Consider the following 41,874-nt stretch of genomic DNA (forward strand, 5'->3'; position numbering starts at 1 on the left):
AACTGGGAAGAGCTCACGGTGTTCTATGAGTTCCCTCTGGAGATCAGGAAGATTATCTATACCACAAACCTTATCGAGAACCTGAACGGGAAAATAAGAAAGTACACCAAGAACAAACTTTCTTTCCCAACAGACGATGCCGTAATGAAATCCGTATATTTGTCTGTACGCGAAGCAACCAAAAAATGGACAATGCCTATCAGGAACTGGGGCATCATTTTAAATCAGTTCCTAACGATCTATGAAAAAAGGGTCAGACTTTAAAAAGTCTAACCCCTGTTATTTTAAACTTACACACTTAGCGGGATAGTGTCGATTATAAATTTCTAGATTCTTATTTTTCCTGTCGAACTTCTTTAATTTTTGACAGTTTTGCTTTCCAAACTTCCAATTGTTCTTTGTGGCGAGCTATGTTGTTATGAACTTCTTTTACCATAGGATTATTTTCATCAACGTGATGGAAAAAGCCCAAATTGTTTTCTAATTGACGGATTTCATCTTTTGTTTCGTCTATTTTCTTAGAAATAAAGAAATGTTCGTTCTGAAGCTTGCGTTCGTCATCACGATTTACAAGTGTATTCAGCTTATTGTCAAATTTTATTAATTCGGTTTCCTTTTTTCCTAAATCCAATTTCGTGAAAAGACCATCTAACGTTTTATTGAATTTTTGCTCTATAAAACGCTTATTGTACGGCACGCGACCAACTTCTTTCCAAGCAGCTATATATTTCTTAATAGATTTGAGGTCTTCTTTGTGATCTCCGCTTAATTCAAAGCTGGATATTTTATCTAGCATTGCTTGTTTAGATTCATAATTACCGACTTCTTCTTTATTCGCTTCGTTTTTTTGTGCGTGAACACGGTCAAAATAATGATTACATGCTTTTTTAAATTGCTTCCATATTTTGTCACTGTCTTTACGAGGTACGTGACCGATTTTTTTCCAATCGTCTTGAATTTTCTTCATAAGGGCAGTAACGGTTTCAAAATCGTCACTGTCTTTGTTTTCCTCTGCAATTTTAATAAGCTCTCGCTTCTTCTCTAGATTGGTAAATTGCTCCTTCTTTTGATTTTTATAGAAGCTGTTTTTTTGACGATTAAAGTTGCCGGTAGCATCTTTAAATGCTTTCCATATTTCCTTATTGTTACTGCGCGGAACTCTTCCTGTATTAAAAAATCCATCTCTAAGCTCTTGCACCTTTTTAATAGCTTGTTGCCATCCTTGATGACTAGGTTTCGCTGTTTCAGTTGTTTCTTTTATGCCTTCAATAAATTGCTTTTTCTTTTCGTAATTGGCTTGGAATTCTTTTTCCATTTCAGCCATTTGCTCTTGTCGTTTGTCGTGGATAACCTTAGTTGCTTCGCTAAATTTATCCCAAACTTCGTCTCGATATTCTTTTGCAACCGGGCCAATTTCCTCTTTCCACATTTTATGAAGCATTTGCAATTCGCGGAAAGCTTTATTTATGTCTGCTTCTTGGGCTAGTTCTTCTGCACGGGTAATTAGTTTTAATTTAGCATCCAAATTGTGTTTGAAATCTAGATCACGGAATTCGCGATTTAAATGAAGAAAATCGTAGAAGTTTTCAACGTGGTGGTGATAGGTGTTCCAAACAGTATTGTACTTGTCCCTAGGAATTGCACCCGCCAAATGCCATTTTTCTTGAATATCTTTAAAGTGTTTGTAGGTGGTATTAATGTTTTCTTCGGCACTCAAAAGGCTTTTTAATTCTTCAATTAACTCCCATCGTTTGTTAAGGTTTCCTTGAAGATCTTTTTTGAGGTTTTTGTAATGATTATTTCGCTTCTCCTTATAATCAAAATACAGCGAGTTGAATTCTTTTTTTAATGGTGTAGTATAATGGAAATCGATAATGTTTCCACCTTCGGCAAGAAATTCCTCTTTTTTCTGCTCGAGTTCTTCGTTAAATTTATTGTTGAATTCAGACCGAATTTCCTCTGCATCATGTTTGATGTCCTGAATTTTCTGGGTTTTAAGCAGATTTTCAAACTCCGCGATCAATTCTTTTTTAGAGAGTGTTGAGTAGTCCTTTTGAGCCTTTTCTTCTTTATCGTCGTCAGATTCGTCATCCTCAGACGAGATTACTTCTTCTTCGTCTTCATCTTCGTTGTCGTCATCATTTTCAGAAGATACAGCTGCACTGTTCGCTTCATCCTTGATACCCTTTTTTTCTTCTAACTCTAAGGCCGTAGGGGTTTTAGATGAAGGGTTTGTTTCGGAGCTGCCAGACTCGATCGATTCCTGTGTCTTTTCAGTGGTTACAGTATTTTCTGGAGTAACTTGAGATTCTTGATTGACTTCGGTGGAAGGAATTACTTTTTCATTTTCTTCCGGAGACGCTTGTTCGTTGGACATTTGTTTCAATGTTGAGGTTCGTGTTCTGTTTTATAAGTTGGTCAATATACTAACAACCGCTGAATTGACAAAGCATCAAGCTACTTTTTGTTGGTTGTTACAAATTCCATATTTTCCATGCTTTTTCCGCCTGCGACTCTAGCATTGCTAGTCCATTAGATGTTCTTGCACCCCAAATTTTTCCTCGCTTTAAAAACTGTGTTTCTGAAGGATTATAAATTAGATCGAACAACAAATGGTTTTTGGTGATGAACTGATAGGGAATAGGGGGAGCGGCATTAATATCTGGAGAGGTGCCAAGAGGGGTACAGTTGATGATTAAAAGGTGTTTTTCAATTAATGTTTGATTTAAATCGGAATAATTTAATGAATTTGAACCATTAGAGCGACTCACAAATTTATATTCAAAACCTAACTTATCTAATGCAAAAGCAATGGCTTTTGAAGCGCCACCCGTTCCTAAAATAAGTGCTGTTTTTTGTTGAAGCGGTAAAAACTTATTGAGGGAATCTTGAAATCCAAAATAATCACTGTTGTAGCCAATGAGTTTATTGTTTTTTAAAACCTTAATGACGTTGACAGCTCCTATTGCTTTCGCCGTTTCATCGAGTTCATCTAAATACGGAATTACTTTTTCTTTATACGGGATTGTAACATTTAAACCGCCTAGCTTGGTGTTTTCTGAAATTATATCTGAAAAACTTTCTATAGTTGAAATATCAAAGTTCTCGTATGTATGCGGCAACCCTTGTTTTTCAAATTTTTCGGTGAAATACGATTTTGAAAACGAGTAAATAATATCTTTTCCTATTAATCCAAATTTAGCCATTTACTTTTCGTTTATAATTGTCGTACCAATCGAGGCTCAGCACAATTAAAATTCCTACTACTATAAAAACCAACGCTAAAAAAGTTTCTGTATCGAATTCGGTAGGAAATTGGCGATTATAACTTTTTATTATAGATCTTCCTTTAGAGTCTGAAATGATTTGTCCAGCAACATCAGTTTTGTAAATTACTTCTTTCCAAGGCCAAACCACGCCCAAAGAACCTGAAATAAAACCTATAATTACTGCATACGTAGCTTTTTTGAATCGTTTTAAAACATAGGCTAGGAGGTGAGAGAGCGAAACCAATCCAACTAAAGAGCCCAACGAGAAAACGGCTAATATTTTTAAGAGTTCAATGCGTTCTGTATTGTGAATCCAACTAAAATCCCATTGTACAATATTTGCAAAAGTATCAAAAAGCGCGTTTACGGAATCGACTAGCAATAAAACATAGTTGCCTATAAGAATTAAAATAAATGAACCTGAAAGTCCGGGCAGGGTCATTCCCGACACACTGATAATACCACAAAAGAAAACGAAAAGGAGATTACTGTTTTCCTTTGCAGGTTCTAAAAAACTTATGGCTACACCAACAATAATTCCCATTAATAGGTATGCAATGTATTTTCTGTTCCATTCCCCGAAGTCTTTGGCTATAAAGTATATAGATCCTATAATCATTCCGAAAAACGTGCTCCATACATAGAGTTGATAGTGGACAATTAGGTAATCCAAAACTTTAGAAACACTGAAATAGCTAATTACCATTCCTAAAATTAGAAGTGCGAGAAACTGCCCATTTGTGTAACGATAAAAGCTTTTAAACCGACCATTGAAAAGGAGTTTAAAAGCTTTTTTATTGATTTTTTGTAGGGAGTAGATAAATTCTTCGTAAAAGCCTGCCACAAAAGCAACCACACCTCCTGAAATTCCAGGCACTTTATTGGCCGCACCCATCCCGAGTCCTTTTAGGACTAACCAAACTTTATCGGAAAGTGAACGATTTTCGTACATTTCAAGACTCGAGCATTGATGTTACCTTATATTGGTTTGCGATTATGATTTATCTAAATTAACTCCAGTTTCTTTTTTATTTGCGAACAATTCTAAAAGAAAGATGGTTAGAAATCCAACGAGAGCAAAAGCAATTGCTAAAATTATTTGAGGTTCACCGTCAAAATTCTGTGGTAAAATACTTCTTTCAATAAATGGAATATTCTCTCCATCGTGATTTATCCGATATTGAAGCACTTCTTTCCAGGGCCAAATTTTGTTTAAGGCGCCAATCATAAACCCAGTTAAAACCGCCAATGTTGTGTCTTTATGATGCTTAAACATCCAATTTAATGCGTTCGAGAATATTTTAAGTCCGAATATAGCACCAACCCCAAAGATTAAAAGTTTTCCAAGCGCTTCAGACAACAATGAACCGTCCATAGTTGTAATGCCGTCGCCAAATTGGGTAATAATGCCAATTACCCCTGTATACGCACCTAGAAGTAATAGAATAAAAGCACCAGAAATACCTGGGAGAATCATCGCAATAATAGCTATAAACCCTGCAAGGAATAAAAACCATAAACTGTCTGGAGACCCTACGGGGTCGGCAATAGTAATCATATATGATGCAACTGAAGCAATGATAAGCGCTAAGACAATAGAAAGTCGCCAGCGAGATATTTGCTTGCCTACATAAAGAATACTTGCTATTACAAGGCCAAAGAAAAATGACCATACCATTACGGGATATTCAGCTAATAGCCAAGTAATTAATTTAGCGAGTGAGATGATACTAATAAAAACTCCAGAAAATAAGGCTAGAAGAAAAGATAAATTGTAGGCATTCCAAGCTTTTAAAAAACCTTCTTTTTTCCAAATTTTAAAAATTCCGAAATCAAGTTTATGAATAGTTTCAATTAGCTCTTCGTAAATACCTGAAATAAAGGCTATAGTTCCTCCCGAGACACCAGGAACCACATCGGCAGCACCCATTGCAAGACCTTTTGCGGTAATTACTAAATATTGAAGAAAATTTCTTTGAGGCATAATTTTTTATGATAAACCCCAAAAGTAAACAATTTAAAGAGATGGGTTTTTGTGCTGTGCTATTATTTGTTTCACCTTTTTCATTCGGAACACAAGTGGGAAGATTTCCTCGATAATCATTAAATATTCGGGTTCAGAATTTAGCGCATTTTTTAAATAAAATTCACCTTTAGATCCTTCACGAAGCGAAAAGTAAAGCCCTGATAATCGGTATTCAATTTCTGCATTTCTAGGGTAGAATTCTAATGCTTGATTAAAGTTGTTAACCGCGGCTTCGTATTCACCTAAATTGGTAAGAATATCTCCTCTGGTTAACCAAGATTCTAATTCGTAGTTGCCTAACTCTAATGCTTTTCTATATCCTACTTCGGCCTCTTCAAAATGCTTTAGGCGGTTATTTATTTTTGCGTATCGTTTCCAATAAGCTACATTTTCGGCATCTATACTTATTGCTTTTTCGATGTAATAAAGCGCTTTTTGGTACTGTTGGCTTTTAAAATAAAAATCGGTAATTGCAATCCAACCTTTGTCTAAAAGCCCATCTTCTTCAACACATTTGGTGTAAAATTGAAGCGCCAGTTCTGTGTTTCCTAATTTTTCATAACTTTTACCAATGCGAAGAAATGCATAAGAGGTTGGGTCGTCAAGACCTAAAGTGATCGAGTAGCTTTCGATGGCTTCTTCATATCGTTTCAATTTTTCTAAAACCCTTCCTTTTTCAAGGTACGCCCCAATAAAACTATCGTCACTGATAATTGCAAAATCATAAGCTGCGAGTGCCTTTTTATACTCTTTTAATTTGTAGTACTGTTTTCCTAACTGAAGCCAAGCAATACCACAATAAGGATTGTTGTCTAAATATTCGGTTAGGTATTCAATCGCCTCTTCGTACTGTTCTAAATATTCAAAGCAATAAATTACGTTGAATAAAGCGGAATAATCTTCCAGATCTTCTTCTAAACAGCGTATAAAAAATAGTTTTGCGTGCTCAAAATCATCCATAAACAAATATTCCATTCCCATTAAAGAAAGGACATCTGCTGGATCATTGGTTATTTTTAATGCTTCTTCAAGTAGTCTAACCGCTTCTTCATGATTATCCCTTCTTGAAAAAATATTGGCTTTTTGAATATAAATTTCTTCGTTACTTTGTTCCAGTTGAGCTAATACATCTAAAAGCTCTTCGGCTAATTCTAGCTTGTTTTCGAAAATGTACATTTCGATGAGATACAGCTTCAAATTAATAGAAGTAGGATGTTGCTCTAAGCCAAGTTTCGTAGCTTTTTTAGCGAGTGCAATTTTACCATTTTCAAGGTAATGATGCACTATTTCTTCAAATTCTTCTGAATCGAAAAAGAGGACGCTATTCGTCTTCAACATCGACTCAAATCTAGCTAGGGAGAAGTTGGAATGCTCGTCTGGACTTAATTGCATAGTGCACGGTTTAACGGTTTCTTCTGTATTTAAAGATAATAATGAAAAGGGGAAATCAATAGTTATGCCGTGTTTATTGTTAACGGACTTATCAACATTCTTAAAAAGGGGAGTGTGCTTAAAAACAGCAAGTTAATACTGTTTTATTGATTCTCCAAACCATTCAAAACTTTTAACAGTATCTCACATCCTGCTTCAATTTCGGAAGTTGTTATTGTTAGTGGTGGAGTAATTCGCAAGGCACGACCTTCAAAAAGCAACCAAAATAGGATTAATCCGTGTTCCTTACAACTCAGAATTACTTGCGTTGCCACTTCTGGCGAATCTAATATAGCAGCTAGCATTAAGCCTTTTCCGCGTACTTCTTTGATTTTGGGGTGTTTGAGTAATTTTCTAAAAAGCTGTTCTTTCTCTAGTGTTTGTTCTATTATATCAGTTTCGGTTAACTCCTGAAGGGTAGCTAAAGCAGCCGAAGCGATTACCGGATTGCCTCCAAAAGTGGTAATATGACCTAATTTTGGATTGTCTTGAAGCAGTGTCATAACTTCACGTGAAGCTGTAAAAGCTCCAATTGGCATTCCGCTAGCCATCCCTTTTCCCATAACCAAAATATCGGGAACAATACCGAAATGTTCAAAGGCGAATAGTTTTCCAGTCCGTCCAAATCCGGGTTGTATTTCATCAAGAATTAATAGTGTTCCCGTTTCATCACAACGTTTGCGGACTTTTAATAAATAATCATTTTCAGATTGAATAAAACCTGCGCCACCTTGAATGGTTTCCAGAATAACGGCAGCTGTATTGGTTGTTATTTGCGATAAATCACTTTCGTTATTAAAAGTAATAGGAAAACAATCTGGCACCAATGGTTTAAAAGCGTTTTTTCTTTCCTCAAAACCCATCACGCTCATAGAACCCATAGTGTTTCCATGATAGGCATTAACCGCATAAAGTATTTCACTTCGTCCCGTGGCGCGACGTGAAAGTTTTAAAGAGCCTTCGATAGCTTCGGTACCGCTATTTACCAAATATGTGGTGTTTAATTGCTCCGGAAGGTTTTCAGAAAGTAATTTTGTTAAAGCAACAGCTGGTTGTTGGATGTATTCTCCATAAACCATAACGTGCAGGTATTTATCGACTTGATTTTTTATAGCCGAAATAACTCGTGGATGGCAATGCCCTAAGGTGCAAGCTGAAACTCCTGCCACAAAATCTAAATGCTTTCCGCCGGAAGTATCGTAAATATAACTGCCGTTAGCATGCGAAATTTCCACAGCCAATGGATGTGGGGTTGTTTGTGCTTGGTATTTAAAAAAATCGTCTTTCATTCTATTCCGAAGATATGGTATAGCAAAGCTAAAGTGTACTATTAAATCTTTCTTGTGTAACTGACAAAAACATTGAATATTGTTGTTCGAAACTATGGAATCATCACTTTTTTATTCCGTTGCTTTTTGTTCCGTCTCACTTTCTTGAGTTTCGGGTTTTGGGTCGCTAGGTCGAGCTTGAAGGTCTTTTGGAGAAAGTTTTGATTCCTTCGGTAAATTGATCTCGTCGTCTGGGACTTCTTCAAAAAACTCGCCTTCGTCTTTTGGCAATGGAATTCCGGTTATTTTTGGAAGTTTAGGTTTCGGCTTTCCCTTAAATAGGTCTTCAACTGAAAATAAACGTTCATCACCGCGCCAGTTAAATCCTGGTAAAAGTCGTGCATTCTCAGGAAGCATAGAAGGTGGATAAACCTTGCCAGTTGCTTTTTTAATAAATCGAACGCCCGTAATTTGCTGGTCCTCGAGATACATCTGGATTGAGCTGGAAACCGTATTGTCTATACCTATTAATTCCTCTTTATCGTTTCTAGAGTAGTAAATAACTTGAGTGTTTTTATTGATGTTTACAGTATCTAATTCATTATTGGTGAAAAGGCCAATGAGTCGTTCTCCTTTAACTTGATTGAAGCCCATGCTGTCTTTTTGAATTAAGAACGCATTGTTAAACACCTTTAAAGTATCTAGTTTGTCTGTAAGCGTATCTGAAATAAGATGGATCGTGTCTCCAGTCATTTGATTTTCTCCACTCCATAAAACAGGATTTCGAAGGAGCTTTGTAATCCCTCTTTTTTCATCTACATAAATAGAGTCGCATTTACCGCTCATTGGTTCAGCCTTTAATTTGCCAGGCTTGAACATCCGAGCTTTGTAAAACCCTTTGAGAATTCGGTTATCGGGTTTTCCTGTTATTTGAAGCGTGTCTGCGTGAACATAAATGGAGTCGTTATCTTGAACAGTAATAGCAACCGCTCGTTTTGTGATAAAAACGGAGTCTTTTGCGCGGAAGACTTCGGCATAATGCCCCCGAACCACACTTTTATTCATAGTGTCCAACACTTTAATATTATTGGTTGCGGATGCAAAACTTTTGTTTCGATCAAAGAAGATGCTGTCACCGTATAGGGTGCGGTTTTCGTAATCTATTTTAGAGTTTTTAACAAAGTAACCTGTGTCGCCACGTGTATCGTAGTAACCTCTTTCGCAATACACCGTGCTTGATTCACTAACGATAGTAGAAGGACCATAAAGATATGCAGCTCCTGATTCTGAAAAAAAATCTAATTGATTGCTATTAACAGTATATTTTGGATTTACAATCTTTACGTCTGAAAGAAATTGATACTTTTTGCTTTCGGCAAAATATCTTCCAGATTTACTCGTCAAAACACTTGCTGTGTCGCGAACTGTTCCGCCAGAGCGATAATAAGCTTGCTGTTTTACTCGGTCAAAATAAATGGTGTCTGATTCAAGTGTGGTTTTAGGTTCGGTTAAAACCACGTCTCCACTGGCGAAGGCAAATTGAGTGTTACCGTTGTATTCAGCGTATTTGCTGCGTAACGAAATAGTATCGCCTTGCGTTAAACGAACATCTCCGTACGCTTTTACAAAATTGTTTTTTATGTAGACAAAAGCTTGATCGCACCACATTTCAATGCCTTCGTGAACGATATAAACCTGTCCGGTTTCATCTTTTGTGTAAATGGCAGCATCGGGAAAATCAGGACGACGCTCTAAATAACCTGATTGAATGTCGACCTTTTCTTTTTCTTGAGCATAAATACCTGATCCAAAAATGAATAGGATGAGAAAAAAAAGATTGTGTAATGAAATTGCTTTCAAATAGGTCGCTTTTTAAATTCGCTATATACCTACAAGGTTTTGGAAACCTTGCAGGATGTTTTTGAAACCTTGCAGGGTGTTTTTGAAACCTTGTAGAATACTTTTAAAACTTTACAGAAAAACGAAATCTTAGTTCCTGTGTATGGTTTGTTTTCGGTCTGGGCCTACAGAAACAATTTTGATTGGAACTTCCAATTCTTTTTCAAGAAATTCGATATAGTCGTTTAACGCTTTTGGAAGCTGTGAGGCTTGGTCCATTCCCGTTAAATCTTCTTTCCAGCCCTTCATTTCAGTATAAACAGGGGTGACGTTTTCTGGTTCGATATTAAAAGGTAAGTGATGAATGGTTTCACCTTTATAATTGTAACCAGTACAGATTTTTAGGGTATCGAAACCACTTAAAACATCTGCTTTCATCATAATTAACTGAGTAACCCCATTTACCTGAACGGCATATCGTAAAGCTACTAAATCTAACCAACCACAGCGTCTTGGCCTGCCTGTAACTGCTCCAAATTCTCTTCCAACTTTGGCCATTCTTTCACCAACTTCGTCAAAAAGTTCAGTAGGGAAGGGGCCACTACCAACCCTGGTAGTATATGCTTTAAAAATTCCGAAGGCTTCTTTTACCTTGTTTGGAGGTACGCCTAAGCCTGTACATGCACCAGCGGCAGTAGTATTTGATGAGGTTACAAACGGATAGGTTCCAAAATCGATATCCAATAAAGAACCTTGAGCTCCTTCGGCTAGGATTGTTTTTCCTTCCTTTTGGGCTTGGTGTATATACTCTTCACTGTCGATAAAGCGAAGTTTTTTTAAGGTTTCGACAGCTGCAAAAAACTCAGCCTCAAGATCGGCTAAATCGTATTGCACATCTACATCGTGAAAAGCAATCAAGGCTTCGTGTTTATCGGCCAAAGCTCGATATTTATCTTGCCAATTATCAAGTTCTAAATCGCCAACACGAATTCCATTTCTCCCCGTTTTGTCCATATATGTTGGGCCAATTCCTTTTAAGGTTGAACCAATTTTGGCCTTTCCTTTAGAGGCTTCGGAAGCAGCGTCTAATAACCTGTGTGTGGGTAAAATAAGATGTGCTTTTCTAGAAATAAATAGATTTTTGACGTAATCTATTTTGTATTTGTCTAATCCTTCCAATTCTTTCACAAAAACAACGGGATCTATTACAACACCGTTACCGATAAGATTTATGGAATCTGTATGAAATATTCCTGAAGGAATTGTTCTTAGAACGTGTTTAATGCCGTCAAATTCCAACGTATGTCCTGCATTTGGACCGCCCTGGAAACGTGCGATAATATTGTAGTTTTTTGTGAGTACGTCGACAATTTTTCCTTTGCCTTCGTCTCCCCATTGCAATCCAAGTAGTAAGTCAACTGCCATAATATTATTTATGATTGTTCCCGTCTGTGTTGGTGTCGGGAGTTTTTTTGGTTCCGTAGAAATATAGAGAATGTGCTTTTATATCAATATTAAATATCTCTTCAATAGTTTTTTGAATAGAGTAAATACGTGGGTCGCAAAATTCAATAACTTCTCCATCTGAAAGAATTATGTGGTCGTGGTTACTATCGAAATAAGATTTTTCATACAGCGCTTGATTTTGCCCAAACTGATGTTTTCGAACTAAGCCGCATTCTAAAAGCAATTCTATTGTATTGTATAGCGTGGCACGGCTAACGCGGTAATTTTTATTCTTCATATTTATGTACAGCGACTCAATATCAAAATGGTCGTCGTGGTCATAGATTTCCTGAAGGATAGCAAATCGTTCTGGCGTTTTACGGTGGCCTTTTTCTCCGAGAAAATCTGTAAAAACATTTTTTACGATTTCCTGATTCGATATTTCGGTTTTTGAACTCATATTTACGGCTGCAAAGTTACTTAAATTTTAGACTCTAGTTACTTTATCGATTCCGTTTATTTTTCGGATGTTTTCGGCTAAATTATTGAGGATGGTTTTATTCTTTACTATTACCACAATTTTTCCAGTGAATACACCGTCATTACTATCAAAGTGAACGCTTTTCATATCAATATGAAGGTTTCCAGAGATAACTTTTGTCACCTCATTTACTAAACCGATGGTGTCGATTCCGCTAATGTTTAAAATGGCTTTAAATTCTCTTTGTGTAGAATCAATCCACTTTGCAGGCATAATTCGATAGCTATAGTTACTTTGAAGCTGTATAGCGTTCGGGCAGTTGGTTTTATGAACCTTTATGCCTTCGTTTACTGTTACAAAGCCAAACACGTCGTCGCCAGGAATGGGGTTGCAACAGTTAGCCATTTTATAGTCAAGTTTATCCTCATCTTTCCCAAAGACTAACTGGTCGAGTTTTTCAGTTATTTCGTCTTTGTGGATGTCTTCAGGCTTGTCTGGCTTTCTAATTCGGTTTTTAAAGAAACTTATAAAAGCATTGCTCCTAGATGAAGCAAATTCTTTCAGCTTTTGATTATCAATAATACCAGCACCAATGCGATAGAACAAATCTAAACTTGTTTTTACCTTAAAATAAACTACCATTTGATTGATGGTATTTTCGTCTAGATTTATTTTTAATGACTTTAGTTTTCTTTTTAGAATTTCTTTTCCGTCTTCTGCTATTTGTTTTTTCTCGTCTTTAAGTGAAGTTTTTATTTTAGATCTTGCCCTACCGGTTGTAGCGTAATTTAACCAGTTGGAGGTTGGTCTAGAATTTTCGGAAGTAATAACTTCTACTTGATCACCGCTTTTAAGCTCGTGACTTAGCGGAACTAATTTACCATTTACTCTTGTTCCACGAGTGTGCATTCCTATTTCGGTGTGTATGTGAAACGCAAAATCTAATGCCGTTGCACCTTTTGGAAGGGAATATAAATCTCCTTTGGGTGAAAAGACGAATATTTCTTTGGCGTATAAGTTTAATTTGAACTCTTCCACGAAATCCACAGCACTTAAGTCTGAGTTTTCGAGTGTTTCTTGTAACTTATTTAGCCAACTTTCAAGTCCGGCTTCTTCCTTTTCTTTGTTTTTATATTTGTAATGTGCTGCGAAACCTTTTTCAGCGATTTCGTTCATTCTTTGACTTCTTATTTGAACTTCTACCCATCTACCTTTTGGTCCCATTACCGTTATGTGAAGCGCTTCGTACCCAGTAGATTTAGGTGAAGAAATCCAATCTCGGAGTCGAATAGGATTTGGACGAAAATGGTCTGTAACAATAGAATATATCTTCCAAGCAAAGAATTTTTCGTTTTCAGGAGTGCTTTCGTAAATAATCCTTACGGCAAATTTGTCGTAAACCTCATCAAAAGTCACATTTTGCGCGAGCATTTTTTTTCGAATGGAGAAAATAGACTTAGGTCGGCCTTTGATTTCGTATTTAAAATCTTCGGCATCTAAAGATTCTTTTATTACATTATTAAAAGCTTCAATATAGGCATCTTGCTCTTCTTTGCTTTCTTTGATTCTGCCCAGAATGTCGGCATATACATCGGGTTCTGTAAATTTGAGCCCCATATCCTCCAACTCAGACTTTATGTTGTAAAGGCCAATGCGGTGGGCTAGGGGAGCGTATATATAAAGTGTTTCTGAAGCAATTTTTTGTTGCTTATGCGACGGCATGGAATCCATAGTCTGCATATTGTGCAGTCGATCCGCAATTTTTATTATAATTACACGAACATCTTCGCTTAATGTAAGAAGCATTTTCCGAAAGTTTTCGGCCTGCATCGAGACATCTTCAGACATTGATATGTTAGCAATTTTTGTTAACCCGTCAACAATTCGTGCTACGGTACTTCCAAACAAGCGTTCAATATCGTTTAAAGTGTAATCGGTATCTTCAACAACATCGTGTAAAAGTGCTGCAGCGATAGAAGTAGCGTCTAAACCAATCTCGGAAGCAACAATTTTAGCAACGGCTATTGGGTGGAAAATATACGCTTCGCCACTCTTGCGACGTTGTTCCTTGTGTGCATCGACGGCGAGGTCAAAAGCACTGCGTATCAGTTTTTTATCCTCGCTGGATAAAGTACGATAACTAATCTTTAATAACTGCTTATATTGTTTAGCAATTTCTTTGTTTTCTTTTTCTATGGCGGCTTCTGTCATAACCTAAAAGTACAGATAAGAATTTTAATTAACAAGAAATTTAAAGGTGTTGGTTGAAGTTAAATTATAGGCATGAAAAATGAATTGAACTGAATTCAAATAGAATTATAAACGTTAGGTTAATAGTAAAACAACAAAAAACTGACAATAATAATTAATGCTTCAGTCTTGCGGTTTAAGTGCTTGATAGCCTAGTGTTTAATTGATTTGTTTAGAACAGGTTATATTATTATCCGCTTCACAATGTTGCCTTCCTTACTTGTGAAAACAAAATTGTAGATGCCGCTTGATAAAAAGTTTAAGTCTAATAAGGTAGATTGATTGATTAGGGAAGTAGTGTAGATTGTTTTACCTAAACTGTCGTAGATAGTTAATTGTACATCTTCAGAAGAAAAAGATTGATTAAGATGAATAGTTAAATTTCCATCTGATGGGTTTGGTGAAACGATAATTTTATCTGGTACGTTAGTTTCATTGATGTTCATTGATTCTCTCGCCACTGCAAAGTGTAAAGCAGCGCCTATAGTGCCTTTGGTAACTTCGTATAGGTAATCAGGGTCCATATTATCCAAAACGTCAAGGGGCGTATGTGGGTAGGGAGATTCGTTTTTTTCGTAAATTCCGGTTATTATTTCTCCATTGTCTTCAAAAGGAACATAATCTGAACCGTAGGCGTTTGATATTTCAGTCTGAAGGTTGGAATACAGACCATAGCAGTTAGCCATTTCTTGCGTAGCAATGGCAGATGCTGCATTGTTGTAACTAGGTCGTGAACTTTCATCGCGCTCACAAACAATTGTGTTATTATTAGTTCCAGCCAAACCGCCTACTTGATCGATGTTTAAAACTAATTTAATGTCTAAATTTTCTGGTATCACGGTATTGTTTACATAGTACTGGCTTCCAATTAAACCGGCTTCTTCGCCGCTAAAATGAATAAATTTAATAGAGTACTCGGTGTCTATATTTTTTAGTAAACGAGCCAATTCGAGTATTAAAACGGTTCCACTGCCGTTGTCATTGACACCTGGGCCGTTTGCGGTGTCGTAATGGCCGTCAATGATTAAAAACGTATCAGGATACAAACTTCCTGTTTTTGTGATGATGATATTAGAGGTAGATTGACCGTAAACATTGAATGACTGTGTTTCAATATTAGAGTAACCAAGACTTTGGTAACGGGCGATAATCCAATCTTTAGTGGCTTCAATAGCGCTAGTACCAGCCTCTTTTACACCGAAATCTTCAAAAATGTTTAGGTCATCGAGGATGTTATCAGAAGATGTGTTTTGAACAATTTGGTTGTAAAAAATAGTAAAGGTTTGTGCTTGAAAGGAATAAGTGGTTAAGAAACAGGTAATAATCGTTGTGAGATGAAAAAACTTCATTTGTTTTTTATTATTGTTAGGAATTTCGATTTAAACGGTATTGCCCTTGATTTTAGTAGAAACCGCCGCTACCAAATCGCTTTTGTTGTCACAACTAAACAAATACTTTTTGTTTGAGGTCGTGGTCAATAGTATCATTTGCTTCCGATTTTTGATTAAACTTACCGTTCCATCCATTTTAGTTTCAACAAACCCAAAAAACCCTTTGCTTCCCATGGTCATTGTAATAGCAGTAGGCTGAAGAGTGTTTATGGATTTAATTTCTGAAAATGCAATTTCAATTTTCCCCATATTGTTTTTGAGAATTAGGGATTTATCCTGAAGCATGACTTTATTTAAAGAATTAGCGAAAAAATAAAGAAAAAAGCTTAGTATACTTGCTCCGACAATTATCGCAATTAGTAAGCTATATTCTTGATTTAAGAAAACAATGCTTATTAAAACAGAAATAAGAATTAGAATTCCTCCAAAGGTTATTACTTTCACAGAGTTTGAGCTCTTGCTCGGATTAATTGGCATTCAAGAGGATTTAGAGGCGAAAGTTACGAAATATAATTCCAAATATTTCGATATTTTACCAATTGGGCGTAGGTGTTTTTTACAGGAATGTTCTCTTCAGAAGCAAGGTTAGGATCGGCTTTTAAGACTTTCATAGCATAACTTCTGGCAATTTTCAAGATATCTGAGTCTTTTACTATATCTGCAATTCGAAGGTTTAATACGCCACTTTGCTGAGTTCCCATTAAATCTCCTGGACCGCGGAGTTTTAAATCTACTTCTGCAATTTCAAAACCGTCACTGGTACGAACCATAGTTTGTAGCCGGGTTTTGGCATCGGCAGAAAGTTTATGCCCTGTCATCAAAATACAATAACTCTGCTCGGCACCACGCCCTACACGACCACGCAATTGATGTAATTGGGAAAGTCCGAAACGTTCTGCACTTTCGATAATCATCACGCTTGCGTTAGGGACATTTACACCAACTTCAATAACAGTAGTGGCGACCATGATTTGTGTTTCGCCTTTCACAAATCGATTCATTTCATATTCCTTGTCGGTAGATTTCATTTGTCCGTGAACGATTGAAATTTGATAATCTGGCATTGGAAATTCGCGAGAAATACTCTCGTATCCATCCATCAAATCTTTGTAATCCATGGTCTCGCTTTCTTGGATTAAAGGGTAGACAATATACACCTGTCTGCCCTTCGAAATTTCGTCTCTAATAAAGCGAAAAACCTTTAGTCTATTTGCGTCAAAACGATGCACGGTTTTGATGTCTTTTCTGCCTGGTGGAAGCTCGTCGATAATACTAATATCTAGGTCGCCGTAAACACTCATGGCAAGGGTGCGGGGGATAGGGGTAGCGGTCATTACAAGTACGTGTGGAGGGTACTCGTTTTTGTGCCATAATTTGCTGCGTTGTTCCACGCCAAAACGATGTTGTTCATCGACAATTGCAAGCCCCAAATTTTTAAATTTCACTTTGTCTTCAAGTAGAGCGTGGGTACCAATTAATATGTCTAATTCGCCATTTTCCAGCTTTTCATGGATTTCTCTACGCTTTGAAGTTTTGGTTGAACCTGTAAGCAATTCTATTCTGGTATTCAGTTTTTTAGACAACTCCAATAACCCGTTATAGTGTTGGACTGACAAAATTTCAGTTGGTGCCATTAAACAGGCTTGAAAACCGTTGTCAAGTGCTATTAACATTGACATGAAAGCAACTATAGTCTTCCCGCTACCCACATCTCCTTGCAAAAGTCGGTTCATTTGGGCGTTACTGCCCAAATCATTTCGAATTTCTTTAATAACCCGCTTCTGTGCATTGGTTAAATCAAAGGGTAAATGTTCGGAAAAAAAACTATTAAAATAGGTTCCAATTTTATCAAAAGTATAACCCTTTATTTTTGATTTGTGAACTAAGTTTTTTCGAATTAATTGCAGCTGAATGTAGAACAATTCTTCGAATTTTAAACGGTATTGTGCCCGAGCTAAATGAGCTTGACTTTTTGGAAAATGAACATTGAAAAGTGCCTCCTTTTTCGATACTAATTTTAGCTCTTCTAAAAGGGGTTTTGGAAGTGTTTCAGCGAAGGCATTTTTGGTCTCTAAAAACAGTTGTTGCACGAGCAAATTTAACACCCTATTTGTCATCCCGCTGTTGGCTAATTTTTCGGTCGAAGGATACATAGGTTGCATCGCAGATCGCATGCTTTTTTCATGTTTTTCGAGTAATTCCATTTCGGGATGTGGCATAGAAAAGCTCCCGTTAAAGTATTTTGTTTTTCCAAAAATCACATACGGAACATTCAATTTTAAGCTTTCTCGAATCCATTTTTGACCTCGAAACCAAACCAATTCCATTTGATGTGTTCCATCGGTAAATATTGCGACCAATCTTTTGCCTCGTTTCTGTTCAACTGTTTTTATATGTGTTATTTTGCCTACAATTTGAACCTCGGCGTTGGTTGGTTGCAATTCTGAGATTTTGTAATACTGTGTGCGATCTAGATATCGGTTAGGAAAAAGGTTTAGTAGGTCTTGATATGTATGGATTCCTAGCTCTTTTTTAAGCATTTCAGCCCGTTTTGGCCATAGTCCTTTTAAACGATCGATAGGTGTTTGTAGCAGATAAGTGTTCATAGATAATGGCATCTTTTTCGCCAAAAAAAGGAGTGGAAATACTCCAGCGGGATTGATAAATGATATATTTGTCTATCCAATGGCTAATTTAATAATTCTATACTATGAAAAAAACCTACTTTTTAATTGCTTTCTGCTTTTTACTGCATCTTTCGGCTTTTGCAGAAACACTTCCCTTGACTGCACCCGAGATAACTACAAGGTTAACCGAAGATTATCCTATAGAAATGCCACAATTAAGGGCATACCCAATTTATATAAATGCATCTGCGGTAGATCCTGATATTGTTTCGGAAGTTAAAATCTCTATTAACGGCACCGAATATAATGTTGAGGAAAATACAGGCTTTTATTACTACTTATGGACTCCAGCTAGTTACGGTAATCACGAAATAGTGATGACTGCAATTACTGCTGCTGGTGATGAAGCTTCAATTACACGAAACATAAATGTTGTCAACACTGCTTCTTCTCAGACAGTTACGAGTTTAGAAGATGTGGTAATTGAATTTACGGGCGAAAATGATAGATGGTATTATGGTACACATACTTTTCCGCAGTATGTCGGCGCCTATAACAACATCAATGCGTATTTAGATGTGGCTTGCCCTAATATTGCAGGTGGCTGTGATGATTGGGATCGTTGGGCTTTTATAGATATTAAAGCTCCAGACGGCAACTGGATTCAGTTAATTAGATACATAACCCCTTATGGAGTGGCTTGCAGTCACGAATTGGATGTAACCGATTATAGTTCATTATTGCAAGGTGAAGTGGAAATCCGTGTGTTTATCGACACGTGGGGAACAGGCGGATGGCAACTTACCCTCGACACGACATATACAGCAGGAACACCCGAATATGCTTATAGCGATGTTATAGAAATTTGGGATGACGGCTTTAGTTTTGGTGATCCAGCGAATTTGCAACCAGTACCTACTTTTAATATAGAAATTCCACAAGCCGTAGAATCGTCGCATTTACGTGTTTCTAATACAGGTCACGGTTGGGGTCAGAACAATACTTCAAATGCAGCGGAGTTCTTTAATGCTACACATTATTTAGACATAAATGGAACAGAGGCGTTTACACAGCATTTATGGAATCAATGTAACCCAAACCCAGACGGTTGTACAAACCAACGAGGAACGTGGCAATATCCAAGAGCGGGATGGTGTCCAGGTGCTATCGCGCATCCCGATACGTACGACGTGAGTTCCGAAATAGGAACTACTTTTAATTTAGATTACCGTTTCCATCCAAGTTATCAAGATTTCTGTCACCCTAACAACCCAGATTGTGTTTCGGGGCAAACTTGTACAGATTGTAACGATGGTTATAATCCAATTTATTATGTAGATACACATTTAATAAATCGAAGTAATAACCCAATGATTTATGGAAATGTGTTGAGTACAAATAACATTGATAACACGCTGGTATATGACATTTCAGTGTTTCCAATTCCTGCAAAAGGGTATTTTCACGTGAATGCACAATATCCTGATAGCAAAACAAGACTCACAATTAATACTATTGACGGAAGAATTGTAAAAACTTATTATTTTAGTTCAGCTTCCGAATTGAATAATTACTCGTTTGACGTAACAAATCTTTCTGCCGGTATTTATTTTATGAATATTGAAAACCAATACGGAACAGGTGTTAAACGAATTATATTAGAGTAGAAAACGTTACTGCATAGTTTTAAAAAAGGTTATTTTTGATTGTCAAGAATAACCTTTTTTTATGCCTGATTTTTCGAAAATAATAATGAACAAGCCTTCACGAAGTCTATCGCTTTTACTGTTTTTCTTGCTACTTCTTAAAGTTGGTTTTAATTATGAAGTATTTGCTCAACAAACTGAAACTGTCGATTTTTTGAAGATTGAGGCTTCAGTTGGTCCAGATGGTACAGAGCAAAAAATAGAAGGACGGTTGGTAGCTACATTTAAAATCTTAAGTAAAACGGATTCCATTTTTATGGATGCGGTTAACATTCAGTTAGAGGATGTAGTGACTAAAGCATTTAAGATTGATGCTGATGAAAAAAAAGTCTGGTTTATTGGTGATTTTGAAAAAGGCACAACATATACCGCAGACTTTTGGTATAGTATGAAACCAAAGCAGACTTTGTACTTCTTTAACGACGAAATATGGACACAGGGACAGGGGAAATACACTTCGCATTGGTTGCCGAGCATCGATGACGCCAACGATAAAATTGAGTTCGATTTACAGATAATTGCCCCAAAGAACAAAACTGTTATTACCAATGGAAAATTATTGAATGTTGAAAAATTAAACGAAATGAAGGTTTGGCGTTTCGATATGAAAAACCCAATGTCCAGCTATCTGGTAGCTTTCGCAATTGGAAATTTTGACAAACAAGAATTGACTTCCAATTCCGGAATTCCTTTAGAACTGTATTATAATCCTCAAGATTCCTTAAAAGTAGAGCCAACGTATCGCTATAGCAAGCAGATTTTCGACTTTTTGGAAACTGAAATAGGAGTGCCGTTTCCGTGGCAAAATTATAAGCAGGTTCCTGTGAGGGATTTTCTTTACGCTGGAATGGAAAACACAACGGCTACCTTCTTTTCTGAAGCTTTTATGGTCGATTCTATTGGGTTTAACGACAGAAACTACATTAACGTGAATGCCCACGAATTGGCGCATCAGTGGTTTGGTAATACCGTGACAGCAACGGTAGATTCGCACCATTGGCTTCAGGAAGGTTTCGCAACTTATTACGCTTTGTTGGCAGAGCGGGATATTTTTGGAGATGACTATTATTACTGGCAATTGTATCAAACAGCTGAACAATTGAAGGCTTTAAGTGAAGAAGGAAAAGGCGAGTCCCTCCTTAATCCCAAAGCAAGTTCGCTTACTTTTTACCAGAAAGGAGCGTGGGCGCTTCATATTTTAAGGGAAACCATAGGAGACGTAGACTTTAAAGCCGCAGTTGTTAATTATCTGAATAAGTACAAATATCAAAATGTATCTACTACCGACTTTTTAAATGAAGTAAAAGCAGTTTCGGTAATAGACATCTCCAAATTTGAAGATAACTGGTTGCATCAGAGCGCTTTTCAGAGTGAAGATGCCTTTCAATCCTTGATGAAATCAGATTTCATTAAAAGCTATTTTGAAATTTCCGCGTTGCGTGCCGTTCCTTTAAAAGATAAAAAAGCCCAATTGCGAAATGCACTTACTTTTCCGAATGATTTTATTGGGCAAGAGGCAGTGTATCAACTTGCAGATGAGCCTATCTCAGAAACACTTCCGCTTTACATTAAAGCGCTTGAAAGTAATAACCTGTACGTGCGTCAGGCTGTGGCGCTTTCTCTTGAAACAATTCCTACAAAATTACTTTCACATTATGAGACTTTGATGAATGACGAATCGTATGTAACCTTGGAGACTGCTTTGTATCAAATATGGGCACAATTTCCTAAAAAAAGAACGCAGGTTCTTGACCAAATAGAAGGTATTGAAGGTTTTCAGAATAAAAACATTCGACAGCTCTGGCTCGTTTTAGCCTTGGTAACTGAAAATTATCACGACTCAAAAAAGGTGGATTACCTAGAGGAATTAAAGCAATATACTTCACAAGAATTTAGTTTTGAAATTCGCGAAACTGCTTTCAAATATATAAACGACCTTGGTCTATGGGATTCAGAAACACTTAAAAACTTACTAGAGGCTTGTGTTCACCCAACGTGGCGCTTTGCAAAATCTTCAAAAGAAATTATGATGGAAATCATGAAAAATAAAGAATTGTTTGAAACCGTAAAATCGCTAAATAGCCAAGTTTCAAAAAACGCCAAAAGTTATTTAATTTCAATAACAAAGTAATGAGAGCATTGGTGATTTCGGGTGGTGGTAGTAAAGGCGCATTCGCAGGAGGTGTGGCTCAATATTTAATTGATGAAATGCACATCAATTACGATATTTTTGTCGGCACATCTACTGGTAGTTTATTGATTTCACATTTAGCGTTAGGGAAAGTCGATAAAGTTAAGGAGGTCTATACTTCTGTTAATCAGCATAGTATTTTTAATAGTTGTCCTTTTGTGATTAGAAAAGACAAATTTGGCGGTGGACAAATTGCCATTAACCATTACGAAGTGCTAAAAAACTTCATAAAAGGCAAAAAAACCTTTGGCGAAAGTCTAAACCTTCGAAAACTCATTAAAAAAACCTTTTCTGAAACTGAGTTTGAAATGCTAAAAGCTTCAGATAAAGAGGTTGTGGTAACCGTTTCCAACCTTTCATTAAACCAAGTGGAATATAAATCGGTTAACGATTTTAATTATAAAGATTTTTGTGATTGGATTTGGATTTCTTCCAATTTTACACCTTTTATGAGTCTTGTTAAAAAGAATGATTGCGAATACGCTGACGGCGGTTTCGGAAGTATGGTGCCTATTGAGGAAGCAATTAATCGAGGCGCAACAATGGTTGATGTTATAGTTCTAGAAACTGAGGTTACGTACTACAATCGGCTTCCTTCAAAAAATGTATTTTCGTTGCTCACCAACATCCATAGCTATATGGCAGATAGAATTGAAAAACAGAATATACGCATTGGAAAGTTTGCCGCTGCCAATAAAGATGTAATTATAAATTTGTATTATACACCTACAGTGCTTACTACAAATTCACTTATTTTCGAAAAGGAAAAAATGACGCAATGGTGGGATAGGGGACTTCACTATGCAAAACAAAAGAATAGTGAATTGAACGAAATAAAGGTTTAGCCGCTCTATTTTTTATTAAAAAAGCTCCAATACTTCACTTTTCACATAGGCAATTGCTTTCTGAGAAGGGCTGGTGTCCTCCATAAAACCCTGTACAATCTGCTGTCTCAATTTATCTGCATTGTCCACATCATCTTGAGTAGTTACTTGCCGAATAATATGAATGGTAGTACTTTTGGCAGCCACAACCAAATTCCAACATTCTGAAGAAACATAGATTTGTTGGGTTAGATTATGCTCGTATTCTTGTTCTATGGTTTGAATAAGCAGGGTTTCGTAATCCTCTTTTGAATCAGAAAAAGGTTTTATTCGGACTAATAATTTTGTTGGATCAATTCTTTCTAAATAAAGCGTAATGCGCTCATAAGCTTGAAGTCGAAGCGGTAACACCTGTTTCTGAGCTTCTTTTTGAACCAAGTACCTTCTTCGGCCTTCTTCGTTTGCGGTATGCCCCTTAAAAAAATAATATGCAACAATTCCTACAACAATAGCAGGTAAAAGATAGGCTACATAATTGATAATTTGAATCGCTTCTTCCATAGAATTTATATTATAAGTTTTCAAAAATAAGCCGTTTTAGACTGCTATACAAGTAATGTGACGGATAGAAGTTTTCGAAGATTTTGAAATTATTATGGTATAGCGGTAAAACTGACTTAGGGTGAATTAAAACTTAGAATGAAATATGGTTTTTTACGTATATAGAATGTAAACTCGTAAAGAGGCAATCTATTAAATATTTGGCTAAAACCAGCTTCGCATTTGGTGTTTTAACCACGAGCAAGAGCACCGAGGTTATTAAATTGTTTTTTCATTTAACCCCGTGTTTTAGCTCGGGGAAACAGACAAAATATTTGTTGGCTTTAGCTAAGTTTTTTCAGAGTATTATCAATTTGATGATAAGGTTGTGGTCTGAGACACAAATCATCAGTTTTGAATTGGTTAATTTCGGTAATACTTTAGAATATAACAGTAAACCCAATTTATCAGTAATGTTTAAAACTGGGTTTTAAGCTAATATTTCGAAAACTTTTTAAACAGAAAACTGGATTAAAGTATCAATAACGGACCAAATTTTCTTTTTTCATCGACTTCACTTCTTTTCGAGCTTCTTTTTCGTGATAATTACCACCTAAATGTGGACATTCCGAAAGTGCTTTTACGCTTTCAAAAGGTACTGGACATTTGTGGTACATAAAAGATTGTGAAAGAGTTTTAATAAGGTTTTTATCGCCAACGGCAAGATCTACATCGTCCATCGTAAACTGTGATGGATGCTCGTAGCCACAAGCGTGGGTCATTTCGATTAATTCTTTTCTAAAGTTTTTAAAATAGAAATGCGCTCGCACCGATTTATCCTCAATATCCAAACCACGCTGTAACCATTTATTTTGTGTTGCAATACCCGTAGGACAACGGTTTGTGTGGCAAAGTTGCGCTTGAATACAGCCTATAGACATCATCGCTTCACGAGCTACATTAATTAAATCTGCACCCATAGAAAAAGCCATCGCAGCCGAAGCTGGGAAGCCTAGTTTACCACTGCCTATAAAAACAATGCGGTCGCACAAATCGTGCTTTTTAAAAATTTTATAGACTTCGGCAAAACCAAATAACCAGGGTAACGAAACGTGATCTGCAAAGCTAGGGGGAGCAGCACCGGTACCTCCTTCACCGCCATCGATGGTTATAAAATCTGGACCTTTGCCGGTTTCTTTCATTATGCGTGCTAATTCTATCCATTCGTTTGTTCTACCAACAGCAGATTTAATTCCTACAGGCAACCCTGTTTCCTGCCCAATATTATCAACAAACTCAACCAAGCCTTTAATTCCGTCAAATGCGGTGTGATTAGGAGGGGAGAGTACATCTTTGCCCATAGGTACGTGCCTTATTTCAGAAATTTCTTGTGTAATCTTTGAGCCTGGGAGCACCCCACCTTTTCCTGGTTTAGCACCTTGAGAGAGTTTAATCTCTATGGCTCGAACCTGTGGATTTTCATTTACGAGTTTAACCAATTTTTCCATAGAGAAATTACCATCGTCGTCACGAATTCCAAAATATCCTGTTCCAAAATGAAACACGACATCGGCGCCATTTTTATGATATGGAGAAAGACCTCCTTCGCCTGTATTGTGATAACAATAGGCAAGTGCGCATCCTTTATTTAATGATTCTACTGCTCTAGCCGAAAGCGATCCAAAACTCATTGCTGATACATTAATAACCGATGTTGGGCGGTATGGTCTTCTTCGTTTGTTAAATTCTCCCATAACCTTTGCACAAGGTAAAAAATACGGGTTTTTATAGTTAGGATTGTCCTTTTGAATTTTAAAAGGAAGCAATGAGTTATTGATAAAAATATAATTTGGTTTAAAAATATCCCGATCTGTTCCAAAACCTTTGTAGTTGTTTTCGTTCTTGGCCGAAGCGTAAATCCAACTGCGTTCTATACGATTAAAAGGTAATTCTTCGCGATTATTGGCTACAATGTACTGCCTAAGTTCAGGTCCAATGCTTTCAAGAATATACCTAATGTGCCCGACAATAGGGAAGTTATGACTAATTGTATGATACTTGTTAAAAAACACATCCCTAATAGCAACGATGAGCAGAAAAATAAGCATCCAAGCCCACCAAGGGATTTCCCCTAAAAATGATAGCACTTCGTCCATAGATTGATTTTTTTAGTTTCTATAAAGGTATTTAAAAAATAGTGGAAATTGAAAATTTTATGAGTTATAAAACATAATGGAAACGATTGTTTTCAATAAATTTTAAATACATACTGAAAAAATGTTTTGGTTGGAAAATACATTAAAATCGCAATCTTATTTTTCAATAATTTAACAGTCTTTTAAATCTCGAAAAAACTTTTCCATAACTGATTTTAAGTATGGTGAAAGAAGATATTTGTTTATAATTTCTCGGTTATAATGGGGGTAAAAAGTTCAATAATGGCTATTTTCACAGCGTATAGAAATTGATGATTTGGAAGCGTATTTAAAACAACTTAACGAAGCTCAACTTGCTCCAGTGCTGCAAAAGGATGGAGCAATGATTGTAATAGCTGGTGCGGGATCGGGCAAAACCCGAGTGCTCACTTATAGAATTGCATACTTAATGTCTCAGGGGGTAGATCCGTTTAATATATTGGCACTTACTTTTACCAATAAGGCCGCTCGTGAAATGAAAGGGCGAATTTCAAAAATTGTAGGAGCTAGTGAAGGTAAAAATATTTGGATGGGAACTTTCCACAGTATTTTTGCGAAAATTCTTCGGTTTGAAGCCGATAAACTTGGCTATCCTTCAAACTTTACAATTTATGATACCCAGGATTCGCAAAGTGTAATTCGTGCGGTTATAAAAGAAATGCATCTAGACAAGGATGTATATAAATACAAGCAGGTTTACTCTCGAATTTCTTCCTATAAAAACAGCTTGATAACTGTAAAAGCTTACTTCAACAATCCTGAATTAATGGAAGCCGATGCAATGGCGAAAATGCCGCGTTTGGGTGATATTTATAAGTCGTATGTCGAAAAATGTTTCAAAGCAGGAGCAATGGATTTTGACGATTTATTGCTAAAAACGAACGAGCTTTTAACACGATTTCCAGAAGTGTTGGCAAAGTACCAAAATCGTTTCCGATACATTTTGGTCGATGAGTACCAAGATACAAACCACAGTCAGTATTTGATTGTAAAGGCGCTCTCAGATAGATTTCAAAATATTTGTGTGGTAGGTGATGACGCCCAGAGTATCTATGCTTTCCGAGGTGCGAACATCAATAACATTCTGAATTTTCAGAAAGATTATGACGATGTTAAAACATATCGATTGGAGCAAAATTACCGTTCTACCAAAAATATCGTAAATGCCGCTAACAGCATTATTGAAAAAAACAAAACGCGACTCGACAAAGTTGTTTGGACCGAGAATGACGATGGCAATAAAATTATTGTGAATCGTACAATGACAGATGGCGATGAAGGTAGATTTGTGGCGAGTTCTATTTTTGAGAATAAAATGAACCATCAAATGAAGGATGGCGATTTTGCAATTCTGTATAGAACCAATGCTCAAAGTCGCGCGATGGAAGATGCACTTCGGAAGCGGGATATTCCATATCGAATTTATGGCGGACTTAGTTTTTATCAGCGAAAAGAAATTAAAGATGTGCTGTCTTATTTACGGTTAATATTGAATCCAAAAGACGAAGAAGCATTAAAAAGGGTTATTAATTATCCTGCAAGAGGAATAGGCGACACTACAATGGAACGTTTAATTGTAGCTGCAAACCATTACAACCGGTCTATTTTTGAAGTGATGAAAAACATAGATCGGATAGATTTAAAAATCAATTCCGGAACAAAAAACAAGTTACGCGATTTTGTAACGATGATTGAAAGTTTTCAGGTTTTAAATAAAAGTTATGATGTTTTTCAAATAACCGAACACGTTACTAAAAAAACTGGACTGTTTCAAGAACTGAAGAAAGACGGTACTCCCGAAGGAATTGCTCGTATTGAAAATATAGAGGAATTACTAAACGGAATGCGAGATTTTGTAGAAGAACAAAAAGAAATTGTAGATGCTACTGGCTCGCTTGCAGAATTTATGGAAGATGTGGCGCTGGCTACAGATGCCGATAACGATAAAGGCGATAGCGACCGAGTTGCCTTAATGACCGTTCACTTAGCTAAGGGACTCGAATTCCCGTATGTGTATATCGTAGGGATGGAGGAAGATTTATTTCCGAGTGGTATGAGTATGAATACCCGAAGTGAATTGGAAGAGGAGCGAAGGTTGTTTTACGTGGCTATCACCCGAGCAGAAAAACAGGCATATTTAACTTACACTCAGTCTCGTTATCGATGGGGAAAATTAATTGACGCAGAACCAAGCCGATTTATTCAAGAAATCGACGATAGTTATTTAGAATATCTGACTCCAATTACAGAAAACAGATACAAGCCTTTGCTTGATGTAGACATTTTTGATGATGTAGACCACAGTAAACTTCGTCTAAAAAAACCAGTTGCCGGCAGTCCGCCAAAAGGACCAACAGAAGCGCAGTTGCGGAAATTGAGAAAACTTAGACCTGCAACTAGCAATACGGATAAAAATTTTAGTGCTTCCGATGCTAACCTTGCAATGGGTACTATGGTGGAACACGTTAGATTTGGAAAAGGTAAAATAGTTAAAATTGAAGGTGCTGGCGCAGATACCAAAGTAGAAATAGATTTTGAAAATGGTGGATTAAAAAAATTATTGCTTCGTTTTGCCAAACTTAAAGTCCTTGAATAGATTTGTTTAAAGAAATATTACAGGTGCTTAATGAAAACTATGACGTTCCTTACATAATCTAAATCAACTTAATAACTAAAAGTTCAATAATCAATTAACACCCTGTTGAAGTTTTTAATTTAATGCTTAAATAGTGGTTGTTAATTATTGCAAATAGGTTTATATTTAAGAAAAAAAATAAATTATGGCAGAGTTTATAAAAATTTATGAAGAAAACCCTAATCCGAAAGAAATAAAGCGCGTAGTTAAAATTCTTAGGGATGGCGGAGTTATTATTTTTCCGAGTGATACTGTTTATGCTTTAGGTTGCGACATAACAAATCATCGTGCAATGGAACGCGTGGCTCAGTTGCGTGGAATTAAGCTTGAAAAAGCAAACTTTTCTTTTATTTGTGAAGATTTAAGTAATTTAAGCGATTATGTAAAGCAAATTGATTCGCCTACTTTTAAACTTTTAAAACGTAATTTGCCCGGGCCATACACTTTTATATTGCCAGGAAACAATAACCTTCCAACGGTATTTAAAAAGAAAAAAGAAGTTGGTATTCGTGTACCCGATAACGCTATTGCTCGTGCTATAGTTCACGAACTTGGAAACCCTATTATATCAACTTCAATTAGAGACGAGGACGAATTGATTGAATATACCACAGATCCTGAACTTATTCTCGAAAAATGGGGGAATCTGGTCGATCTTGTAATTGATGGTGGTTATGGTGGAAACATTGCTTCTACAGTAATCGATCTTACTGGGGATGAGCCCGTTGTAATTAGAGAAGGAAAAGGGAGTTTAGACCTTTAATTTTGAGGAAATTAAAACACTTACTTTTGGAGTAGGTGTTTTAATCCTCTGTAAATGTTTTTTTCTAAAATATCCATTTCCCCATCGGTTAAAAACAGCTTTTTTATACTTTGAAAAGCTTCGTCTATTTCTTCCTTTGAATAATCAAACCGCTTAATGGTGGCGTCTATTTTCTGAATACGCTGATAGTCATTATCGGCTTCAAACTCCTTATGAATTCTTTTGTATTCTTCAGGGCTAACCTTCGATTTAATAAATTTCTTTTCTTCTGGAGATACAACAAAATCTGCGTTGGCACAGTACAAAAGCATATAAGCCTTTAATTCTTCGTGCGTCCAATTAGTGGTAAATTCATCCATATTATTTATGTTTAAATTGGCTTTAATAAGCTAAAGACTAAGATACGAAAAGCATTGTGAATATGTCGCTATTTAAAAAACAAAAACCCAGCCGTTAAAGACTGGGTTGTGCAATTTTATTTTTCTTGAAAATTATTATCCTTGCTTTTCAAGGGTTTTCATTTCCTTTTCAATCATATCGTAGAACTGATCGATTTTTGGAAGTACTAAAATTCGGGTTCTTCTGTTTGTAGCCCTGTTTTCCGCAGTCGTATTTGGTACTAATGGGTCATATTCTCCACGACCAGCAGCAACTAATCTTTCTGGGCTAACACCTAAATCTTTCAATGCTCTTACAATAGAAGTAGCCCTTTTTACACTTAAATCCCAGTTGTCTATCAGGCCATTTCTTTCTCTGTATGGTACGTTGTCGGTGTGACCTTCTACCATTGCTTCAAAATTTGGTTTTCCGTTAATTACTTTGGCAACTTTTCCTAAGATTTCGTTAGCTCTACCAGAAATTTCATAGCTTCCAGTTTTGAAAAGAACTTTATCCGAAAGTGAAATGTAAACAACTCCCTTTTCAACATTTACTTCAATGTCTGGATCGTTAATACCAACTTCCTTTTTAAGGCTAGTAACCAAAGCAAGGGTAACACTATCTTTTTTGTTCAAGGCATCCTGCAAACGGGTAATTTTTAAATCTTTTTCTTTTAGACTTTCTAATGACTTCTCAAGGTTTGTTGCTCCTTTAGAAGTTAGCATTGTCAATTCTTTAGAGCTTTGAATAAGATCTTGATTGGTCTGTCTCATATCGGCTAGACGCTCTTCAAGTTGTTTTGCTCTAACAGAAGCTGCTGTTTTTTCAGTAAGGCACTCATTTAATTTTACTGTGCAAGAATTAAGTAGGTCTTGGGTGTTTTTTTGTTTAGCCGCAAGCTCGTTGTACTTCTTACTTGATACACAAGAAGTAAATGCAAAGCTCGAGCATAATGCTAAAATCAATAGTTTCTTCATAGTTTGTTAAGAATTATGTTAGTTTGTTATTTCCGTTTTTGGAGCCCCAAATTTATCAAACTTCCCTATAGTTAAGGCACGATTAACAATACTTTAGGCAAAACAACTTAGAGTTGATTAAAATACTTGATTTTTCGGATGTAAAATTGAAAAACAATAGATGTAACTCGGAAGTAATTCTTATTTAAATCAATTTTTATTCTTTTTTTTCTAAATTTTGGCAATAATCCATAAAAGCTATAATGTGCTTTTAATACTGCTGTAAAATGTTTTGGTTTTCCTTTCAATAGAAACTGAAAAGCTGCTGCTCCATCGAGTATCATTCGCACGAAAATAATTCCAAATACTCGCGTGCCTGACACATTTTTAACGAGGTTTAAGAGCGAATTCCTAAAGTTGAAAAAGGTTTTCCGAGGATTTCCTGAGTGTAAGGTTGCTCCTCCTAAATGGAATACTTTTGACTCGCCTACAAATAATACTTTTCCTCCCGAATTTTTAAGTCGCCAACAGAGATCAATTTCTTCTTGATGGGTAAAATAATCTTCATCAAATCCATTGGCATCACGGAACGATTTCGCTCTTACAAAAAGACAAGCTCCCGAAGCCCAAAATATTTCTGTAGTGTCGTTATACTGTCCAGTGTCCTTTTCTAAAACATCAAAAATTCTTCCGCGGCAAAACGGATATCCATAACGATCAATAAAACCTCCTGCAGCACCCGCGTATTCAAAATACTCCTTCTTTTTAAGGTCTAATAATTTTGGTTGTGCCGCTACGACAGTTGCGTCTTTGATAAATTCAGAAATAATAGGGGCTAACCAGTTTTCAGTAACTTCAACATCGCTGTTTAAAAGAACAAAGATTTCTTCGGAAAGGTTTTTAAGCGAATCATTATATCCTTGCGCATAACCACCATTCTCGGAATTTTGAATAATTTTTACAGATGGAAACTCACTCGAAACAAAAGCTACTGAATCATCTGTAGAAGCATTGTCTGCTAAGTAAATATTTGCTCCTTCCGAAAAAGTTATTACCGAAGGGAGAAATCGCTCCAACAATGCTTTTCCGTTCCAATTTAAGATGACTACTGCTACTTTCACGGCACCAAATTTAGATAAAATGTCATTGCTTCGGTACAAATTTTAATATTGCTTTGCTTATTGAAATGTACTCAGCAACCTTTGTTATACGTTATTTATTTGGATTCGGCACATTTTTTAAAAACACATATCGCCTGTTTTCAAAATCCATTTGACAAAAATAGTGTTCTAGCCCGTTTGTAACCATCAAGTATTGTGCATCCAAAGCTAGATTATATCGTGCAATTTGGTCAAATGTATGCTGAGTTATCGGAACTGAAGGAGCCTTGCATTCTACTATCATAAAAACACTGCCATCTTTATTGTACACCACAACGTCGTACCGTTTGGTTGTGTTGTTAAGCTTTAGCTGCTTTTCTACATTTATAAGGCCTTTAGGGTAGGTATGCTCTTTTAATAAAAACTGCACCACGTGTAATCGAACCCATTCTTCGGGAGTAAGAACGACAAACTTTTTTCGAATTTCATCAAAAACCATCGTTCTATTTTCGCTATTTTTGAAGCGAAAGGAATATTCGGGAAAGTTTAGTTTTTGCATCTGGTAAAAGTACTAAATTCCGAAGCTTATAGAAATTGCAAAAGGTCGATTTCATAAAGAACAAAAAATATAGCGTAGAGAATGAAGCACAAAAAATTAAGACAATAGAATATATGAAAATCTAATTTCTTGTGCATTTAAACGCTTCAACTTTTAAACATAAAAACATCTTTCAGAGTCAAGCTTATAAACACTCAAATTTATAAACATTTACACTTATAAACACTTAAACGTATAAACATTTAAACTCTTTTATGCCACTCGATAAAGTAAAATCCATAATCAACGACCTTAAAAACGGTACTATAAAGCCTATTTATTTTTTAATGGGAGATGAGCCTTATTATATCGACGGGATTTCGAAATACATTGAAGAGAATGTGTTGAGCGAAGAAGAAAAAGGTTTTAACCAAATGGTTCTTTATGGGCGTGATATTACGATAGATGACGTTGTTAGTAATGCTAAGCGTTACCCGATGATGGCCGAAAAACAAGTGGTTATTGTAAAAGAGGCTCAGGATTTATCGAGGACAATCGAAAATCTAGTGAATTATGCTAAAAACCCACAGCCCACAACCATTTTGGTTATGTGCTATAAGTATAAAACCCTTGACAAACGGAAAAAGTTAGCAAAAGAAATTGCCAAGACCGGGGTGCTTTTTGAAAGCAAAAAACTCTACGAAAATCAAGTTCCTGATTGGATAAAACGCGTTTTGGCAGGTAAAGGTTATACAATTACACCAAAAGCTGCTCAAATGCTCGTGGAGTTTTTAGGTAATGATTTGAGTAAAGTAAACAACGAACTTGAAAAATTACAGCTAATTCTAAACGCAGGGGGACAAATAACGCCACAGCTAATTGAGGAAAACATTGGGATAAGTAAGGATTTCAATAATTTTGAGCTACAGAATGCCATTGGAGAAAGAGACATGAAAAAAGCTTTTGCCATAGTGCAATACTTCTCACAGAATCCAAAAAACAACCCAATAGTGGTTACCATTGGACTTTTATATGGTTTCTTCTCAAAACTTTTAAAATACCACGCACTTTCTAACAAACGGGATGCGTCTCGAATGCTTGGGATTAATCCTTATTTTATTAAAGATTACCAAACTGCTGCAGGAAATTTTCCGATGAAAAAAGTGAGTGCCGCAATTGCCGCTATTAGAGAAGTCGATATGAAAAGCAAAGGGGTTGGTGCCGCTAATCTTTCACAAGGAGACTTATTAAAAGAGCTTTTAATTAAAGTATTCAATTAAATTATCGTTCCCTCGAATAGATCTGCCATTCGAGGGAACGAAAATTATTTTCTGTCAATAGAATATTTGCCAGCGCCTAAAATAGCAATAGAAATAAAGGCCGCCAAGTACATTAAAGCCTTTTCCTGAACACCGAACGGATCGTTTGCGTGGTGCACGAAAGCGGCTATTAGCATTGTTATTACCACGGGGATAGCTGCCAAACGAGTTTTATATCCAATAATTATAAGAACAGGAAAAACAACCTCTCCCAAGACAGCTAATATTAATGAAGCGGTAGGGCCAATACCAATAGGGTCGGCGAATTCAAAATTACCAGAAATCAGTTTTAAAAGTTTAGGGATGCCGTGCGTAAGCATCAGGCCGCTAAAAGCAACACGAAGAAATAAAAGACCGAAATTTTGCGTCATAACTGAGGGTTTAAGTTTAAAGGTGTGAAAATATGAATTTTTAATATAATTGTCTCCGCTACTTTTTAAATGTATTTTTACGGCATTAAATTAATAAGTGAATGACAAAACTCGAAGCTTGGATTTCTGCTGCCCGATTGCGTACCTTACCACTTTCGATTTCTGGAATTGTAACTGCTGGAGCTGCTGCAAAAGAAGTTGGAATATTCTCAATGCCAATTTTTAGCCTTGCCCTTGCAACAACTTTGGGGCTTCAAATTCTTTCAAATTTTGCTAATGATTATGGCGATGGAGTAAAAGGAACAGATAATCACGAACGGGTAGGCCCTATGCGGGCTATGCAAAGTGGAGTGCTTTCTGCTTCAGAATTGAAAAAAGGAATTGCAATAGCTTCAATTATAACATTGGTGCTTGCCTGTTCGCTTATTTACGTTTCTTTTGAAAATCAAAATATTTTGCATTCCACCATATTTTTCATCCTCGGAATCGCCGCTATTGTTGCCGCAATAACTTATACCGTCGGGAAAACAGCTTATGGTTATCGTGCAATGGGCGATGTTTTTGTTTTTTCATTTTTTGGGCTGCTTAGTGTTTTAGGAGGCTACTTTTTATTTGCAAAAGACTTAAATGGGTTTATTCTCCTTCCGGCCATTGTTATAGGGCTTTTGAGTACGGCAGTTCTTAACCTTAATAATATGCGTGATCGTTTGTCTGATGCAAAAGTGAACAAAATTACCATTGCTGTGCTATTGGGAGAAGCAAATGCTAAAAAGTATCATTACACCTTAATTAGTATAGCCTTTATTTCGGCTTTCCTTTATTTTGCTTTGAATGGAAATCATTGGGTAGATTATCTCCCGATGCTCGCTTTCGTTCCATTATTTATTCACCTAAAAAAAGTCCACAAAAATAATGCACCGCCACTGTTAGATCCAGAACTGAAAAAGGTAGCATTAAGCACCTTTCTGTTTTCGATATTGTTTTTTGTTTCGGCTTGGTTTTAATATATTTAAATCAAAATATTTTAAATTATGAAAATTACATTCTACGGTCATAACTGCCTTGGTATTGAAGTTCGAGGCACTCACATATTAGTCGATCCCTTTATTACTGGAAACGACCTTGCAAAAGATAAAATAGACATTGAAACACTTCAGGCAGATTATATTTTATTAACTCACGCACACTCCGACCATATTTTGGATGCTGAAGCAATAGCAAAACGAACCGGTGCTATTATTGTCAGTAATTTTGAGATTACAAGTCACTACGAAGAAAAAGGAATCGAAGTGCACCCAATGAATCACGGAGGAAGTTGGAAGTTTGAATTTGGGAAGGTAAAATACGTTACTGCAATTCATACAAGCAGCTTTCCAGATGGTGGCTACGGCGGACAACCTGGTGGATTTGTAATTGAAGGTGAACATAAAAACATCTACATTGCCGGTGATACCGCTTTAACGATGGACATGAAGCTTATCCCGCTATACATTAAGCTGGATTTGGCGATACTGCCTATTGGGGATAATTTCACTATGGGAGTGGATGATGCAATTATTGCAAGCGATTTTGTACAGTGCGATAAAGTAATGGGAGTTCATTACGACACCTTCGGGTATATTGAAATAGACCACGAAGATGCGAAACGTAAATTTTATGAAGCAGGAAAAGATTTAATGCTTTTTGAAATAGGGGAGAGTATCGAGTTGTAGCATATTGCCATAAAGTAATCGTGTTGCTAAGCTTTTTACTTTGCGCCATAGCGACTTTGCTAGAAATCAAATTAGCAAGAATGTTAAACCTTTGAAAATAAACAAGATGTAAAGCTGCAAAAGTGGCCAAGCAAATTTCTTTGCGACTTCGTGCCTTTGCGAGAGAAAAACATGAAAGCCTCATATAGAAAACACATTCTAAACTTCAAACGCCCAAGCGGAACTTCGCGAGGTATATTGAAAACAAAAGAAACTTTTTTTTTAATTCTTAATGACGGAAAATCGTATGGAATAGGAGAGTGCGGCTTGTTACGAGGCTTAAGCATAGATGATAGAGCAGATTACGAAGAAAAATTGCAATGGGTTTGTGAGAATATAGTTTTAGGTGAAGCAGAATTTTACCAGGCTTTAACCCAATTTCCTTCGATACAATTTGGTGTAGAAACAGCTTTTAAATCGTTGCTGTCGGAGGATTCATTTATTTTATTTCCATCAGAATTTACGCAAGGTGAAGCTTCCATATCTATTAATGGCTTGGTGTGGATGGGCGATGAGGGTTTTATGAAAGAACAGATTTCTGAAAAACTAAAACAGGGCTTCACTTGTGTAAAAATGAAAATCGGGGCTATCGACTTTAAAACTGAATTAGCCCTTTTAAAATCTATTAGAAAACAGTTTTCTTCATCAGAAGTAGAACTCCGTGTAGATGCAAACGGTGCATTTTCTCCCAAAGAAGCTTTAGAAAAATTGAAGGTGCTTTCAGATTTAAAACTTCATTCCATAGAACAACCAATAAGGCAAGGGCAATGGCAGGAAATGGCACGACTTTGTGAAGACAGTCCTTTAGCCATCGCCTTGGATGAGGAGTTAATTGGAGTATTCCAAAAAGAAGAAAAATCGAAATTGCTGCATACTATTAAACCACAATATATTATTTTAAAACCATCGTTAATTGGAGGTTTTCAAGGAAGCGACACGTGGATAAATCTCGCCGAGCGCAATGGTGCTGGTTGGTGGATTACCTCTGCGTTGGAGAGCAATGTAGGTTTAAACGCAATTTCACAATATACGTTTACTAAAAACAGTAAATTGCCACAAGGCTTAGGGACCGGAAGTCTTTATACCAACAATATTGAAAGCCCTTTAAAAGTTTCTAACGGTACTCTAAAATATGATATTTCCGAGGTATGGAATCTCGATTTACTTCACAATAATCAATAAAATTATAGCCATTTATAATGTATCACATCTCAAATCTCATATCTAAAACCTCATAAAGAATGTACATTGAACAAGCTTTTAAATCCCTTCACGATTGGTGGCGCTACCTTGTAGGTATTATCATTATAGTTTTTGCCAGTCAAATAGGCTCCATTCCACTTGCTATTGCGGTTGTTATAAAATCATTTTCATCGGGTGCAGGCTTAGAAAGTCTGCAAGACACGAATTCAATGCTTACGGTACTCGATTCCAATCTTACTTTCTTCTTAATGTTGTTAAGTTTTGCAGTCGGGTTATTGGGAGTGTATTTTGTTGCACGATTTCTTCACAAGCAACCTTTTATTGAATTGACCACAAGTCGGAAAAAAACAGATTGGGGAAGGGTATTCTTTGGATTTGCACTTATAGCCACGCTAACAATTGTTTTAACGGCAGCGGATTATTACAGCAATCCAGAAGACTATGTTGTTCAATTCGAGTTAATTCCGTTTTTAATTCTTGCTGTAATAGCAATTGTAATGATACCCTTGCAAACCAGTTTTGAAGAATATCTTTTTAGAGGATATTTAATGCAGGGCATAGGGGTGCTTGCTAAGAACAGATGGGTTCCGTTAATCGTAACTTCAGTGGTTTTTGGCGGTCTTCATATGGCTAATCCAGAAGTTGATAAATTAGGCTCCGTTATAATGGTTTATTATATAGGTACAGGATTGCTGTTGGGAATAATGACGCTTATGGATGAAGGAATGGAACTCGCTTTAGGCTTTCACGCGGGAAATAACTTAATCGCAGCACTTTTGGTTACAGCCGATTGGACAGTTTTTTCGACCAATTCTATTTTAAAAGACATATCAGAACCGTCGGCAGGATTTGATGTAATTGCGCCCGTTCTTATAATTTACCCTATCTTTTTATTACTAATGGCACGACGCTATAACTGGACAGATTGGAAAGGTAAACTTTTTGGAAAAGTAAAAAAGCCGATAATTTTGGTTGAAGAAACAACAGATTATTCATAATCTTATTTAATTCTAATTACATTGCTACATCCCGATTTTAAATTAAACGGTACCACTTTTCCTTCTTCTGAATTATTAAGTAGCTATGCTCTACAATTGATTAAAATCGGTGCGAGTGATGAGGTTTCTGTCGGAAAATTTATCCTTGAATGGCTGAATAGCAACGAATTTATTGAAGTGAAAACTTCCGGCTCTACTGGAAAGCCTAAGCCTATCAAACTCTTAAAAAAGCACGTAAGGAACAGTGCTTTGGCTACTGCGGCATTTTTTGATTTAAATGCTCGAACTAAAGCATTGCTTTGTCTTCCCTCAGATTATATTGCAGGTAAAATGATGCTGGTACGCGCGATGATTGCTGGTTGGGACATATATATTACATCTCCTGGAAAGAATCCTTTAAAAGGTATTGAAATTGAATTCGATTTTGCGGCAATGGTACCTTATCAAGTGCATCATTCAATATCAGAAATGCACAAAGTAAAAAAAATGATTGTTGGGGGTGGTGCTGTTTCACCATTACTCGAAGAAAAACTTCAACATTTAAATACGAGCGTCTATGCTACGTATGGAATGACGGAAACAATTAGTCATATTGCTATTCGCTCTTTAAATGGCTCAAAACGGTCTTCAATTTATCAAGCGCTTCCAGATGTAAAGTTTTCTCAAAATCAAAATTCTTGTTTACTAATAGATGCCCCAAAAATTTCAGAAGAAACTGTAAATACAAATGATGTTGTAGAATTGCTTTCAGATAAATCATTTAGGCTTTTAGGAAGAATAGATAATGTAATTAATACGGGTGGTGTAAAAGTGCATCCCGAGCAAGTTGAGGAAAAGCTCGCAACTCAGATAAAGCAACCATTTTTTATTGCATCAGAAAAAGATGAAATGCTGGGAGAAAAGGTTGTCTTGATTTTAGAAAGTGCTGAAGATGTTGATGTGTCTATGTTCACTCAAATTTTTGAAACACTTTTTAAATACGAGAAACCAAAGAAAGTTCTTACAACTCCAACCTTTATATATACCGAAACAGGAAAAATAAAACGAAAGGCAGTGTTGAATAGGATTTATACGGTATAGAATCAAAAGAAAAACCGCCTTTTAGCTATCTTCCAATTCTCAATTGTTGAAACCTTTTGTGCATTCATATAATTTAGGACAAAATCTTAATTTTCTTCAATCTTAAAATTTGAATTATCGATTTTTACGAATATTCCATGCTGGCTTGGGTACCACTGTTATAAATTATTCAAAATACTTGACGGGTCAATGGTTTTAAGTGGATGATAAACATATTACGCTTCATTTAAAGTATCGGTTACCTCTGCATATATAAGTCTCCTTTAGTCAATCTTAATAGACTTGGATTTTATAGAGAAGTATATTGTTCAGCTCAATTATTAATTATCCGCTCGCAATCTGTTTTTACTCAATATTGATGAAAGTGAAAACCTTCTTAGTGCGTATAGTTGTGGCGTCATACTATTAATACAATAGGTTATCTATTTAATTAGAAATAAATTGACTCGTAATATTCAGAAAAAATTTAATATTTACTAAAATCAAGATGGGTTCTCAATTATTTTTTACTCAGTTTTTGTAGCTGTGTAATTGTTGCTAGGCTCTTGCTAGACGGGTTAAGGCGAAAAATAAAGTACATATTTATTTTCATAAAAAAGTGATTTCTGTGAAGCTGTATGAAATTAATTAACACATTCAGTTTGCTCAATTAACTGGAAATTGTATATTTTTAGCATAGTATTAACTAATTTAAATGTATTATGAGAAAAACTTTTACACTGTTAATTTTACTGGCGGTTGGTACCCTCGGGTATTCCCAAGAAACCACAGTAAAAGAAAATAGGGTTGATAACCCTATTCGGTACGATCAGCAACGAAAATCCCAAACTGTTACGCAGTCTGGTGTTTCTTTGCAGTCTGGCGAAATAGACGCCAAAAGTCAAGGGGTTAATAATCCTACTGTTTTAACAAGAGAGCAAGTTCAGCATCAAGGAACTTATCAGCTACCAAGAGAAAGCACTATTAAAGGTTTTGCTGAAATGAATCCTGGCAGAGTAACTTCTAATTCGGAAAGACAATTGAATGTGCAGTCGCGTAGCAGTGATTCTTTTCATAGAACTGCTATGAATCTTGGAGAAAATAATCCTGTAATTTTTAATCGGGTTTCAACTTCACCAACGGTTAATTATCCGTTAAATCAAGATGATATTGAGGCCGAGCTTCTTGCAGATGCAGCCTATAGAGCAAGTAATCCTGTAGTTTACGTATCTCCTGCAGCTGTTGCTAACAGACCTATGGCAGATATTACTCCTACGGCTGGAGCTACAGAAACTTTTACACCTGCTGTTGGAGACAATTTCTTTGATCCAGGAGGACCAGGAGGAGCGAATTCTGATGGTAACGCAGGCAACTATCCAAACTGTAATTGCGATACTCAAACAACCTTAGCAGGCGTTTCAGAAATCGAGTTTCTTGATTTCGGTGTAAATGGAACTTTTGATTACCTAAGAATATATGATGGTACTGATGCCACTGGAACTATTCTTTACGATAATAGTAGTACTGGAGCCAATACAGGAGATAAAACCTTAGCAAATATGATTGCTTCTCACGGTTCGGCTACATTTACATCAACAAGCGGAAATTTCTTTTTCTTTTTTCACGCTAGTGGAGTTGTAAACTGGCTAGGTTGGGATGCACTAATAGTCGCTACCGATGGTGGCGGAGGTGGTGGAGACACTTGTTCTGAAGAGAATCCAAACGACGGTACTTTTGAAAACGGTTTTAACTGTTCTTCAGCAAGCGATTTTATGACTGCGAATGACGTAACCGTTGCGGCAGGTGAGGACTTTACTTTAACTAATATCACAGCTAGTATTTTTGCTAACGGAGGTATTGCAAGTGTAGATGTTAATTATTACAACGACGCGGCTGGTCTTCCTGGTACTTTAATAGGTTCAGAAACAGGTGTTACTATTGATAACCAAACCGTAATTGGTACTAATTTTGGTATCGATGTAAATGAAATTGAGCTTTCTGTAGATCCGTTTGTATTCGTAGGTCAAGATGATGTACCAACTACCTATTGGATTGAGCTTTCTGTTACCGATGGTGGTGCGACTGGAAGTGTATTTTGGGTAGTTACTTCTTCAACTTCAGTAGGAAACAAAGCTGCACAGTTTGATGCAGGTTGGTCTATCGGAGACCCGCTTATGGACGGCGTTTATATTTTTGAAGGCACTTGTGCACCTACTGGTGGTGGCGGTGGAGGAGGTACTTTTCCTGAGCCCTATTGTGGACCTTTAACTTATAATAGTAACGTAGAACCAATTACTAACGTTGAGGTTGCTGGAATAAGCAATAGAAGCGACGCTGCTCCTGGCGGATCTCCAGCGCATGAGGATTTTACTACTATAATTGGTGAAATGGCCGAAGGAGAAAGCTATCCAATAGCATTAGAAGGAAATACTGATGGCAATTTTACTGCTAGTTTTACTGTATTTATCGATTGGAACCAAGACGGAATTTTAGACAATGCCGGCGAACGATATGAAATAGGTACAATTGTTAACTCTAATGGTAACGATGGTATTCAAGCAACAGGTACAATTACTGTACCAGCAGGAGTTGTTGAAGGAGAAACAAGAATGCGGGTTATTAAAAAATTCTTAGCTGGTTTCGCTACCGATTCCTGTACTCCAGGTTCTGGTTATGGACAAGCCGAAGACTATACCATTGATGTTACTGCCGGAGGCGGCGGCGGGGGAGACACCTGCTTTGAAGAGAATCCAAACGACGGTACTTTTGAAAACGGATTTAACTGTTCTTCAGCAACCGACTTTATGACCGCGAACGACGTAACGGTTGCAGCAGGAGAAGACTTTACATTAACTAATATCACAGCTAGTATTTTCGCTAACGGAGGTATTTCTAACGTTGATGTAAATTATTATTCCGACACAGCTGGTCTTCCTGGTACTTTAATAGGTTCAGAAACAGGTGTTACTATTGATAGCCAGACCGTAATTGGTACTAATTTTGGTTTTGACGTAAATGAAATAGAGCTTTCTGTAGATCCATTCTTGTTTGAAGGTCAAGATGATGCTCCAACTACGTATTGGGTTGAACTTTCCGTTACCGACGGTGGTGCTACTGGAAGTGTATTCTGGGTAGTTACTTCTTCTTCTTCTGTAGGACATCCGGCAGCACAGTTTGATGCAGGTTGGGCCATCGGAGACCCCCTTATGGATGGCGTTTATATATTTGAAGGTGAGTGTGAACCTACCGGCGGAGGCGGTGGTGGAGACACTTGTGCTGAAGAGAATCCAAACGACGGTACTTTTGAAAACGGATTTAA

The 41,874-nt window shown here is 36.6% G+C and carries 33 protein-coding genes; 13 read left to right on the forward strand and 20 right to left on the reverse strand.

What is annotated here, in order from left to right; genetic code table 11:
• Positions 1-264: transposase (locus BLW28_RS10800; protein ID WP_143036869.1), on the forward strand; the 264-nt coding region annotated here is incomplete at its 5' end.
• Between the two features lie 70 nt (positions 265-334).
• Here BLW28_RS10800 and BLW28_RS10805 read toward each other — a convergent pair.
• The 13 genes from BLW28_RS10805 to recG all read right to left on the reverse strand — a co-directional run bounded on the left by BLW28_RS10805 (position 335) and on the right by recG (position 18,007).
• Positions 335-2,377 carry a DUF349 domain-containing protein gene (locus BLW28_RS10805; protein WP_073218711.1) on the reverse strand — a complete coding sequence of 681 codons (2,043 nt, stop codon included), beginning with the start codon at positions 2,375-2,377 and terminating at the stop codon, positions 335-337.
• Between the two features lie 97 nt (positions 2,378-2,474).
• Positions 2,475-3,206, reverse strand: a complete 732-nt coding sequence (locus tag BLW28_RS10810) for a shikimate dehydrogenase family protein (RefSeq protein WP_073218714.1) — start codon at positions 3,204-3,206, stop codon at positions 2,475-2,477.
• Positions 3,199-4,221 carry a DUF368 domain-containing protein gene (locus tag BLW28_RS10815; protein WP_073218716.1) on the reverse strand — a complete coding sequence of 341 codons (1,023 nt, stop codon included), beginning with the start codon at positions 4,219-4,221 and terminating at the stop codon, positions 3,199-3,201. Before BLW28_RS10815 ends, BLW28_RS10810 begins: the two co-directional genes overlap by 8 nt.
• A gap of 42 nt (positions 4,222-4,263) precedes the next feature.
• On the reverse strand, positions 4,264-5,253 hold the full coding sequence (locus BLW28_RS10820) for a DUF368 domain-containing protein (RefSeq protein ID WP_073218719.1): 990 nt from the start codon (positions 5,251-5,253) through the stop codon (positions 4,264-4,266).
• Between the two features lie 33 nt (positions 5,254-5,286).
• Positions 5,287-6,687, reverse strand: coding sequence for a tetratricopeptide repeat protein (locus BLW28_RS10825; RefSeq protein ID WP_073218721.1), 1,401 nt, complete (start codon positions 6,685-6,687; stop codon positions 5,287-5,289).
• 143 nt (positions 6,688-6,830) lie between these two features.
• Complete coding sequence (locus BLW28_RS10830) at positions 6,831-8,015, reverse strand: aspartate aminotransferase family protein (protein WP_073218724.1); 1,185 nt, start codon at positions 8,013-8,015, stop codon at positions 6,831-6,833.
• 111 nt (positions 8,016-8,126) lie between these two features.
• Complete coding sequence (locus BLW28_RS10835) at positions 8,127-9,854, reverse strand: OstA-like protein (RefSeq protein WP_073218727.1); 1,728 nt, start codon at positions 9,852-9,854, stop codon at positions 8,127-8,129.
• A 129-nt stretch (positions 9,855-9,983) separates the two neighbouring features.
• Entirely contained in the window at positions 9,984-11,258 is a 1,275-nt protein-coding gene (locus BLW28_RS10840; protein WP_073218729.1) for an adenylosuccinate synthase, read from the reverse strand.
• A 4-nt stretch (positions 11,259-11,262) separates the two neighbouring features.
• Positions 11,263-11,739, reverse strand: coding sequence for a Fur family transcriptional regulator (locus BLW28_RS10845; protein ID WP_073218732.1), 477 nt, complete (start codon positions 11,737-11,739; stop codon positions 11,263-11,265).
• Positions 11,740-11,766: 27 nt separating this feature from the next.
• Positions 11,767-13,971, reverse strand: coding sequence for a RelA/SpoT family protein (locus tag BLW28_RS10850; RefSeq protein WP_073218734.1), 2,205 nt, complete (start codon positions 13,969-13,971; stop codon positions 11,767-11,769).
• A 221-nt stretch (positions 13,972-14,192) separates the two neighbouring features.
• On the reverse strand, positions 14,193-15,359 hold the full coding sequence (locus tag BLW28_RS10855) for a M28 family peptidase (RefSeq protein ID WP_073218737.1): 1,167 nt from the start codon (positions 15,357-15,359) through the stop codon (positions 14,193-14,195).
• Between the two features lie 30 nt (positions 15,360-15,389).
• Positions 15,390-15,878: a PH domain-containing protein gene (locus BLW28_RS10860; RefSeq protein WP_073218740.1), complete on the reverse strand. Its 489-nt coding sequence runs from the start codon at positions 15,876-15,878 to the stop codon at positions 15,390-15,392.
• 23 nt (positions 15,879-15,901) lie between these two features.
• Positions 15,902-18,007: an ATP-dependent DNA helicase RecG gene (recG, locus tag BLW28_RS10865; RefSeq protein ID WP_073218743.1), complete on the reverse strand. Its 2,106-nt coding sequence runs from the start codon at positions 18,005-18,007 to the stop codon at positions 15,902-15,904.
• A gap of 104 nt (positions 18,008-18,111) precedes the next feature.
• On the opposite strand from recG, the gene BLW28_RS10870 reads away from it, so the two are divergent.
• From BLW28_RS10870 to BLW28_RS10880, 3 genes are all read left to right on the forward strand, one after another.
• Positions 18,112-19,695: a peptide-N-glycosidase F-related protein gene (locus BLW28_RS10870; protein WP_073218746.1), complete on the forward strand. Its 1,584-nt coding sequence runs from the start codon at positions 18,112-18,114 to the stop codon at positions 19,693-19,695.
• 85 nt (positions 19,696-19,780) lie between these two features.
• Entirely contained in the window at positions 19,781-21,865 is a 2,085-nt protein-coding gene (locus tag BLW28_RS10875; RefSeq protein WP_073218889.1) for a M1 family metallopeptidase, read from the forward strand.
• The gene (locus BLW28_RS10880; RefSeq protein ID WP_073218749.1) at positions 21,865-22,770 is read left to right on the forward strand and encodes a patatin-like phospholipase family protein; all 906 of its coding nucleotides are present in this window, start codon (positions 21,865-21,867) and stop codon (positions 22,768-22,770) included. Before BLW28_RS10875 ends, BLW28_RS10880 begins: the two co-directional genes overlap by 1 nt.
• 15 nt (positions 22,771-22,785) lie before the next feature.
• On the opposite strand, the gene BLW28_RS10885 is transcribed toward BLW28_RS10880, so the two are convergent.
• Together BLW28_RS10885 and BLW28_RS10890 are read right to left on the reverse strand one after the other, a co-directional pair.
• On the reverse strand, positions 22,786-23,334 hold the full coding sequence (locus BLW28_RS10885) for a DUF7935 family protein (protein WP_317042285.1): 549 nt from the start codon (positions 23,332-23,334) through the stop codon (positions 22,786-22,788).
• A gap of 494 nt (positions 23,335-23,828) precedes the next feature.
• Entirely contained in the window at positions 23,829-25,445 is a 1,617-nt protein-coding gene (locus BLW28_RS10890) for an FMN-binding glutamate synthase family protein (RefSeq protein ID WP_073218754.1), read from the reverse strand.
• A 316-nt stretch (positions 25,446-25,761) separates the two neighbouring features.
• Here BLW28_RS10890 and BLW28_RS10895 point away from each other — a divergent pair, with 316 nt between their 5' ends.
• Both BLW28_RS10895 and BLW28_RS10900 read left to right on the forward strand, forming a co-directional pair.
• The gene (locus BLW28_RS10895; RefSeq protein WP_073218757.1) at positions 25,762-28,080 is read left to right on the forward strand and encodes an ATP-dependent helicase; all 2,319 of its coding nucleotides are present in this window, start codon (positions 25,762-25,764) and stop codon (positions 28,078-28,080) included.
• Positions 28,081-28,264: 184 nt separating this feature from the next.
• The gene (locus tag BLW28_RS10900; RefSeq protein WP_073218760.1) at positions 28,265-28,882 is read left to right on the forward strand and encodes an L-threonylcarbamoyladenylate synthase; all 618 of its coding nucleotides are present in this window, start codon (positions 28,265-28,267) and stop codon (positions 28,880-28,882) included.
• Positions 28,883-28,902: 20 nt separating this feature from the next.
• On the opposite strand, the gene BLW28_RS10905 is transcribed toward BLW28_RS10900, so the two are convergent.
• The 4 genes from BLW28_RS10905 to BLW28_RS10920 all read right to left on the reverse strand — a co-directional run bounded on the left by BLW28_RS10905 (position 28,903) and on the right by BLW28_RS10920 (position 31,875).
• Positions 28,903-29,241: a hypothetical protein gene (locus BLW28_RS10905; RefSeq protein ID WP_073218762.1), complete on the reverse strand. Its 339-nt coding sequence runs from the start codon at positions 29,239-29,241 to the stop codon at positions 28,903-28,905.
• Between the two features lie 135 nt (positions 29,242-29,376).
• Positions 29,377-30,237, reverse strand: coding sequence for an OmpA family protein (locus tag BLW28_RS10910; RefSeq protein WP_073218765.1), 861 nt, complete (start codon positions 30,235-30,237; stop codon positions 29,377-29,379).
• A gap of 107 nt (positions 30,238-30,344) precedes the next feature.
• On the reverse strand, positions 30,345-31,337 hold the full coding sequence (locus tag BLW28_RS10915) for a glycosyltransferase family 2 protein (RefSeq protein WP_073218891.1): 993 nt from the start codon (positions 31,335-31,337) through the stop codon (positions 30,345-30,347).
• 91 nt (positions 31,338-31,428) lie between these two features.
• Positions 31,429-31,875, reverse strand: a complete 447-nt coding sequence (locus tag BLW28_RS10920) for a type I restriction enzyme HsdR N-terminal domain-containing protein (RefSeq protein ID WP_073218768.1) — start codon at positions 31,873-31,875, stop codon at positions 31,429-31,431.
• 254 nt (positions 31,876-32,129) lie between these two features.
• Here BLW28_RS10920 and holA point away from each other — a divergent pair, with 254 nt between their 5' ends.
• Complete coding sequence (holA, locus tag BLW28_RS10925; RefSeq protein WP_073218771.1) at positions 32,130-33,134, forward strand: DNA polymerase III subunit delta; 1,005 nt, start codon at positions 32,130-32,132, stop codon at positions 33,132-33,134.
• Between the two features lie 44 nt (positions 33,135-33,178).
• Here holA and BLW28_RS10930 read toward each other — a convergent pair whose 3' ends face one another.
• Positions 33,179-33,544, reverse strand: a complete 366-nt coding sequence (locus tag BLW28_RS10930; RefSeq protein WP_073218774.1) for a DoxX family protein — start codon at positions 33,542-33,544, stop codon at positions 33,179-33,181.
• A 101-nt stretch (positions 33,545-33,645) separates the two neighbouring features.
• On the opposite strand from BLW28_RS10930, the gene menA reads away from it, so the two are divergent.
• The 6 genes from menA to BLW28_RS10960 form a co-directional block, all read left to right on the forward strand.
• Positions 33,646-34,548 (forward strand): 1,4-dihydroxy-2-naphthoate octaprenyltransferase, encoded by a 903-nt coding sequence (menA, locus tag BLW28_RS10935; RefSeq protein ID WP_073218776.1) that lies wholly within the window; start codon positions 33,646-33,648, stop codon positions 34,546-34,548.
• Between the two features lie 27 nt (positions 34,549-34,575).
• The gene (locus tag BLW28_RS10940) at positions 34,576-35,256 is read left to right on the forward strand and encodes a metal-dependent hydrolase (RefSeq protein ID WP_073218779.1); all 681 of its coding nucleotides are present in this window, start codon (positions 34,576-34,578) and stop codon (positions 35,254-35,256) included.
• 171 nt (positions 35,257-35,427) lie between these two features.
• Positions 35,428-36,477, forward strand: coding sequence for an o-succinylbenzoate synthase (locus tag BLW28_RS10945; RefSeq protein WP_073218782.1), 1,050 nt, complete (start codon positions 35,428-35,430; stop codon positions 36,475-36,477).
• 59 nt (positions 36,478-36,536) lie between these two features.
• Positions 36,537-37,496, forward strand: a complete 960-nt coding sequence (locus BLW28_RS10950) for a CPBP family intramembrane glutamic endopeptidase (protein WP_073218786.1) — start codon at positions 36,537-36,539, stop codon at positions 37,494-37,496.
• A 21-nt stretch (positions 37,497-37,517) separates the two neighbouring features.
• Entirely contained in the window at positions 37,518-38,576 is a 1,059-nt protein-coding gene (locus tag BLW28_RS10955) for an AMP-binding protein (protein ID WP_159431760.1), read from the forward strand.
• Positions 38,577-39,277: 701 nt separating this feature from the next.
• The coding region (locus BLW28_RS10960; RefSeq protein WP_244885846.1) for a GEVED domain-containing protein at positions 39,278-41,874 on the forward strand (2,597 nt) is incomplete at its 3' end.

It is taken from the genome of Aequorivita viscosa, from assembly GCF_900106795.1.
GTDB lineage: Bacteria > Bacteroidota > Bacteroidia > Flavobacteriales > Flavobacteriaceae > Aequorivita > Aequorivita viscosa.

Bases quoted from the DNA above. Each gene is read 5' to 3' on its own strand.
- BLW28_RS10850 (WP_073218734.1), bottom strand. From the start codon at position 13,971: ATGACAGAAGCCGCCATAGAAAAAGAAAACAAAGAAATTGCTAAACAA.
- BLW28_RS10840 (WP_073218729.1), bottom strand. From the start codon at position 11,258: ATGGCAGTTGACTTACTACTTGGATTGCAATGGGGAGACGAAGGCAAA.
- BLW28_RS10930 (WP_073218774.1), bottom strand. From the start codon at position 33,544: ATGACGCAAAATTTCGGTCTTTTATTTCTTCGTGTTGCTTTTAGCGGC.
- BLW28_RS10855 (WP_073218737.1), bottom strand. From the start codon at position 15,359: ATGAAGTTTTTTCATCTCACAACGATTATTACCTGTTTCTTAACCACT.
- BLW28_RS10945 (WP_073218782.1), top strand. From the start codon at position 35,428: ATGAAAGCCTCATATAGAAAACACATTCTAAACTTCAAACGCCCAAGC.
- BLW28_RS10810 (WP_073218714.1), bottom strand. From the start codon at position 3,206: ATGGCTAAATTTGGATTAATAGGAAAAGATATTATTTACTCGTTTTCA.
- BLW28_RS10890 (WP_073218754.1), bottom strand. From the start codon at position 25,445: ATGGACGAAGTGCTATCATTTTTAGGGGAAATCCCTTGGTGGGCTTGG.
- BLW28_RS10950 (WP_073218786.1), top strand. From the start codon at position 36,537: ATGTACATTGAACAAGCTTTTAAATCCCTTCACGATTGGTGGCGCTAC.
- holA (WP_073218771.1), top strand. From the start codon at position 32,130: ATGCCACTCGATAAAGTAAAATCCATAATCAACGACCTTAAAAACGGT.
- BLW28_RS10900 (WP_073218760.1), top strand. From the start codon at position 28,265: ATGGCAGAGTTTATAAAAATTTATGAAGAAAACCCTAATCCGAAAGAA.
- BLW28_RS10830 (WP_073218724.1), bottom strand. From the start codon at position 8,015: ATGAAAGACGATTTTTTTAAATACCAAGCACAAACAACCCCACATCCA.
- BLW28_RS10875 (WP_073218889.1), top strand. From the start codon at position 19,781: ATGAACAAGCCTTCACGAAGTCTATCGCTTTTACTGTTTTTCTTGCTA.
- BLW28_RS10825 (WP_073218721.1), bottom strand. From the start codon at position 6,687: ATGCAATTAAGTCCAGACGAGCATTCCAACTTCTCCCTAGCTAGATTT.
- menA (WP_073218776.1), top strand. From the start codon at position 33,646: ATGACAAAACTCGAAGCTTGGATTTCTGCTGCCCGATTGCGTACCTTA.
- BLW28_RS10920 (WP_073218768.1), bottom strand. From the start codon at position 31,875: ATGCAAAAACTAAACTTTCCCGAATATTCCTTTCGCTTCAAAAATAGC.
- BLW28_RS10880 (WP_073218749.1), top strand. From the start codon at position 21,865: ATGAGAGCATTGGTGATTTCGGGTGGTGGTAGTAAAGGCGCATTCGCA.
- BLW28_RS10860 (WP_073218740.1), bottom strand. From the start codon at position 15,878: ATGCCAATTAATCCGAGCAAGAGCTCAAACTCTGTGAAAGTAATAACC.
- BLW28_RS10815 (WP_073218716.1), bottom strand. From the start codon at position 4,221: ATGTACGAAAATCGTTCACTTTCCGATAAAGTTTGGTTAGTCCTAAAA.
- BLW28_RS10845 (WP_073218732.1), bottom strand. From the start codon at position 11,739: ATGAGTTCAAAAACCGAAATATCGAATCAGGAAATCGTAAAAAATGTT.
- BLW28_RS10910 (WP_073218765.1), bottom strand. From the start codon at position 30,237: ATGAAGAAACTATTGATTTTAGCATTATGCTCGAGCTTTGCATTTACT.
- BLW28_RS10820 (WP_073218719.1), bottom strand. From the start codon at position 5,253: ATGCCTCAAAGAAATTTTCTTCAATATTTAGTAATTACCGCAAAAGGT.
- BLW28_RS10870 (WP_073218746.1), top strand. From the start codon at position 18,112: ATGAAAAAAACCTACTTTTTAATTGCTTTCTGCTTTTTACTGCATCTT.
- BLW28_RS10940 (WP_073218779.1), top strand. From the start codon at position 34,576: ATGAAAATTACATTCTACGGTCATAACTGCCTTGGTATTGAAGTTCGA.
- BLW28_RS10905 (WP_073218762.1), bottom strand. From the start codon at position 29,241: ATGGATGAATTTACCACTAATTGGACGCACGAAGAATTAAAGGCTTAT.
- recG (WP_073218743.1), bottom strand. From the start codon at position 18,007: ATGAACACTTATCTGCTACAAACACCTATCGATCGTTTAAAAGGACTA.
- BLW28_RS10805 (WP_073218711.1), bottom strand. From the start codon at position 2,377: ATGTCCAACGAACAAGCGTCTCCGGAAGAAAATGAAAAAGTAATTCCT.